We start from the raw sequence: 57,671 nt of genomic DNA, 5'->3' as shown, positions 1-57,671 counted from the left end.
TCGGCGCCATGGTCACGCGCAAGGTGGACCGCGCGGCGGGCGTGATCGAAACGCGCCTGCGCTATGCCGATTACGATTGGGCCTATACGATCCGCGCGCAGCAGCAGGGCGACGGCGTGGTGGTCAGCATCCTGCTCGACCGCCCGGTTCCCGATGCTCTGGTGGGCAAGGCGGGGTTCAATCTGGAATTCCTGCCCTCGGCCTATTTCCACCACGCCTTTATGGCCGATGGTGTGGCGGGCAGTTTTCCGCTGCATCCCGTCGGCGCCATGGTGCGCACCGACCAACGCAATGCCGCCAGCGGGCGCAGCGAAGGGCCGGGGGCCGAGCCCCTGCCTATGGCCGGTGGGCATGATTTTGTCCTTGCGCCCGAAGATCCGGCGCGGCGAGTGAGGATCACGGGCGATGCGCCCATCATGCTCTATGACGGCCGCAATCAGGCGCAGAACGGCTGGTTCGTGCTGCGCTCGCTGCTGCCTGCGGGCAAGAGCGGAACGGTGCTGACATGGACCATCCGGCCCCAGACCAGCCCCGGATGGCTGCGCCGCCCGGTGATCGCCCATTCGCAGCTCGGCTATGCGCCTGCGGCCTCCAAACTGGCCACGGTGGAATTGGATGCCAATGACAAACGCCGCCTGCCGCTGCGCCTGCTGCGTATTGGCGCGGATGGCGCACCAACCACCGTTCGGTCCGAGCAGCCACGCGAATGGGGCGATTATCTGCGCTATCACTATCTGCAGATGGACTTCAGCGATGTGAAGCAGCCGGGCCTTTATCAACTCGAATATGGCGATGTGCGCACCGCGCCTTTCCGTATTGCCGATGATGTCTATGCCGATGCCTGGCATGCCACCAATGATGTCTATTTCCCGGTGGCGATGGATCATGTCTCGGTGAACGAGGCCTATCGCGTGTGGCATGGCGATTCCCATCGCGATGATGCGCGGCAGGCCCCGGTCAATCACGAACATATCGACCTTTATCGTCAGGGGCCGACCACCGACACGCCTTTTCAGCCGGGCCAGCCCATTCCGGGTCTGAATGTGGGCGGATGGTTCGATGCGGGCGATTTCGACATCCGCACCCAGTCGCAATATCAGGTGGTGCGCTCGCTGGCCGCCGCGCGCGAGCGTTTCGGGCTGGATCGCGACACGGTCAGCGTGGACGAGACGCGGCGCCATGTCGAGATCCATGTGCCCGACGGCATGCCCGATGTGGTGCAGCAGGTGGCCCATGGCACGCTGCAATTGCTGGCCCAGTTCGATGCGGTGGGCCATGCGATCCACGGCATTGTCGAGCCCGATGTGGCGCAATACACGCATCTGGGCGATGCGGTGAACAAGACCGATGGTCTGCCCTATGATCCGGCGCTCAAACCCGGCGAAATCCGCGACGGGCGCAGCGGAACGCCCGATGATCGCTGGGCCTTTACCAGCAAGGTTTCGGCGCTCAACTATGGTTCGATTGCCGCGCTGGCGGCGGCCGGCAGGGTGCTCAAGGGGCAGGATGATGCGCTTTCGGCCAAGGCTTTGGCCACGGCCCAGCGCGTCTGGCAGGAGGAGCAGTCCCACGCGCCCGATCTCTTTTCGCATGGCAACACCACGGGCGGCCCGCTGGATTGGGAAAAATTTGCCGCCGCGGTCGAATTGCTCAAGACCACGCGCGCGAAAGCCTATGCCGATGCCGTGATGGAACTGTGGCCCAAGGTGGCCAAGGCCTTTGCCCCCAATGCGCAGACGGCGGTGGCGGCGCTGCCCTATATGCCCGCGGCCTATCGACAGGCGATGATCCCTGCCGTGCGCCAATGGAAAGAGGAGAGCGACCGCATCGCCCGCGCCAATCCCTTTGGTGTGCCGATCACCACCGGGGGATGGGCCGGGTCCAGCACGGTCATGGCCTATGCGCTGGTGGCCGATGCGCTGCATGGGGCCTTTCCCGAAATCGTCGGGCGCGATGCGGTGTGGCGGGGGGTGGCCTTCATCACCGGCCATCATCCCGGCTCGGACATCTCCTTCGTCTCGGGCGTGGGCACGGTGTCCAAGGAGGTGGCCTATGGCAACAACCGGGCCGATTTTTCCTATATCGCGGGGGGCGTGGTGCCGGGTGTGCTCATCATCAAGCCCGACTTTCCCGAAAACCACGAGGACTGGCCGTTTTTCTGGGGCGAGAATGAATATGTCGTGCCCGAAGGGGCGGCGTGGATCGAACTGGTCAATGCCGCCGACCGCCTGCGCGCGAAGGAATAGGACGGGGCGCTCAAGATGGCTTTCAAAAAGGCTGAACCTTACTTAAAGGATCCTGTCAGATAGCGGGTAGAAAGGTTTGGCATGGCAAGGTCTGATCGCTCCGGTGCAGGCGCCACGATCATTGACGTTGCCCGCCTTGCCGGTGTTTCGGCGATGACGGTTTCGCGCGTCATCAATGGCCGGGAAGGGGTGCGGCCTGAAACGCGCGAGGCGGTGGAAAAGGCGATCCGGGAATTGTCCTATACGCCCAATGTCGCCGCGCGCAGTCTGGTCACTTCGACCGAGCTGCAAGTAGGGGTGATCTATTCCAACCCCAGCGCCGCCTTCATGAGCGAGTTTCTGACCGGTATTTTCGAGGAGGCGTCCATTCGCGGCGCCCGCCTCTCGCTGCTCAAGGGCGAGGCGGGCAAGGCGCCGGGGCCCGAGGCGCTCGAACAATTCGCTGCGGCGGGGCTTTCGGGCTTTATCCTTGCCCCGCCGCTGGGCGAATCGCGCAGGATACTCTCGGTGCTCGAACCGTTGGGGCGGCCCATTGCGGCGGTGGGGGCCTACAAGATTTCGGATGCGCTCTGTGTTCGGATCGACAATCACCGCGCCGCCTATGAAATGACGCGCCACCTGCTCGATCTGGGCCACCGCCGGCTGGGCTTTATTCTGGGCAACCCCGATCAGGCCGCCAGCGCCGAGCGCATGGCCGGATTCTATGCCGCCGTGCGCGAAATCGGCGGGGTCGATGTGCGGGTGGCGCAGGGTGATTTCAGCTATACTTCGGGCCTTGCCGCAGGAGAACTGCTGCTCGACGCGCCATCGCCGCCCACGGCCATTTTCGCCAGCAATGACGATATGGCCGCCGCTGTGGTGTCGGTTGCCCACCGTCGCCAGATTGACGTGCCCGGCGCGCTGACGGTGGTGGGCTTTGACGATACGGCCGCCGCCGTCACCCTGTGGCCCACCTTGACCACGGTGCATCAGCCGCTGCGCCGTCTGGCCGCCGAGGCGCTGGCCTATGTGGCGCAGGAGGCCGGCCCGGCCCTGCTCCGGCCGGGCGCGGTCAGCGACTGTGTGCTCGATCATTCAATCGTCTATCGTGATTCCACCGCGCGCATTTCGGTGGCGGAGCCGGACTGATCGGGCGCGTCATCCTGTGCCTCATAGCGGAACCAGGCGAAATCGGCATGACGCCCCGCGCCCGAGAGATCCTGACACGCCATGGCGACAAAGGCACCGGTGAAATTGGGATAGCCGGGCAGCGAGACCTCATCGGAAAGCACGCTGACATCCAGCTTTTGCGGCGCCCATTCCCATGTCTCCGCCCCTTTGGCCCGCCAGCCAAAGCGCAGCCATTGGTGGTCCACTTCGGCGCATAATTCGATCGGCCCGGCGGGCAACTCGGAGGCGACCAGACTGTCATGAGCGCCCATGCCGGGAATGGCCGACATGATCCGCAATTCGCGCGCGCCCGTATCGCGGGTCAGATGGAGATAATGGAATTTCGTGCTGTTGTAATAGCATACCAGCCCGGCATTTTGCTGAAAATGGGCGGGATCGAAATCGATGCAGGTCGTGGCCGTAAAGCGGAAATGCTGAAAGCGGCGTGCGACAAGCGCCTGCTCGAAATGGCTCTTGATCGATTCCCGGCCATACAGCCGCAGCCAGTTCGGACGCGCATCGAGGCTCCACAAGCGCCCGCTGTCGGGGCTGCGCAGCCATTGCAGATCGTCGGGCAGGGGGCCGGGAGCAAACTGGCCGTCCCACGGCTGCTCCGGCCAGGGACATGGCGGCAGGGGGGGGAGCGGCGGATTGGGGTCCGGCTGCGCGCCGGGCGTCAGGCTGCGCAGCCAGCCATCCTCGCCCCAGCGCATCGGCTGGATTGCCGTTTCGCGCCCCAGCGGACAACGCGCCAGTCCGGGCAGCGGCCGTCCGCAGAGATAGGCCAGCCATGGGCTGCCATCCTCCAGTTCGACCAGATCGCCATGGCCCGCTCGGGTAATCGCGCCTTCCTGCCGCCCCGCCGCCGTCAGCACCGCGCCGTCAGGGTGGGTTTCATACGGCCCGCCGATCGAGCGGCTGCGGGCCATGACCACCGCGTGGTTCCATCCCGTGCCGCCCTCGGCCACCAGCAGGTGATACCAGCCGTCGCGTTTGTAGAGATGAGGCCCCTCGGTAAAGCCGCGCTCTGTGCCACGATAGATCAGCCGTCGCTCGCCTTTCAGGCGCAGGGTTTCCTTGTCCACTTCCTGCAGCACGATGCCGCCGAAACGGCCCCGGTCGGGCCGGTGGTCCCACAGCATGTTGAGCAGCCAGCAGCGTCCGTCATCGTCATGGAACAGCGCCGGATCAAAGCCGCTGCTGTTGAGATGGACCGGATCGGACCATGGCCCATCGATGCTGGGCGCGACGACCAGATAATTGTGAAAATCGCGCATCGAGGCACCATGCGCCCCGTTCACCGTGGTCAGCCCGTAGCGCTTCACATCGGTATAGACCAGCCAGAAGCGCCCGTCGGCATAGGTCAGATCAGGCGCCCATACGCCGCAGGAATCGGGATTGCCGCGCATGTCGAGCTGGCTGGCGCGGGAAAGCGGGCGGCTGGCCAGGCGCCAGTGGACCAGATCGCGGCTGTGGTGGATTTGAACGCCGGGAAACCATTCGAAGGTGGAGGTGGCGATATAGAAATCCTGATCCACGCGCAGGATGGACGGATCGGGGTTGAAACCGCGCAAAATGGGATTGGCGAAACTGTTCATGATGGCTTGCGTACCAAGGTCCAGAGCAGCCCGGCGCCAATCAGATCGAGGCAGCCAAGCAGCACGAAAAACGGGGAATAGCCGAGCCGGTCAACCAGACTGCCCAGCAGGAGCGAAAAGATCAGCACACCCAGATTGGCCGACAGACCAGCAAAACCGGCCACCGTGCCAACCTCGTTGCGGGGAAAGAGGTCAGAGGCCATGGTGATGATGGTGACCGACAGCGTCTGATGCGCGAAACCGGCAAGGCACAGCAGCGCCACGGCCGCATAGGGATTGGCGACAAGGCCGACAAAACCGATGCCCGTCATCATCAGCGCGCCCAGCGTAAAGGTGAGGCGGCGCGCGTCGATCAGCACCACGCTGCGCCGCTGAAGCCATGCCGCAACCGCCGGGCCGAAAAGACAGCCCAGATCCGCCGCCAGAAAAGGCAACCAGCCGAACAGCGCCAGATGGGCCATGTCAAACCCGCGCTCGCGCGCCAGATAAAGCGGCAGCCACAGCGAGAGCATACCCCACACCGGGTCGGCCAGCAGACGGGGCAGAGCGATGCCCCACAGATTGCGGCGCGTAAGAAGAACGCGAATGGGGGCGGACGGTGCGTCGGATTGCAGATGCTCTTCCTGCCCCTCGGCAATGGTGGCGCGTTCCTGCGCGCTGACGCCGCGATGGCAGGCAAGCGGCGCATACCAGCGCAGCCAGAGCAGCGACCATACCAGCCCCAGCGCCCCCGCCACCGCGAAGGCGAGACGCCAGCTCCCCGCATAGACCGCCCAGGCCACCAGCGGAGGCGCCAGCACCGCGCCGAGTGAGGCGCCGATATTGTAGATGCCGCCCGCAAGGCCGCGTTCGCGCGCGGGAAACCATTCGGCCACCAGCTTTTGCCCGGCAGGCTGGGCGGAACCTTCGGCAAAGCCCAGAACGAGGCGCAGCGCGGCAAAACTGAACCAGCCGCGCGCCAGCATATGGCCCAGCGTGATGACCGACCAGCCGACGGCAAACAGCGCAAAGCCCAGTTTCAGCCCCAGCCGGTCCAGCACAAAGCCCGCGATCGGTTGCAGCATGACGCCCAATTGCATGGCGCCGGTGATCCATCCGTATTGGGCATTGGATATGCCCTGCTGCGCCAGCACGACAGGGGCGGCCACGCCCATGACCGAACGCGCGAGATAGTTGATGATCATCGCGCCCACAAACAGGGCGAGCACCAGCCAGCGCGTTTTGCGCCATGCCGATTGGCGGGGCGGGGCGGGAATCACGGCCTTCACCGCCCGGTTGTCGATGGAGGGGGCAAGTCGATTGATAACGTAAACATAAAATTTCTCAATTCCCCTCGCTTCCGCCTTTTATCCGGCGATATCGCTTTCCCTTATCGAGAGATTTTTCCAAAATACAACGCAAAATTCGCCCGGTTGACAGCCATAAATTTGCGCGGTACGAATGATGTTAACGTTAACTAGCTCAGAGTGTCAAGAGAGGGTGGAATATCCATCCTCGCGGCGCCGCGCAAAAACGTTCGTCCAATATCCATCAGCAAAAAAATAAATGACTTGGAGGGGTACATGAGCCTGAAAAGAGCGAAGCGTCACAATACACTCTTGTGCGGCACGGCCTTGCGCATGGCCGCGCTGACCATCGGCCTGTCGCCGGTTGCGGCCTTGGCCCAACAGCAGGCGGCTCCGGCTGCGCCTGCTGATTCGGCGCCCGGGGCGGCCAAAGGCGACCGCGAGATCATCGTCACCGGCACCCGCATCACCGCCAGCGGTTTCAAGGCGCCCACGCCCACCACGATTCTCGATGCCGCCAGTCTGAACGCCAATGCCCAGCCCAATGTCTTTACCACCATTGCGCAGTTGCCCTCGCTTCAGGGCTCGACCGGCACGCAGGTCAACACGTTCAGCACCTCGAGCGGTCAGCAAGGGCTCAGTTCCTTCTCGCTGCGCGGCGTGGGGGCCATCCGTACGCTGACCCTGCTGGACGGACAGCGCGTGGTGGGCGCCAATGTCACCGGCGTTCCCGATATCAGCCTGTTTCCGCAATTGCTGATCCAGCGTGTCGATGTGGTCAATGGCGGCGCATCGGCCTCCTATGGTTCGGATGCGGTCGGCGGCGTCGTTAATTTCATCACCGATTCGCATTTCAAGGGTCTGAAGGGCAATGTGCTGGGCGGCATCACCACCTATGGCGATGATGCGCAATATCAGGTGCAATTGGCCGGAGGCAGCAGCTTCCTGCAGGACCGCCTGCATGTGGTCGGCAGCGTGGAATACAGCAACGAGGCCGGCATCGGCGGCGGTGATTTCGGCATCGGGCTGGCCAATGGCCGCAACTGGTTTGCCCAGACGACGCAGATCAACCGGGGCGTGCTGAATGACGGGTCGCCGCAATATATCGTACGCGATCTGGCCCAATCGATCTCTTTCACCAAATATGGCCTGATCACGGCGGGGCCGCTGCAGGGGATCGCCTTTGACGCGCGCGGCAATCCGTTCCAGTTCCAATACGGTTCGGGCGGTGTGCCTCAGCATGACAAGGCAGGCACGGTGGCGGGCTGCTATCCGGGCTACTGTCTGGGCGGCGATCTTTCGGGCAATGTCGATACGGGCCGTTCGCTGCAATCCAGCATTGAGCGCCTGAACACCTATGGCCGGGTGGGCTTTGAACTCGACAATCGCAACGAGATCTATTTCACCGTCAATATCGGCAAGGTGAACACCCATAACCAGCCGGTCAACGGGATGAACAAGCCGGGCCTGACCATCCAGTGCGCCAACCCCTTTGTGCCCGCCCTGGTGCAAAATGCCTGCACCAATGCCGGCATCACCAGCTTCGCCTTCGGCACCAGCAATGCCGCGCTGGGCAATTCGCAGGTCTATACCGAGCGGCGCCAGTACCGTTTCGTGCTGGGCGGCAAGGGGACCTTTACGCTGGCGGGCAAGGACTGGAAATACGACATCTATGGCGAACACGGCACCAATTACAGCGATGTCGATGTGCGCAACATTCTGCTCACCCAGCGCTTCAATCAGGCGATTGACGCGATCACGCTGAATGGCGCGATTGTCTGCCGCGATCCGGTGGCGCGGGCCAATGGGTGCCAACCGCTCAACATTCTGGGCGGACAGCCCTCGGCGGCGGCTCTGGCCTATGTCGTGCCGCAATATGGCCCCTATCAGCGCACCCGTCAGACGCAGGACGTGGCCAGCATCAGCTTCTCCGGCTCGCCGGTGGAACTGTGGGCCGGGCCGCTTTCCATCGCCTTTGGCGGCGAATTCCGCCATGAATTCTATCGCGTGGTGGCCGATCCCTATGGCGCGGGCTTTGCCAATACGCCCGGCGGGGGCAATTATCCGACCGACCCCGTTCTGATCGCCGGGGGCAACAACTGGTATGCGGGCAATTACAAGAATGGCGGCGGGGCCTACAGCGTCAAGGAAGGCTTTTTCGAGGCCAATCTGCCGGTCATCAATTCCGACGCCATGGGCCATGCCAATTTGAACGGCGCGGTGCGCGTCACCAATTACAGCACATCGGGCACGGTCACGGCGTGGAAAGTGGGCGGCACATGGGATCTGCCCATCGATGGCCTGCGGCTGCGCGGGGTGACATCGCGCGATGTGCGCGCGCCCAATCTGTCGGAAATGTTTGCTGCGCCCGTCACCACCACGCTGCCCAATTTCTTCGACCCCTTCCACAATACGACCACGCTGGTGATCCAGAGCGTGGTCGGCAATCCCAACCTGAAGCCGGAAATCGCGCGCAACACCACCTTTGGCGTGGCTTTGGCCAATCCGTCATGGATGCCGGGGCTCAACATCTCGTTCGACTATTACAAGCTCAAGCTCAACGGCGTCATTTCCTCGATCAGCGCCAATGACATGGTGCAATATTGCTATCAGAACGTGCTGCCCCAGACCTGCAATTCGTTTAACTTGAACAATCCGGCGGGCGGCAATTACATCAACGTCCAGCCCTTCAACCTCGCCTCGATCCGCACCGAGGGCTTTGACATTGAGGCCAGCTATCGCTGGCGCAACCCGCTGGGCCTGCCGGGCAATTTCACGCTGCGCGCGCTGGCCACTCATGTCATCAACTATATCACCGACACCGGCCTGCCGGGCACCATCCCCATCGACAGCGCCGGGTCCAATCTGGGCAACACGCCGCATTGGAAATGGCTGGCGGTGCAGAGCTATGACAATGAGAAATTCTCGCTGATGGTGCAGGAGCGCTGGTTCAGCGACGGCACCTTTGCCAACAATTACGTGGTGTGCAGCCCCGGCAGCTGCCCTGTTTCGACCGCCAACAACCCAACCATCGACCAGAATTTCATGGCCGGGGCCTTCTATCTGGATCTGGGCGGATCGGTGAATATCACCAAGGCGATCACCGCCTATTTCAAGGTGGACAATGTGACCGACCATTCGCCCGCGCGCAATTACATCTTCAACAATCCCGCGCTCTATGACCAGATCGGGCGGGTGTTCCGCGCGGGCGTGCGTTTCAAATACTGACGATCCGATATCCGGCCTGCCCCTCCTCCCTTCGGGCCGGATCACGCGGCGGGCGAAGCCGGTTTTCGCCCGCCAAAAGGCGCCATGGCGTAAAGGTTTGCCGTCCTTTGCGTCATGGCGTCCTTTGGGGCTTCATGGATTGCCCGGAGCATAGGGAAAGGTCAGCGCCTTGTACCAGTCCAGATCATGCGCGGGCGGCGCGCTGCCCGCGGGCAGGGGCAGGTGGTTGAGCGATTGCCAATAGGCGATCGAGGCATCGCGCCACAATTGCGCATCGCGGCGCTGGATGGTCAGAAACACACGGGTCTTTTCAAACCTTTCGGCATCCACGACTGGTTTCAATGCCTGCCATTGCGCCTGCATCTTTTCCACCCCGGCGACGCCCCGTTCATAATGGCGCACCAGATCATCCCACAGCGTGGCCCCATCCTTCATGCGATAGGTCCATGGCAAATGGTGAAACCACAGCAGATCCCTGTCATCGGTGGTGTCGGGCCGGGCCAGTCCGGCTGTGATGGCCGGGGCATATTGCGCGATGGCATTGCTGCCGCTGGCAGTGCGGTCAAAGCCGATGCCTTGCGCATCGGCGCGGTTGTAATAGACCGGATTCCACTCCGGTCGGGCCAGCGTGTTGACCCACGGGCCGGGGCCGTAATGGCCATAGACGCTCATCTGATGGGCAAGGCCCAGCGGGGTCATGTAATCCACCGCCGCTTCGCGTGAGGGCATCATGATCGCGGTGACGGCATCCACCACCTTGGGCGCGGGCGAAAAGGTCTGCGCCGCCCATTCGCGCGCGATGGTTTCGGGCGCAAGATCGGGGTTCCACGCCAGACGGCCAAAAGCATACCAGTCCGCCTGATTGAAGATCGAGCCCGACCAGTCGCGGTTCGCGCCGATATTGGCCACGCCCGCAATGCCCGTCAGCCGGTGTCCGTCCAGCGAACCATCCACCACATGCGCCACGGTGGAGCCTTTGCCCTGCGCCAGCGTATCGGCCTGCAAGGCTTCGGAAAACAACGGGCCCAGATAGGTCAGATGCGTCGATTGGCCCAGATATTCCTTGGTGATCTGGAATTCCATCATCAGATTGGTGCGCGGCATGGCGCCAAACAGCGGGTGGAAGGGTTCGCGCGGCTGGAAATCGATCGCGCCGTTCTTGACCTGCACCAGCACATTGTCGGCAAACTGGCCGTCCAGCGGCTTGAAATCATTATAGGCCTGCTTGGCGCGGTCCTCCGGATTGTCATGGGCATAGACAAAGGCGCGCCACATCACCACCCCGCCATGGGGGCGCAGCGCATCGGCCAGCATGTTGGCCCCCTGCGCATGGGTGCGGTGGTAATCGGCGGGGCCGGGCTGGCCCTCGCTGTTGGCCTTGACCAGAAAGCCGCCGAAATCGGGAATGGCGCGGTAGATTTCATCGGCCTTGGCCCGCCACCATGCCGCCACCGCCGGATCAAGCGGATCGGCGGTCTTGAGCCCGCCCAATTCGATGGGCGCGGACCAGCGCGCCGAGAGATAGACCCTGATCCCCCACGGCCGGAACACATCGGCCAGCGCCGCCGCCTTGGCGATATAGGGCGCGGTAAGGCTGTCGGCCTTGGCGTTCACATTGTTGAGCACCGCGCCATTGATCCCGACCGAGGCATTGGCCTGCGCATATTCGGTATAGATCGGATCGCGCCAGTCGGGCAGGCGCCACCAGTCCCAGATCGAGGCGCCGGCATAGCCGCGCTCGACCGTGCCATCCAGATTGTCCCAATGGTCCAGCACGCGCAGGGCAATCCGGGGCGAGGAAACCACATCCAGCCGGGCCAGATCCGCCCCGCTGTGAGCAAGCCGCAGGTAATGAAACACACCATAGAGCAGGCCCAGATCGGTTTTGGCCGCTATCTGCGTGTCGATATGGCCGTTCACCTTGCGGCTGCTGAGGGCAAAACCCTCGGCGCCCAGGCGGTCGTAGCGGGCGGGCCATGAACCGTCGGCGGGCGTCGTCAGGCGGATCGGACCTTGATCGGCCCGCAGCGCAAGGCCGCGCTTCAGCTCGGCAATGGCCAGTTTGAGCTGCGGTCTGTCTTGTGCATCGGGCGCGGCAATTGTGATTGCGCGGTCGGACGCGCTGATTGCCGGGGGATAGCGCAGCCAAAGCTGATGGCCGTCTTCGGCGTGGACGATGGTGGGCAGAGCCATGGCCGACAGCATCATGGCGGACAGGGCGGCGCTTAGGCCGAGGGTCATACGAGGGATCATGAAAGAGCCTGCATGTTTGAACAAGAAAGATGAGCAAAATAGCCGCATGGCTTTGGCCATGCTGTCAGGCTTTGCTCTCCCTGCCGATAGATAGCGCTATCATGACGAGCTTGCCAGCATCTTCTTTTCCCCGTTTGGATCAGCTCCCGCAAGGGCCGAAGACAACAAGGCCCGCCACAGGCTGATGAAAACGCTATGTCTTCATCGTCCGGTGGCGGGCCATGGGGTTCCTTTCAACCGCCTTGGGCGGGGCGATCAGAAGCGTTTGGTCACCGTGACGGACCATTCGCGCGGGCGGCCAGGCATTCCGGAAACCGAACCTTGACCAATGGTCTGGTCAAACAGGGTAAGCAGATAATATTTGTCGAATAGATTGGTCACGGCCAACGAAACGTCGAAATCCCTCTCGGTGTTGCGCCAGGTCAGCCGGGCATTGGAAATCGTGTAGCCCGCCACAAAGGCCGTGGGATCATTGCGCGCCGCAGTGTAGAAACCGGACTGATAGGCAATGTCGAAGCGCGGTGTGATGCTGTTGTGCTCGTTGATGCCGAATTCGTATTGCGCGCCGACGCTCCATTTCCACTTGCTGGTAAAGGGGGTGACATCGGTTAGCCGCACGCCGCTGACACCGGCCGCCGCCGGGGCGATGCGCGTATATTGGAAATCGATATAGCTGAGCGTGCCGTCAATCAGCAGACCCTTGACCGGGCGCAGCGTGGTTTCGAACTCGATGCCTTTCACATTGGCGTCGCCCGCATTGGCCGTCATCGCGCAGGGGGCAAGCGCATTGCCCGGCGTGAATTGCGGGCAGGAGGTAAGGACGAGCTGGATGTCCTTGTATTTATTGTAATAGGCCGAAATATTGGTGCGCAATTTCCGGTCAAACCAGTCCGCCTTCAGGCCCAGTTCCCATGCTTCCAACTGTTCCGGGCCGAAGGGCTGGACCTGCGAGGGGAAGAAGGGGCGCGGGTTGATCCCTCCGCCCTTGTAGCCGGTGGAGAACTGGGCATAGGTCATCAGATCCCGCGTCCAGGCATATTGCAGGTTCGCACGATAGTCCCAGCGGTCAATCTTGTAAGACCCGACCGAACCGTCGAGCGAGCCTACGCGGGGCTGGCCTGTCGAACCATCGGCAAAACGCCGCGAGAATTTGTAGTCCTTCTCCTCATGCGTGTTGCGGATACCCGCATTCAGCGTCAGCCCCTTGAGGATCTCGAAAGAGGCATTGGCAAAACCGGCCAGCGAGGATGCCGGTACCTCATCGCCAAGGCTGGCGAACTGGAGGTTCGAGTAACGGATGTCCAGGACATTGGCCAGAACGGTCTTCATGTCGCTGTAATAGCCGCCGACCGTGTAATTGAGGCGGCCGTCCAGCCCTGTGCCGTTCAGGCGCAGTTCCTGGCTGAAGAAATGAGCCTTGTAATTGTTTTCCGAGAAATTGACCGGCAGCGGCGAAAGATCGGCGTCCGAGGCATAGCGCGACTGGAACGAGCGATAGCCGGTGATCGAGGTCAGCTTGAGCTGGCGGCTCAGCGTCACATCGATATGGCCCGAAACGCCATAGCCCGAATAGCGCGATGTCAGCGGGCGCGTGGTTTCGTTGGGCATCAGCGGCGAAGTCGTTGCGGGTTGCACGCCGGTGGCGTAATTGCAGTAGGGGCCGCAGATGAAGCGGCTGTCATAGGCCACATTGGTATAGGGCCCGCGGATGAAACCGGTGGCGGGATTATTCGCACTCAAAAGAACAGCGGGCGACTGGGCGCGATCATCGGTGACGTAATCGGCTGAGATCATCGCATCGACCGGTCCGCGCTCATAGCGCAACTGGGCGCGCACCGCCTGATAGTTCACATCGCCCTGTTTGCCCACCACGCAATCGCCCGCCGGGCGCAGGGCGGGAATGCCGCCAACGGTGGGATTGTTGGCCGAGCCTTGCGGATTGGCGCAGCCAAAGTCGATCACATTGACATAGCCGCCCTGGGTTTTCGACGCGGCGGCAAGGCGGAAAGACAGGCCATCGGCAATGCCCAGATCGATGCTGGCGCGCAGATCCTGCCTGTTGCGGCTGCCATAGGCGCCCTGCACAAGGCCGGTGTTGGTGCCGCGCGGGCGCTTGGAATAGAGCTTGAGCGCGCCGCCGATCGAATTGCGTCCCGCCAGAGTGCCCTGCGGGCCGCGCAAAACCTCGACCCGATCCAGATCGAGCAGGTCAAACAGCGCGCCTGTCAACGAAGGATAATAGACATCGTCAATATAAAGCCCCACGCCGGGTTCGACCGCGGGGCTGGGGTCGCTCTGGCCCACGCCGCGGATAGAGGCCGCCATGGAGGGGCCGAAATTGGCGTTGTTGGGCTGAAGATTGAGACCGGGCGCCTGCGCTGCGATTTCCTGCACATTGGTCTGGCTGCGCGCCTGCATCATTTCGGCGGAAACGGCGGTGATGGCGATGGGCGTGTCCTGCAGGTTCTGGGCGCGGAACTGGGCCGTCACGACGATTTCCTCGGCGGTGGCGGGTTTCGCCTCCTTGGCTTCTTCGGCCTGCGCCGTCGAAACCGCGCCAAGAGCCAGCGCCAGCCCGGTCGTGGCGAGCAGATGGCGGCTGCTGAACTTTTTCATGATCTCTCCCTTTCTTTTTATCGTCGCCCAAGGGTCTGCAACCTCTTGCGAAGGCGCCCGGACAAGCGTCAGGCTGGCGATTCCCGTGAATGATCTACCGGCCCGTCATCGGCATTTCATGGATGGGTGTGCACGGACCGCTCTGATTGCGCCCGCTTGTTTCGCGCTCTGGTTACAGGCCCGGTTTCAGGCCCGGCGGTGCCTTGCGGCAAAGACCAGATGGCACCCCGCCCAGATGTAGCAGCCACCGAAACAGGCGATGGCAAAGCGCACTCCCATGGCCCCGGCATGGGCGCAGGCCCCGGCCAGAGGCCCCGTCACGACGCCTGAACAGGCTTGGGCAAAATCGGCCGAGCCAAAGGTCCAAGCCGCGAAACGATCGCTGATAAATCCGGCCACCGGGGGACCAAAACCTTGCCCGGCCAGATACATGATCGTCAGAAAAATGGCCGAGCCCGTGGCCCTGCTGCGCGAATCAAGCAACCCGTGCAAGGCCGCGATCGCAGGGCCCATGGCCAGATAGAAAAATGTCGAACCCAGCAGCATCAGCCCAAAGGCCACCGGCAGGCTGGATTGAAACAGGCCGATAATGAAAATCGGCGCCCCGATCATTGCCCCCATTCCGGGCAGCGCCACCAGATAGCGCGGATCGCGCCGCGCCGCCCATTCGCTGCCATATCCGCCCAGCAAGGTGCCCAGCGCCGAGGCCGCCCCGCTGAGCACACCGAAGGCCATCCCGGTCTGGCCCATGTCCAGCGCGAAATTGCGGGCGAAATAGGACGGCATGAAGGTGTTGATGCCAAAGGCGCCCAGGCTGATGATCGACACGCCCAGCAGGATGTGGCGCAAACAGCGGTCCGTCAGCAACACCCGCAGCACGGCGCCGGCAGGCCTGTGTCCTTCGCCATCGGCATCGTGATCGGCGCGGCGCGGTTCGCGCATCATCAACAGCGCGGCCAGTGCCACAAGGGCGCCCATCGCCCCGGTAACGTAAAAGGTCGCGCGCCAGCCGTGGCTGGCCGCCACCGCGCCGCCGATCGCCGATCCGGCAAAGGCCGCGACCGGCACGCCCAGCATGAAAAGCGAAATGGCCGAGGCCCGCTTTTCAGGCGGATACATGTCGGAAATCATTGAATGAGGCGGCGCCTCGGTGCCCGCGCTGCCGCCCGCCATGCCGATGCGCGCCAGCACCATATGCAGGAAGCTGGCGCTGGCCCCGCAGGCCATTGTGAAAAGAGACCCGACCAGCAGTGAGCAGGCCGCGACCCATTTGCGCGAATAGCGCTCGGCAAGCCGGGCCAGCGGCAGCGAGGCGGCCACATTGATCACGGCAAAGGCCGTGCCGCCCAAGAGGCCGATCTGGAAATCGCTGATGCGAAAATCGGCCTTGATCTGTTCGGCCACCAGCGCAATCACGATACGGTCGATAAACCCAAAACCATAGATCGCCGTCAGCAGGAACAGCGTGGTGCGGCGGGCGGCGGGGGTCATTCCTGTTTCTCCGAATTGATGGGCGGCGGCGGATCAGGTGTGAAGCGGGGCGCCGCGATAGTCGCGCGGCGAACGCCCAAAGCGCGCCTTGAAGGACCGGCTGAAATGCTGGGAATCGTTGAAACCCCAGGTGAAGGCGATCTCGGTGATCGAGCGTTTGGCCTGCGCCGGATCGAGCAGTTCGCGGCGGCAATGTTCCAGCCGCCTTTGCCAGATGATACGGCTCAGCGTCTCGCCCTCGGCGGAAAACAGCTTGTGCAGCGTGCGCTTGGCATAGCCCAGTTCGACGGCGATGCGCCCGACATCGAGTTCCGGATCGGTCAGATTGCGTTCGATGAAATCGATCACCGCCGCCCGGCGGGCATGGGGACTGCTGTGCGAATGACAGACCGGATCGGCATGCCATGCCACATTGATAAGCCCTGACAGCGCATGGGCCAGCAAGCCCCGGTCGCGGCGCCCCATGCCCGCCGTGGCGCGGATCGTATGGTGCAAACTGTTGTGCAGCACGCTGGCCGCGCCTTCAAGAAAGCTGCGCGGGCCGGCCAGATGCTGGCCCAGCCCTTCGCCCTGATGGATCAGGCGGCGGGGCAGGGCGATGGCAAGCTGGTTGGTCTGGCCCTGGGAGGTCATGCGAAAAGGCAGGGTCTTGTCCAATGCGCACCATTGGCCCGCAATCAGGCGGGCATGCCGCCCGGCCTGATGGACATCGCACGAGCCGGTTTCGACAAACAGCAGCTTGATCGCATCCTCGCCGCTTTCGCCATGGCGCCGCGATTCGTGATTTTCCAGCGTGTGTTCCCCGATGGAAACCGCGCAGATACGAAGCTCTCCCAGATCGCAGCCGCGAATGGATGCCTCGCGGTCGTCGCCCAGGACGACATCGTTGGCGCGGGTAATATCGCGCCATTGCATCGTGCGTTCCTTGCGGTTGGCCGCGCGCGTCGCGAAGTTGAGATAGTCTCTCGACATCCTGCTCTCCCAATCATCCTCTGGCGCCGCGTTTTCGCGGCTGCTCGAAAACCGCTATAATCACGTTTTGGAAAAATAGAAACACTCGTTAATGTATCATTGGCATACATTTTTTGAATCGCGTTCCTTTGCTATTCCCTGTGCTCTCTCGCACGGCACGATGCGCGCCAGAACAAGCCTTTAGCTCCTTGCCTGCGCTAGCTGGCCCCGATGCTTCCGCAGCAAGGGTGGAAAAAGATGCTGTCCGAGAGGATGAGAGAAATTCAGGGCCGCATTTTCATCGGCGGCGAATGGCGCGAAAGCGCGCATGGTCGTGACCTGCCCGTGGTCGATCCGGCCAGCGGACAGGAATTCGCCCGCATCGCGGCGGCTGGCGCCGATGACATGGCCCTGGCCGTGGATGCGGCCGTCGGCGCGATGGCCAAGGCTCGCCATGGCGGATGGAACCCCGCCGACCGCCAGAACGCCTTGCTCCGGCTGGCCGATGCCATTGCCGCCCGTTCCGAGGAATTCGCCCGGATCGAAATGCATGATACCGGCAAGCCGATCAGCAATATCCTTCATCTGGATGTTCCGCAATCGGCGGCGGGCTTGCGCTATTTCGCGGGCTGGGCGGCCCATCTGACGGGGGAGACGATGAACCTGTCGGTGCCCGGGAACTGGCATGCCGCCACCCTGCGCGAGCCGGTGGGCGTGGCGGGGCAGATCATCCCCTGGAACTATCCGCTGATGGGGGCGGCGATGAAGATCGGCCCGGCGATTGCCGCCGGTTGTGCGGTCGTGCTGAAACCGGCCGAACAAACCAGTCTCTCGGCGCTCCTGCTGGCGGACCTGCTGGCCGATTGCGGCTTTCCGGCGGGCATGGTGAATATCGTTACGGGCACAGGGGCCGAGGCGGGCGCGGCGCTGGTGCGTCATGAGGGCGTGGCCAAGATTGCCTTTACCGGATCGACCGCCACCGGCCGCGAGATCCTGCGTGTGGCCGGCCCGATGATGAAACGGGTGACGGTGGAGCTGGGCGGCAAATCCCCCGTGGTGGTGATGCCCGATGCCGATCTGGACAAGGCCGCGGCGGCCATCGCAATGGGTATCTTCTTCAATTCGGGCCAGACCTGTTCGGCCGGATCGCGGCTCTTGGTCCATGCCGATGTGGCGCGCGATCTGGTGCCCCGCGTGGCGCAGATCGCGGCAGGCATGAGGATAGGCGCGCCCGATGATCCGGCCACGCAACTGGGGCCGGTGATTTCGCAGGCCCAGTGCGATCGGATCATGGGATTTATCACCCGCGCCCGCGCCGATGGCGCGCGGATCGTGACGGGAGGAGAGCGCCGGGGGCAGGCGGGCTATTTCATCGTCCCCACCGTGCTGGACGATGTGCAGGCCGCGATGGAAATCGCGCGCGAGGAGGTGTTCGGCCCGGTGCTGGCGGTGCAGACCTTCGACACGCTCGATCTGGACGAGATTGCGGCGCTGGCCAATGATGGCACCTATGGCCTTGCCGCCTATGTCTGGACCAGCAGCATGAGCAGCGCCTTTGGCCTTGTCCGGCGGATCAGGGCGGGGACGGTCCGGGTCAATACGGCAGGCGGCAATGATTTCTGCATGCCTGCGGGCGGGGTCAAGCAATCGGGCAACGGCCGCGAGAACGGCCGCGCCGGGGTCGAGGCCTACACAGAACTCAAGGCGATGACGATCGCGGTCTGATACGGGGAATGCGTGATGAGCCAAGATGAAGATATGCCGACCCCGTCGCTGGACCCTGCCTTTGAACTGGAGCTGGATCATGGCGCTGAATGGGGCATAGGCGATCTGGCCACGGGGGGGCAAAGATGGGTGCGCCAGCTTGCCTCGGGCCGCCTGTCCGGCCGGGGGCTGGCCGCAGGGCTGGAAACCGGCACCGAAACCTGGCTGAGTCGCCGCGACGGGGTGAGCGTGGTGGAAATGGCGCTGGTGATCCAGACCGCGCATGGCGGGCCGATCAGGATGACCGGCACCGGCGTTTCCGGTCTGAACAGGCTGGGCGCGCTGCGGATGAACGTGGTGTTCGAGGTGGCCGAAGGATCGCCCCATGACTGGCTGGCAACCCGCGTGTTCATCGCTGAAAGACGCGATGGCGAAACGCACCTGTCCATCTTCGAGGTTTTGTGAAAGGCCGATGATGAAGCTCGAATTCGCGCTGGAAATGCGCATCTCGCTGGGCGAGCGCATGCATATCAAGGTGGCAGAGGATTATACGCGCGGGGCGGTGCTGATCCGGAGCGGAACGTTCAGCGGACCGGGCCTGTCGGGCCAGATCGTGCCGATGAGCGGGGGCGATTTCCCGATGGTGCGCGCCGATGGCGGCGGGCGGTTTGAATCGCAATATCTGCTGCGCACCGATGACGGCGCGGTGATCCTGAAACGCAGCACCGGCCTGCGCCATGCCCCGCCCGATGTGGTGGCGCGGCTGCTGGCGGGCGAACCGGTCGATCCCCGCAGCTATTACATGCGCATGACCCCCCGCTTCGAGGCGCCCGAGGGGCCTTATGACTGGCTCAACCGTTCGATTTTTGTCGGGGCCGGGCGGCGCAATCCCACCGGCTCGGTGTTCCGGTTCTGGAAGGTTGTGTGATGCAGGGGCAGGAGGAATTCGACTATATCATTGTCGGCGCCGGATCGGCCGGTTGTGTGCTGGCCAATCGTCTGAGCGCAAGCGGCAAACATCGCGTATTGCTGCTGGAGGCGGGCGGCGATGGGCGGCGGCTCGATGTGGCGCTGCCGCTGGCGGTGTCCAGGCTCTGGCCCAATCCGGACATCACCTGGGGCTTTATGTCCGAGCCGGAGGCTGAGCTGAAAGGCCGCCGCCTGCCCGTGGCGCGCGGCAGGATGCTGGGGGGCACATCCTCGATCAACGGCATGATGGCCATTCGCGGCCATGCCAGCGATTATGACCACTGGCGGGCGCAGGGATTGCCCGGATGGGGATGGGATGACGTCCTGCCCTATTTCCGCAAGTTGGAAAGCCATTGGCGCGGCAGTTCCGACCTGCATGGCGGCGACGGGCCGGTCAGCGTGATGCCCCATCCCTCGCCCAGCCCGCTTTTCCCGCTGGCGCAGCAGGCGGCGGTCAGCCTGGGCTTTCCTTTGACCGATGATTTCAATGGCCCGCGCACCGATGGTTTCGGCATGCCCGATTTCACCATCACCGCGCAATCGCGGCGGGCCAGCGCCGCCCAGGCCTATCTCTTCCCGGCGATGCGCCGAGGCAATCTGGCCGTGATGACCGGCGCCGAGGTCCGGCGCATCGTCATCGAGCAGGGCGAGGCCCGGGGTGTTGCCTATCGCCGCGACGGACAGGACCGGGTGGCCATGGCCCGCGCCGAGGTTGTGCTGTGCGGCGGGGCGATCAATTCGCCGCAATTGCTGATGGCATCAGGGATTGGTCCGGGGGCTGATCTCAAGGCATTGGGCATTGCCGTTGCGCAGGACCGGGCCGAGGTCGGCGCCAATCTTCAGGACCATCCCGGCGCGGCGATGGAGTTTGAACTGGACCCGGTGTGGGCCTTTGAACGCGAAGTGCGGTTTGACCGGGTGGCGCGTTCGTTCCTGCGCTGGCTGACCACGGGCAAGGGCATCATGGGGGCGCCCCCGCTGGCCATTTCGGCCAATGTGGCAACCCGGCCGTCCAGCCCCGAGATCGACCTGCATTTCCTGCTGATCCCGCTGGCGATGGAAACGCGGGTCTGGTTTCCCGGCTTTGCCGCCCCCCATGGCGCACGGATGGGGGCGCTCTGGTCGCTCAATTATCCGAAGAGCCGGGGCCGCCTGTCGCTGGCCAGTGCCGATCCGGCGGTGGCGCCGTTGATCCGTTTCAATCTGCTGTCGGATGAACGCGATCGCGCCGCGATGATCCATGGCTATCGCGTGCTTCGCGAACTGGTCCGCCAGCCTGCGCTGGCCGGGGTGACGGGGGCGATGACGCGCCCGACGCGTGAGCCGGAAAGCGATGAGGCCATTCTTGACCATGTGCGCGAAACGGCCATGACCGCCTATCATCCATCGGGAACGTGTCGCATGGGCGGCGATGACGGGGCGGTGCTGGATGGTCGGTTGCGCGTGCGCGGCATTGGGCGCCTGCGCGTGGCGGACGCCTCGGTCTTTCCGCTGCTGCCGGGCGGCAACACCAATCTGCCGGTGATGATGGTGGCCGAAAAATGCGCCGACATGGTGTTGGGGGGATAGGCGATATCCCCCTAGAGCCGCTTCTCGTTCGGGTCGATCCTGCGCATCTCGGCGCTGCGCAGGGCAGGATCCCAATGTTCGACGATCAACCCGTCGGCAAGGCGGAACGTGTCGAACCAGCTGGTGTAATAGACGTCGCCATCCTTGGGGTTTTCCTTGCGCACAAAGACGAAGGTGACCATGTCGCGTTCGGCGATGATCGAGACGAGGGGCAATTGCAAAACCTGTTCGATGGGCCGTTCCGGGCGGGAATTGCGGATGAACTCTTCCAGTGCGGCAGCGCCGCTGGCGGCGTTGGGATTGTGCTGAATGTAATCCTTCGCGATGAAATCGCACACTCTGGCGGCATGGCCCGCCTGAAGTACGGTGCGATACATTTCATAGCAAAAGCGTTTGTTGCTTTCGAGCGCGGGATCGGGGCTGCGCAGCAGGGCTTCGTGATCGGTGGCAATCACCGGCGGGGTTTCGCCCTCGGCCACGGCGGCGGCCGGTTGCAGGCCGGCGGGCCATTGGAATCGGTCGGTCATCGGCATTTCCTTTCATGCGCTTTTTCCGGTGCCAGACCATGATGCAGGCGTGCCGTCTTGACTTGTCGCGCCGCCAACAGCTTATGAGTGTCCGATGGCGAAAGAATGCGCAATGAACAACGAAACCGTGTCTGCGGAGCCGCAGGATGGCCGCGATCCCTTTGATGATACGCTCCATCGGGTCTTGCGGCTGGCCAACCATCTCAATGCGCCTTTTGCCACCTATCTTGCACATGGCTATGACATTTCGATCAATGAATTCCGCCTGCTGATGCTGATCGGGCGCCATCCGCGCTGCGCCAGCCATGAATTGGCCGAGATCACCGGGGTGAACCCGATGAGCATCTCACGCGCGGTGGCCGCCTTGCAAAAGCATGGGCGCGTGACGGCCGCGCGCGATCCGGCCAACAAGAAGCGCAAGCCCCTGGTGCTGACGCCCGAGGGCGAGAGGCTGTATCATGCCATGCGTCCGCAGGTGGACAAGGTTGCCACCTATCTTGTCTCGCGCCTTGGCGCCGAGGAAGTCGAAACGCTCAACCGCTATCTCGATGTGCTGGTCGATACGCTGCAGGCCACCGATGAGGAGGGACAGTCGCTCTTCCTGAGCTTTACCCGCCCGGAATAGAACAGGTTAAAAGGCACCCGCAAACAAGACATGCGCGTTCTGGAGGAGTCTGCCGGTCGGGCTGCTTGACAAGACTATCCCGCAAAATGCTAACGATCGTTAGAAATAAAGCGGGAGAGTTTTTGCAATGCAGGGCGACATGCCGGATCTTGTCGTGGTCGGTGGCGGTTCGGCGGGCGCCGCGCTGACCGGGCGCCTGTGCGCGGCCGGGGTCAAGGTGGTGCTGGTGGAAGCGGGCGGCAGCGACAGAAAGCTGCGCTCGCGCGTGCCTGCGCTCACCAGCGCCTTGGTGCAGAACCCCCGCTTCGACTGGTGCTTCGATGTGGAGCCCGACCCGTCACGCGGGGGGAGGCGCGATGTCTGGCCCGCCGGAAAGATGCTGGGCGGCGGCAGCGCCATCAACGGCATGATGTTCATCCGGGGCCACCGCTGGGATTATGACCGATGGGCCGAGTTGGGCGCCGCAGGTTGGGATTACGCATCGGTGCTGCCCTACTTTCGCCGGATGGAGCGCAATGAGCGCGGCGCCGATGCATGGCGCGGCGGGCAGGGCCCGCAATCGGTGGCCGAAAGCCGCGCGCGTTATGATGTCGTCGAACGCTGGATCGAGGCTGCGCAAAATGCGGGCGTGCCCCGATCGGCGGATCTGAACGGCGCTCTGGCCGAAGGCGTCGATCATGTGCAGGTTTCGCAGCGCGACGGGCTGCGTTGTTCCAGCGCGAGGGCCTATCTGGAGGGGCTGCCCGCCCATCAGGCGCCGCAATTGCTGCTGGACGCACAGGTCCTGCGGGTGCTGGTGGAAAACGGCCGCGCCGTCGGGATCGAGTTTCAGCGCGAGGGCCGCCGCCGGATATTGCGCAGCAGGCACGGCGTGGCGATCTGCGCAGGCGCGCTCAATACGCCCAGGCTTCTTATGCTCAGCGGGATTGGCGACGGTGCCGCTCTTGCCGATCTGGGCCTGCCCGTGGTGGCCGATCTGCCGGGGGTAGGGGCCAATCTTCAGGACCATGTCGGCGTCCATATCGTCAATGATGTGGCCGCCCACACGCTCAACGCCGATGCGCGCGGGTGGCGCGGGGCCTGGCAGATGCTGCAGATGATGCTGGCGCGCAAGGGCGCGCTGACCACCGCCATCGGCCATGCCCAGGCCTTTGTCAGCAGCCGCCCAGGCCCGGCGCCTAATCTGCAATTGTCGTTTTCCGCCTTCGCCTTCGATCTGGACGGACGGGGAAGGCTGGCGCTGCGTCGCAACAATTCGGTATCCACCATGGTGGGATTGATGCGCCCGGATCAAAGGGGAACGGTCAGGCTGCGCTCGCCCGATCCGCTGGCGCCGCCCATCATCACCTATCACCAGCTTGGCTGCGCCGATGATGTCGAACAATTGATCGAAGGCATCGAACTGGGTCGCCGCATCCTGTCAAGCGCGCCTATGGCCGGTCTGGTCACCGCAGAATTGCGCCCCGGCCCGGCCGCAGTCGAACGCGAAGCTTTGCGCGATTATGTGCGCGCCGCCTCGACCCCGATGTATCACCCCTGCGGCACCGCCCGTATGGGCCATGCCGCCGACCGCCGCGCCGTGCTGGACGAAAATCTTCGCGTCCGTGGCCTGGGCGGCCTGTGGGTGGCCGATGCCTCGGTCATGCCGACCCTGCCTGCGGGCAACACCAATGCCACCGCCATCATGATCGGCGACAAGGGCGCCGACCATGTGCTGGCCGCCATGGCCGCCGGCTGACATCCATACCCCTACGGAAGGAGGAAAACATGCTTCCCCATAATATCAGGATTGCCCATCCCGACAGGATTTTCATTGGCGGCTCATGGGTCGCCTCGACCGGCGACCTCATGCTCGACATCGTTTCGCCCGACAGCGAGGAGATTGTGGCGCAGGTGGTCGATGGCACCAAGGCCGATATGGACCGCGCCGTGGCCGCCGCGCGCAAGGCATTCGATGAAGGGCCATGGCCGACGATGCCGCCCGCACAGCGCGGCGCGATGCTGCGCCGGATGGGCGAGGAACTGGAAAAGCGCCACCCCGAATTGGCCGCCGCATGGACATGGCAGGTGGGCGGACTGGCCAGCTTTGCGCCGATCATGACCGGCGGTTCCACTGCGCAATTGATGGCCATCGCGGGCTATGCCGACACCTTTCCCTTTGTCGAACAGCGCAAGGGAACGCAGGTGGACACGGTGGTCATCGCCCATGAACCGGCGGGCGTTTGCGCGGCCATTGCGCCGTGGAACGCGCCTTATGGCATCCTTGCCTCCAAGACCGCCTATGCGCTGGTGGCCGGTTGCACCGTCATTATGAAACCCGCGCCCGAAACGCCGCTTGAAGCCTATATCATGGCCGAGGCGGCGGAGGCGGCCGGACTGCCTGCGGGCGTGGTCAACATGGTGGCCGCGGGCCGAGAGGCCTCCGACCATCTGGTCTGCAATCCCGGCGTCGACAAGGTGACCTTCACCGGATCGACCGGCGCGGGCAAGCGCATCGGCGAGGTTTGCGCCGGCCGCATTGCCCGTTGCACGCTGGAACTGGGCGGGAAATCGGCGGCCATTGTCCGCGACGATTTCCCGATCGAGGCGGCAGCGGCCATTTTGGGCAATACGATCAGCGTCATGAGCGGACAGGTCTGCGCCATGCTGAGCCGTGCGATTGTCCCGCGCCATCGCCATGATGAACTGGCCGATGCCATTGCCAGGGTGATGCAGGGCATCCGCGTGGGCCACAGCCATGACATGGAAACCCAGATGGGGCCGCTGGCCATGCAGCGCCAGTTGCACCGGGTGGAGGAATATATCGCCCTTGGCCGCCAAAGCGCCGATCTGGTCACGGGCGGATCGCGGCCCTCGCATCTCAACAAGGGCTATTTCCTTGAGCCCACGCTGTTTGCCAATGTCGACAATGCCAGCCGCATCGCGCAGGAGGAGATCTTCGGCCCGGTGCTCTGCCTGATCCCGGCCGACAGCGAGGAACACGCCATCGCCATCGCCAATGACAGCCATTACGGGCTCAACGGCTCCGTGCTGACCCAGGATGCCGAGGCGGCCTATCGCATCGCCCGCCGGATCCGCAGCGGCGGGGTGGGCCAGAACGGAATGCGCATGGAGTTTGGCCAGCCCTTTGGCGGTTTCAAGCAATCGGGCATCGGCCGCGAGGGCGGCCCCGAGGCGCTGGGCGCTTTTCTGGAAACCAAGACGATCCTGCTGGACGCGGCGCCGGCCGTTTTGTGATGAAGCCCTGAAGGAAGACAAAAAGAACCCCGCCGATCATAGGGTCGGCGGGGTTTCAATCGGACTGGCGGCTCGGGGGCTTACCGGCCGCCTTGTCCTTACTTGCTGTCGATGCGGACCGATCTTACCTCGCAATCGCACAGGCGCGGACCCTTGCGGTCATCGATGGCAGGGCGCCCGATGATGGCATCGCCGGTTACGATCTTGATGACGCGCGGGATCGGCGCGGCGGCGGCCTGTCGGCCGTCCACCAGCAGGGCAATCTGCTGCCCCTTGTCCAGCGGCGAGATGCGCACCGTGATTTCATGATTGCCTGGACCCAGAGCCTCGGCGGCGCGCAGCACACGGCGTTCCTGTTCACGGCCCGAAGGATCATAGGTGAAGACCGGCACGCCCTGATCCAGCGCCAGCCCATAACCGGCAAAGCGCGAACCCTGAACCAGAATCGGCCCGCTGTCCTTGCCACCTCTGGTCGCGATGCTGGCCACGGTGGTCCAATCGGCGCTGAGTTCGGGGAAGGTCACCGCCGGATAGCGCGTGTCGCCCGGATAGAAGACATGCGAGGTGCCCCCGGTCAGGCCCGCCGGGCGGTATTTCTGGCTGATCCTGGTGAAGAAATCGGAGGACAGCGGATAGACGTTGAACCTTTTGGCCGCCCCGTCGAAATCGGCCTTCAATTCGGCCAGCTTGGCCGGATATTTCGCGGCCACATTCTCGGTCTGCGACGGATCCTTGTTCAGGTCATAGAGTTCCCAGTTCAACGTGTTGGGGTTGGTCTTGTTCGCCCCCCACGGATCCCACGGGACATCGGTGCTCGCCATCCAGCCGTCCTTGTAATAGGCGCGGCTGCCCAGCATCTCGAAATATTGCTCGCGGTGCCGGCCGGGGGCCTTGGGCTGATCGAACGTATAGGCCATCGAACTGCCGTCCAGCGGCAATTGCTGTACGCCGTCCACCTCGGCGGGGGGCTGAATGCCGATGGCCTCGTAGATGGTTGGGGCGATATCGATGACATGGCCGAACTGCGTGCGCATCCCGCCCTTGTCCTTGATCCGCGCGGGCCATGAAATGACCATGCCGTTGCGTGTGCCGCCCAGATGCGAGGCCACCGTCTTGCCCCATGGATAGGGGGTGTTGGTGGCATAGGCCCAACCGACCGGATAATTGCCGAAACTGTCCTCGGTGCCCAGCTTGTCGATCTGTTTGACGAGATTTTCGGCCGTTTCATGAATTCCGGCAAAAGCCGAATAGGCATTGATCGACCCATCCATATTGTGCAGCGCGCCGCCATTGTCGCCCTGGATGAAGACGATCATCGTATTGTCCAATTGCCCCGTTTCGCGCAGCCGGTCGAGGATGCGGCCAAACTGGAAATCGAAATAGGCCAGTTGCGCGGCGGCAATTTCCATCATCCGCGCATAGAGCCGCTTTTGATCGGCGCTGAGCGTGCTCCATGCGGGCACATCGCGCAGCGGCGGGGCCAGTTTGGCATTGGCGGGGATCACGCCGATCGCCTTCTGGCGGGCAAAGATCAGGCGGCGCGCCTCGTCCCAGCCCATGTCGAACTGGCCCTTGAACTTGTCTACCCATTCCTTGGGCGCCTGTTGGGGGCCGTGCATCGCACCTGTGGCCAGATACATGAAAAAGGGCTTGTCGCTTTGCTGACCATGGGTGGATGAGAGCCATTCCAGCGCATGGTTGGTCATATCCTTGTCGAACCAGTAATTCTCGTCCCTTGGATCGCGGCGTATCGAATTGCGGTTTTCGATCAGCGTGGGATTGACCTGATCCACACCTGCGCCGTTGAAGCCGTAGAAATAGTCAAAACCCATGCCGTTGGGCCACCGGGCATAGGGGCCATTGGGGCCGGTTTCCCAGTCGGGCGTATTGTGGTTCTTGCCATACCACGAGGTGACATAGCCGTTGTCCTGCAGGATCCGCCCCATCGTGGCGGCGGTGGCCGGGATCACCGAAGTGTAGCCGGGCGCGTCCACCGAAACATTCGAGATCGAACCATTGCCCACCGTATGGTGATTGCGCCCCGTCAGCAGCGAGGCGCGGGTGGAGGAGCACATGGCGGTGGTATGAAATTGCGTGTATTTCAGGCCATTGGCGGCAACGGCATCCAGATTGGGCGTGGGGATCAGCCCGCCGAACGTGCTTGAGGCGCCAAAGCCGACATCATCGGTCATCACCAGAAGCACATTGGGCGCATTGGCAGGCGCGCGCTTGGGGCTGGGATAATAGCGCCAATTGCCATGGGCATCGGCCACGGGGATCTGCTCCTGCTGGGCCATTGCCTGGGGCGCGGCGAGCGGCAGGCCGCCCGCCAGCGCGAGGGCCACCCCCGCCTTGCAGGCATGGCCCATGATGCGGCGCAAACGCTGCCGCATGCGAATATTCCTGTCGCCTGACATCCAATTCTCCCATTGTCCTTGTTCTTTGCCTTACCCGGATCGCAGCAAGGGCGTTGCAAAGCAACGGATCAGGAGGCTATAAGTTATAGCAGAAAGGCTATAATTGATGCGCTTCACCTTCCGCCAGCTTGAGATCTTTGTCGAAGTGGCCAAGGATGAGAACTTCCGCCTTTCCGCCGACCGGCTGGGCATCAGCCAGCCCACGATCAGCAACCACATCCGGGCTTTGGAAGAACGCGCCGGGGGCAAGCTGTTTGACCGGCGGCGCGGGTCTGCCGCCCGTCTGCTGCCGCTGGGCCGCGAATTGCTGGTCGAGGCGCGCAAATTGCTGAACAGCGCCGACAAGGTGGCGCGGGCAGGGCAGAACAGCGGCCCGCCGATACAGACGTTGAAGGTCGCCGCGGGCGATTTCATCCTCGATTATGTGCTGAGGCCCGCGCTCAAGGATTATCATCGCCTGGAAGGCGTGCCCGACATTGAATTGATCGCGGCCACGCCGGGGCGGACCATGACTGCCATGCTGGATGAAGGCATGGCCGATATCTGCTTTTTCACCGGCGCGGCGCCCGATGAACCGGGGATGCGGGCGGAACGGCTCTGTGCGGTATCCGTCGGACTCTATGCCTCGCCCGCTCTGGCGCAGACTGTGGCCGCCGCCGAGCGACTGGATGATGCACCGTTCATTCTGGCCGCGCAGAATTCGCCCACGGACCGCTGGTTCATGACGGTTCTGGGCGGGCTGGGCCTCGCCCCGCGCCATGTTGCGGCGCGATCACAATATCCCGATGTCATCCTCGAACTGGTCTGCGCGGGCAAGGGCATCGGCCTGCTGTTCGATGACATGGCCAGGCCGCGCGTGGCGGCAGGGCAATTGCTGCGCCTGCCGCTGCGTGTGCCATCCAGCCACCGCTATATGGTCTTTGCCCGAAACTTCACCGATCCGGGCGTTCTGCGGTCCATTGCCTTTCTGCGCAAGACCGTCAGAACGCTCGGCGGCTGATCCCTGCGCGTCAGTCGAGCGCCAGTTCGACCGCGTTGATGATATGGGCCTGCGTGTATTCATGCAGCCCCGCCTGACCCAGTTCGGCGCCAAGGCCGGATTTCTTCGATCCGCGGAAGGGCAGCGTGGCGTCAATGGCCAGATGCTGGTTCACCCAGACCGTGCCCGCATCGACGCGGCGGGCAATGTCCATCGCGGCCTGCGTGTCGCGGCTCCATACCGTGCCCGCAAGGCCATATTCGGAATCGTTGGCGCGGGCGACCACATCGTCCACTTCGGAGAACTTGAGCACGGGCAGCACCGGCCCGAACTGTTCCTCGCGCACCAGCGGCGCATCATCGGGCAGATCGGCAATGATCGTGGGCGGAATGAAATAGCCCGGACGGTCGGGCAACTGGCCGCCCGCCAGCACCCGGCCCTGCGTCACGGCATCCTCCAGCAGGCCCTTGACCTTTTCATACTGCATGCGGTTCTGCACCGGGCCGATGGTCACGCCCTGCTTGCTGCCGTCATCCACCACGGCGGCTTCGGCCAGCTTGGCAATCGAGGCGCAGAATTCCTCATAGATCGATTCATGGACATAGGCCCGCTTGATCGCCACGCAGATCTGGCCCGCGTTCATCATCGCGCCCTGAAACACCTTGGCGGCGGCCACATCGGGCGGCACATCGCCCATCACGATGGCCGCGTCATTGCCGCCCAGCTCGAGCGTCACGCGCTTGATGCCATCGGCGGCCGAAGCCATCACCTTGCTGCCGGTGCCGGTCGATCCGGTAAAGGCGATCTTGGCGATATCGGGATGCGAGGTCAGCGCGCTGCCCAGCTCGTTCTGGTCGCAGATCACGTTGAACACACCGGCGGGCAGGATTTCGGCGGCCAGTTCGGCAAAGAGCAGCGTGGTCAGCGGCGTGGTGGGCGCGGGCTTGGCCACCATGCAATTGCCCGTGACCAGACAGGGGCCCAGCTTGTTCATCAGCAGGATGACCGGGAAATTCCAGGGCGTGATCGCCGCCACCACGCCCAGCGGGGTGCGATGCTCGATCACGGTGTTGCCGCCATCCTGACGCATGATCTTTTCGGGCGCGCGCATTTCGGCAAAGGCACGCAGGACAAAGGTCGAGCCGATGATCTCATATTCTGCCTGATGCAGCGGCTTGCCCTGTTCGGCGGTCAACAGGCGGGCGAATTCGTCCTTGCGCTCCATCAGCGCATCGGCAAGCCGCAGGATATAGGCCGCACGATCCTCATAGCTGCGCGCCGACCACGCCGGAAAGGCCGCCTTGGCCGCGGCGATCGCCTGATCGAGCTGGGCGCGGTCGGCCTTGGGGCAGGCGGCAACCACTTCCTCGGTGGCGGGGTTGAGCACATCGAAACTGGTGGCGCCCTCGACCTGTCGGCCGTTGATCAGAAGCTTGAAGGTTTTGTCCATGAGGTCTCTCCATTGCCCGCTTTTTGATTCCGCCTTTTGCGCGGGACGATTGTGCGGTTGACGGGGTTTATGTATGCTAAGGATACAATCTCTGCAATGGTCGATCTGGCCCAAATCATAATGCGAGGGGGGAGAGGGGAGACAGGATGCAGGATCTTGAGAAATCATTCGGCTATCAGCTCCGCCTGCTGCATCTGGAGGCCGATCGCCGCGCCCGTCAGGCGCTGGACGCCTTTGGCATGACGCCCGCGCGTGTCACGGCGCTGCTGGTGATTGCCGCGCATACGGGGTGCACGCAAACGGCGCTGGGCGAAGCGCTCTCGATCAACCGGGCCAGCGCCATGAAGATGGTCAATGCGCTGGAAACATTGGGCCTGGTCTCGCGCGAGCCTGCCGCCGATCCGCGCGCTCATGCCCTGACCTTGACGGCGGCCGGGGGGAAAGCGCTGGACGCCATGCTTGACGCGCTGCGCAAGGCCGATGAGGAGATGCTGGCCCCGCTCAGCCCCGAGGTGCGGCAGGATCTGCTTGCGACTATTCGCCTGCTGGCGGTTCAGGCAGGCAGGGCGGCGGGCTGATTTCCCTCCCGCCGATGGCCGAAATGCGCAATGGCCAGAACCCACAGCAGGCACAGGCCCAGTCCCAGCATTGTGCCGGTCAGAAACGAGCCGACGCCGCTGTCCACGGCGAGCAGCCATCCCCCGGCCAAAGGTCCGGCAATAGCCCCGATGCGGGTCACCGCGATCGACACTCCGATATAGCTGGAGAGCAGGCGCTGCGGATAGAAGATCACCCCGAAAAGCGTGATGGCCACATGCGCGCCTGATACGCCCATGCCCAGAGCCAGAACCGTGGCCGCCCATACCGGCGCCGAAAGACCCGGCACAAACATGATCCCCAGGGTCATCAGCGCCAGCCCATAGCCGCAGAGAAAAGCGCGAACCGGCCGGTTCTTGTCGATCAGATAGGCAAAGACAAACCCGCCAAAGATGCCGCCCAACTGGAACAGCCCGCTCATTCGCGCCGCCGCATCCAGCGAAACCCCCGCACGCGGCAGCAGCGTGGGCAGCCAGTTGATGAGCAGGTAGAGCAGGAAAGTGTTGGCGGTGCCCAGTCCGATCAGCAGCACGGTTTTGAACAGATGTTCCCGCGAAAGCAATTCGCGCAGCGGCAGACCGGCCCCGCCATGCGGCGCCTGTTCGGCCGGCTGACCATTGGTGGCGGGCAGCAGCAGGCGCAAGGCCAGACTGCAAAACACTGTCAGCGCGGCCACCGCCAGAAACAGCGCCTGCCAATGGCCGATCCGCACCAGCGGGGCCATCAGGAAACCGGCGAGCACCCCGCCCACGGGAATGGCCGTATTGACCGCCGCCAGAATGCGCGACCGCCCGGCCACCGGCGCGATCTGCACCACGCAGGCCGTGACATTGGGCAGGCAGGCGCCCAGCCCGAGGCCGGTCATGAACCGCCAGAAAATCAGAACCCCCATTGAGCCCGAAAAGGCCGTGGCCCCGCTTGCCAGCGCCGCCACCAGACCTGCGATCCATATCATCCGCCGCCGCCCGACCCTTTCGCCCAGCGGCGCCAGCGCCACCGCCGCCAGCCCCACGCCGATCACGATGGCCGACAGGCTGAGCGCGAAGGCGAACGCAGGCATCCCCCAGGCCGCGCTGATACGCGGCACGGCCAGCGGCATGGAGGCCAGATCAAGCCCTTCGATCAGCATGAAAAGGGCGCAGAATATCAGCGTGACAAGGATGCGCCCGGTCAAGGGCGGCGTTTGGCTTTGTGCGGCGGTCATATTGTCTCTCCCGCCCGCAGACTAGGGCTTGGACGGCAAGGAGACAACGGGGCGCCCCCACGAGAGATTAAGGCACCATGTGATCGTGTTTTCACTATCACATGGTGCTAATTTTTTCCCTATCCACCCCGTTCAATTGCGCACAGACTGGCATGAAAGAATAAGCCCCGGCGGGGCCAAATGGTGGAGAGACTGGCTGTGTCCCTGAAAGCTGCGCTTGCATTGCCCCTGCTGGGCTTGCTGGCGGCCTATGCACCCGCGCAAGGGGGCAACAAGATGTCGGGCGCGCAGGCGGAATGGCCGCTGGCGGGCGGCGGCCCCATGGCCCAGCGTTTCAGCCCGCTCTCCGCCATCACCCCGGCCAATGCCGCGCAGCTTGGCCTGGCCTGGTCGCTCGATCTGGAAACAAGGGCCGGGCAGGAGGCAACCCCGGTTTTCGTCGGCGGCATCCTCTATACGGTCAGCGCCTATGACATTGTGCGCGCCATCGATGCCCGCAATGGCAAGGTCCTGTGGACTTTCGACCCTGGGGTAATGGAGGCGGCGGCGCGATCCTGCTGCGGTCCGGTCTCGCGCGGGGTGGCGGTTCAGGATGGGCGGGTCTATCTGGGGGCGCTGGACGGCCGGTTGATCGCGCTGGACGCCAAAAGCGGCAAACGCCTGTGGCAGGTGGACACACTGGACCACAACGGCCCTCCGGCGGTCAATTACACCATCACCGGCACGCCGCGCGTGGTCAAGGGCATGGTGATCATCGGCAATGGCGGTGCGGAATTTGGCGCGCGCGGGTTCATCACGGCCTATGACGCTGCGACAGGTCGCAAGAAATGGCGTTTCTACACTGTTCCGGGGCGGCCGGGCCAGAGCGACGGCGAGATCTCCGATGCTCCGCTGGCCCGCGTGGCCGACACATGGCATGGGCGATGGTGGCAATGGGGCGGCGGCGGCACGGTGTGGGACGCCATCGAATATGATCCCGAACTCGACCTGCTCTATATCGGCACCGGCAATGGCAGCCCGACCAACCACGGATTGCGCAGCGACGGACAGGGCGACAATCTGTTCCTGTCCTCGATTGTCGCGCTGCGGCCCGACAATGGCGCCTATGTCTGGCATTATCAGGAAACCCCGGGGGAGGCATGGGACTACACCGCGACCCAGCCGATCATCATGGCAGACCTGAAGCTGGACGGGCGCCTGCGCAAAGTGTTGATGCAGGCGCCCAAGAACGGCTTTTTCTACATGCTGGACCGGGCGACGGGCGAACTGCTCTCGGCCCATCCCTTTGCGAAAACCAATTGGGCCAGCCATGTCGACATGGACACCGGACGGCCGGTCGAAAATCCCGATGCGCGCTATTACAAAACGGGCAAGAGCTTTCTGCAATGGCCCAGTTCGGGCGGGGCGCATAATTGGCAGCCGATGGCCTTCAGCCCGCAGACGGGGCTGGTCTATCTGCCGGTGATGGAAATGGCGATCCCCTTTGCCCCCGGCGGGGCGGACCATATGGTGCCGGGCGTTTATAACACCGGCACCGCGATGCAGGGCGGCGCCAGTTTCTCACGCGGGCAATTGGCCGCCATGGCCAGGGACAATCGCGGCTATCTGGTGGCGTGGGATCCGGTGGCGGGCAAGGCCTCGTGGAAAGTGCCCTTGGCCGCGCCTTTCAACGGCGGCGTGCTGGCCACGGCGGGCGGCCTGGTGTTTCAAGGCAACGGCAGTCGCCAGTTTGCCGCCTATGACGCGCGAAACGGTCGCCGCCTGTGGTCCTATGCCGCCCAGACCGGCATTGTCGCCGCGCCGATGACCTATGCGGTGGGCGGGGTGCAATATGTCGCGGTCATGGCGGGTTGGGGCGGGGCATGGCCCATGCTGGGCGGGCAATTGGCCGAGCAGCCGGTCAATGGCGTGGGGCCAAACCGCCTGCTGGTGTTCCGCCTGGGTGGCAAGAGCCGCCTGCCCGCCCCGGAAAAGGCGTTGCGCTCGCCGCTCTCGCCCCCGCCCGCGACGTTCAGCCTTGCGCAAATCACGCTGGGCGACCGGCTTTATGGCGAAAACTGCCTGCGTTGCCACGGGATCGCGGCGGTCAGCGCCAGCATGGTGCCCGATCTGCGCCATTCCGGGGCGATCGGCGATGCCGATGTGCTGAAGCAGGTGGTGCTGGAAGGAGCGCTGCGTTCGCGCGGGATGCCCTCCTTCGCAGGCGTTCTGTCCGCCGCCGATGCCGAGGCCATCCGCGCCTATCTGATCCACCGCGCCAATGCCGACAGGAATGCCGAGCGGCAGGCGCAGAAATAACCCTTTTCATCAGCAAGGAATTCCGACCGTGACCATCGAAGAGCAACTCGACGACCTGCGCCAGCGCCTTGCGCGCGCCGAAGCCCGCGCCGACCGCGCGCAGGACTGGATCGATGTCCAGAATCTCCAGCGCACCTATGGCTATTATGTCGACAAGTTTCAGTGGGATCAGGTGGCCGACCTGTTTGCCCGCGACGCCACGCTGGAAATCAACGCACGCGGCAAGTTCTTCGGGCAGGATCGCATCCGGGAGTATATGCTTCACTTTGGTCCGCCGCAGGAAGGCATGTTGATGAACCATATCCAGCTTCAGCCGGTGATCCATGTGGCGGCCGACGGTATGAGCGCACAGGGCCGGTTCCGCGCGCTGATGCAGGTGGGCCAGTTGGGCCGCGAGGCGCTGTGGGGCGATGCCATTTATGAAAACACCTATATCAAGGAGGACGGCGTGTGGAAGATTGCTTCCCTGCGCGCCTATCAGGTGTTCTACACGCCCTTCGACAAGGGCTGGGGCAAGGAGGTGATGCCTCTGGCCACCGATTTCGCCGATTTCCCGCCCGATGAATTCACCCAGGCCTATCCGATCTTTCCCGAAATCTTTGTTCCGCCCTATCATTACGCCAATCCGGTCAGCGGCCGGAAATGAAAATATAGAGAGAAAAGTCGGCCATGGTGACCTTGCGGCAGATTCACATCTTCACCGAAGTTGTCCGCCATGGCAGCTTTCGCGCCTGTGCCGGCCAGACCGGCCTTTCCCAGGCGGTGGTAAGCAATCATATCCGCGAACTGGAAGCCGGGCTGGGGGTCACCCTGTTCGAGCGCCGCGCCGGGCAGGCCACCGTGTTGACCACGCAGGGCCGCCATGCCTTCGACCGGCTTTCCGCGATCCTCTCGGATCTGGCCGATCTGCGACAGGAACTGGCCGGAGAGACGGCGCGGCGCACCATCCGCTTTTCCACCTTCAGCTATATCGTGCTGCGGTTTCAGGACGCGATTGAACGTTTCCAGCAGAACCATGCGCATGTCGATCTACGCTTTCTGCTGGACCCGCTCGATAATCAGACCTTGGCGATGCAGGTACGGCGGGGGGATATCGACATGGCCGCCTTCTTCACGCTGGACCCTCAGGAAGTGCCCGACAGCAAGCCTGCGGGCGAGGCGCGTCTGGCGGTCTATATCGGCCGCGATCATCCGCTGGCGGCGCGCAGACAGGTTTCGGGAGCCGAATTGTCCGAGCATCCCGCCATCGTGCTGGCGCGCGCCAATGCCCAGCGCGGGCTTTGCGATCAGGCGCTGGAGGTGATCGGCGCGCGGGCGGAAAAGATATTGATGGAGACCGATGCCCTGCCGTTGCTGTTCAACAATGTGCGGCGCGGGCTGGCGTGGGTATGCCTATTTGAAGACACGGTGGATGAGGCGGCGCAGGGCCTGGTCAAGCTGGACCTGCTTTGTCCCATTCCACCTATCGGCATCCGCGTGCTGACCCGGCCATCGGCGCGCCATGATCGCAATATCCTGGCCTTGTGCGAAAGCATCCTCTGATCCGGAGCGGGTCTGGCGGCCAAAGTCGTTCTGCGCCACCCGGTTGAGGCATGTCCCGATCAGCCCTTCGATCCTGTGACAGGCCATCGACGTTTCGAAAAATCGCTCGCGGCTCCATTTGGCTTGCCATGCATTACACCGATGCACTCTGAATTCTGCCGCATCGCGAGGAATGACAAAACACCATGACAGCGCCCATGGGCATGACGGCCGGATCCGGCCTTTTCCGTCTGCGTTATCTGGCCGTCGTGCTGGGCCTGCTGGTTTTGGCCGGTCTTGCCGGACTGGCGGCTTTCCCTTGGGGAGTGCTGAAAGGCACGGTCGAACGCCGCCTGAGCCAAAGCATCGGCCGCACGGTCAGCATCGGTGCGATGGAGCGACTCGACACTATGTCGTTTCATCCGCGCATCCGCCTGCGCGCGGTGCGGATTCCCCAACCGGCATGGGTGGAGCCCCATTTGGCCGATCTGGCGCAAATTGCCCAAGTGGATCTGTCCTTTTCGGTTTGGGCGCTGCTGGCCGGGCGCGCAACGGTTGAGCGGGCCGAAATGCTGGGCGCCAATCTGCAATTCTATCGCACGGCGCAGGGCCGCAAGAACTGGAGTCAGGACGAGAGCGGGGAGCGGAGCGGTTCGGGCGGGCATTTGCTGATGCTGCGCGTGGCCGAGAGCCGCCTGCGCTATCTTGACAGAAAGCGGGATCGCTCGCTGGATGTGGCGGTGGTCTCCGATGGCGCGGGGCTCAGGATCGATGGCGGCGGGCTGATCCTTGGCCATCGCGTGCGCATCACCGGGCGGGGAGCCGCCATTGCCGAGTGGCGGGCCGCGGCTCCATGGCCTTTCAGCGTTGCCATCGAGGGCCCTGCGGTGGGTTTCGCGCTGGAGGGCACCATGCCCTCGCCGCTGGATCTGGGCCATCTTCAGGGCCGCGCGCGCGCCCATGCCGAGGATCTGAGGCTGCTGGACGCGATCATCGAGGCCGGTTTGCCCGGCACACAACCCGTCAGACTGGCCGCCGGCATCCGGCGCAGCATTCCCGACTGGACGATCGATGACCTGCGCGGCACGATCGGCCGATCGGACATTGCGGGCCACGCCACCATCGTCAAACGCGATGGCCGCAGCCGGATCACGGGCGCGCTGCGATCCGATCATTTCGACTTTGACGATCTCTCCTCGAACGAAGGAAAAAGGCGCGCGGCGGCGATCAAGGCGCGTCTGGGCCCCCGCATCCTGCCCGGATCGGCCATAGATCTCACCCATGTGCGCCGCACCGATGGGGCGCTCGATCTGCGGGTGGATCACCTCCTCTGGTCCGGCCAGAGCCCGTTTCGCAGCATGACCGCCCATCTGTCGCTGGAGCGCAGCCGACTGGAGATCAGCGCGCTGCGCGTGGGCATGACGCATGGCAGCATGGAAGGCACCATGCGGATCGACCAGACCGACACAGGCAGGCCCGACCCCAGGCTCGACCTGCGCCTGACCTTGCGCGGCGCGCGGCTGCTCGACTTTTTCCCCCGCGCACAGATCGACGGCAGCCTGATCGGGCGTCTGGCGGTCACCGGTTATGGCCATACGCTGGCCGACGCCTTTGGCGCGGGCGGTGGCGTGCTCGCGCTCGTCGGGCGCGATGGGCAAATTCCCGCGCGCACCGCCGCCTTGCTGGGGCAGGATGTCGGGCGCGGCCTGACCATGGGCAAGGATGAGACGGACAATCTGCGCTGTGTGGTGGCGCGGCTCGAGATCAAAGGCGGCATGGCCCGGCCCGCGCCGGTCCTCATCGATTCCTCGCGCGCGCAGACACAGGTCCGGGGCACCATCGATCTGCGCAATGAAAGGCTGATGCTGACGCTCAAAGGCGCGCCGAAAAAGCCCTCGCTGCTGCGTCTGCCGGGTCAGGTGATCCTTGGCGGCACGGTCAAGGCGCCCGATATTGATGTGCCGCCAAGGACCAAAACGGTGGGCGGGGTGATCAACATGCTAGCCTCCGCCATTGCCGGTCGTCAGGAGCCGTTGGCCCGGGATGCCGATTGCAACGCGCTGGAACGTCAGGTCATGCGTTAGGCGTATCGGGCCAATGACTGACGCGCGGCTTGCGTAATTACAGCATATTGGCGCACACTCGCGGTCTGTGGGATTGTTTGAAGGGCCCGGTCGATGCCTCAAAGCGCCATTGCCTCCCCGCCGCTCGCCAAGGCGGCGACTTCCTCCGTCAGCGGCCTGACGCAGGCGCAGGCGGACGCCTTGCTCGAACGCGACGGGCCCAATGAATTGCCGCGCGCAGGGCGCCGGACGCCGCGGCGGATTGCATGGGAAGTGCTGCGCGAGCCCATGCTGGCGATGCTGCTGGCGGCGGGCCTCATCTATCTTGCTCTGGGCGACAGGACAGAGGCAATTATCCTGCTGTTGTTCGCGCTGCTTTCCATTGCCATCACCATCATTCAGGAATCCCGCACGGAAAATGTGCTTGAGGCCCTGCGCGACCTTTCCGCGCCGCGCGCGCTGGTGATCCGCGACGGGCAGGCAACCCGGATCGCCGGGCGCGACGTTGTCGCAGGCGACATACTTGTCCTCGAACAGGGGGACAGGGTGGCGGCAGACGCCGGCCTGCTGGAAGCGCGCGAGTTGGAGGCCGACGAAGCCCTGCTTACCGGCGAATCCGTGGCTGTGCGCAAGCGGGCGATCCGGCCCGATGACCGCGATGATGCCGAACCTGGCGGTGATGATCTGCCGCTGGTCTTTTCCGGCTCGATCATCACGCGGGGCCGGGGGCTGGCGCGGGCGACGGCAACCGGGCCGCGCAGCCGGATCGGCCAGATCGGTCAATCGCTGGCCACGCTGGAAACCGAAGCGCCGCGGCTGCAGCAGGAAACCTCGCGGGTCGTCACGCTGTGCGCCATCGGCGGGCTGGCCATCGCGGCGCTGGTCGTGCTGCTCTATGGCCTGTTGCGCGGGTCATGGCTTGATGCGCTGCTGGCCGGGATCGCCACGGCCATGTCGCTCTTGCCGGAGGAATTTCCGGTGGTGCTGACGATCTTTCTGGCCATGGGCGCCTGGCGCATCGCGCAGGTGGGCGTGCTGACCCGGCGCACCTCGGCCATTGAAACGATGGGCGCGGCCACGGTCCTGTGCACGGACAAGACCGGCACTTTGACGCAGAACCGGATGAGCGTGGCCGAACTGTGGTTTCCGGGCGGCGCGCCATCGCCCCTTGCGGAGCAAAGCGAGGATCCCCGCACGTCGGCCCTTTTGAATATTGCTGCTTTGGCCAGCGCGCCGGTGCCGGTGGATCCGATGGAGGTGGCCTTTCACGCGGCTGCGGACGAGGCGGGGGGCGGCACAGGCGACGGCATGGCGCTGGTTCGCGCCCATGGGCTGACGCCGGAACTGTTGGCCATGGCGAATGTCTGGCGCGATGGCGATGATCCGTCGCTCGTCGTTGCGGCAAAGGGCGCCCCGGAGGCCGTCGGCCGTCTTTGCGGGCTTGGCGCGCAGGATCTGGCGGGGTTGGAAGCCGCGGCGCAGGCCATGGCCGAACGGGGGATGCGCGTGCTGGCCGTCGCCATGGCCAGGATCGGGGGTAACGATCCGGCTATGGCGATTGCCGATTATCCTTTCGCGCTGCTGGGTCTGGCCGGGCTGGCCGATCCGCTGCGGGAGAGCGTTCCGGCGGCGGTGGCACAGTGCCGCAAGGCCGGGATCCGCGTGGTGATGATTACCGGCGACCATGCCGCAACCGCCCGGTCCATCGCCATGCAGGCGGGAATTGGCGATGGAAAGATCATGCTGGGCGCCGATATTGCGAGGCTGAGCGATGAGGCATTGATGGCGTGCGTGCCCGATGTTCTGGTGTTTGCCCGCACCATGCCGGATCAGAAGCTGCGCATCGTCAATGCGCTCAAATCCGCAGGCGAAGTGGTGGCCATGACCGGCGACGGGGTCAATGATGCCCCCGCCCTCAAGGCCGCCCATATCGGCATCGCCATGGGCAAGAGGGGAACCGATGTCGCCCGCGAGGCCGCCTCCATCGTGCTGGTGGAGGATGATTTCGGCGCGATTGTCGAGGCGATCCGCGTCGGGCGGCGCATCTATGACAATATCCGCAAGGCGCTGGCCTTCATCTTTGGTGTCCATGTGCCCATCGCGGGTCTTGCCATTTTGCCGCTCCTGTTCGGCTTGCCGATCATTCTGGCGCCGCTTCAGATCGCTCTTCTCGAAATGGTGATCGATCCGGTCTGCGCACTGGTTTTCGAGGCCGAGCGCGAGGAAAGCCGGACCATGGAGCGTCCGCCGCGCCCGACCGATGAGCGTCTGTTCTCGCTACCGCTGGTGCGCAGGGCCGTTTTGCAGGGCCTGCTGGCGCTGGGCGCTGTGGGCGGCATTGCGCTGGGCGCGGACCATTATGGACTGGCGCCGGATCGGGCGCGGACCTTGTCCTTTTTCGCGCTGCTGTCGGCGATTCTGGCGCTGATCTTTGCCAATCGCTCGTTCAGCGCGCAGCTCAGCCACGCCCTTTTGCGGCACAATATCACGTTCCGCTTTGTGCTGGCCTTTATCGCCATCGGTGCGGCGCTGATCCTGACACTTGCACCGATCCAGCATATTCTCCGCTTTGCCCCTTTGCACGCGCTCGATTTCGCGGCTGTTGCTCTTTGTGGTTTCGGCCTGCTGATTGCCTATGAGTTTGAGAAGCGGTTGGGGCGATCATGATGCATTATCCGGGCAGGGCGAATGCCTGCCCGGAGCATTTACGAACAATTACCTAGCTTGGCGCGGGTCCGCATCTGGCATCATCCTCGAATACAGTTTGGGGGCGGAAGAGTCGGGCGCGATGTGTCATTTCAACCATCCGATGCAAAAGGCCGGGCAAAGGGATGGTCGCCTGCTGATCGTCGAGGCGCTGGGCAAATCCTGCGACGGCCGGACTGTGCTGCGCAATCTGACGCTGAGCGTGAATACGGGCGAAATCGTGGGGCTGCTCGGGCGCGACGGCGCCGGAAAGACGGTGTGTTTCAACCTGATCATGGGGCTGATGAAGGCCGATTCCGGGCGGATCATGCTGGGTGGGGCCGATGTCACGGGCTGGACGGCGGATCGGCGGGGGCGCCTCGGTCTCAATTGCCTGCCACAGGAGCCTTCGATCTTTTCCGGCATGACGGTTGAGCAGAATATCGGATCGGTGCTGGAATTTCGCGAACCGGACCGGGCCGCCCAGGCGGCGCGGCTTGAGCTGATATTGCGGGAGTTTCAACTGGAACATCTGCGCAAACTGGCGGCCCTCCAGCTTTCGGGCGGAGAGCGGCGGCGCTGTGAAATTGCTCGCGCGATGGCCTCCGATCCGGCGATCATGCTGCTTGACGAACCCTTTGCGGGCATTGATCCGCTGGCGATCATCGAGATCAAGCGGGCCATACAATTGCTGAAGGTTCAGGGCGTGGGCATACTTATCAGCGACCATAATCTCAAAGACATGCTTGAACTGGTCGAGCGGACGTATGTCCTCCACGAGGGGCGGCTGATCTTCTCCGGCTCTCCCGCGCAGATGCTGTCGGATGCCGAGGTCTGTCGGTTGTATCTTGGCACCGAGGCCGAGCAATTGCGCCGCCTGCTGCCCAACATCCGCGCCGTGGCGGCGTGAGGCTGGCCTTATCGATTGGCACCGACTTTATTGGTTGGCAGGAGGAAAGGGGCGCCGGGTAAAATCGATGAAGGCGCGCAGCGGCGGCGGCACCTGTCGGCGGCCGGAGTAATAGAGCATCGGCCCGGAAAAGGGCGGACTCCAGTCCTCGAGCAGGGTCACCAGCGCGCCGCTGTCCAGATGGGGGCGGAGCCAGTCCTCGAACAGGGCGACGATGCCAAGGCCCGCCAGCGCCGTTTCGATCAACAGATCACAGGCCAGTCCGGGCTGGATGAGCAGTCGGGTGGGCGGATCGACGCGCACCACTTCGCCCGCTTTCTCAAACTCCCAGATCGCCAGGGCGCCGCTCGAAAAACGCAGGCCAAGGCAGTCATGATCCAGCAGGTCGCGCGGATGGGCCGGGCGACCGCGCGCGGCAAGGTAGGCCGGGGCGGCGGCCGTCAGAATACGCTGAACCCGCGGCCCGATCGGCACCGCAATCATGTCCTGTTCCAGCCGTTCCTCATAGCGGATCCCGGCATCGGCCCGCGATGCGAGTATGTCGACAAAGCTGTCCTCGACGGTCACTTCGACACGGATATGGGGATGGGCCTGCAAAAAGGGCGCGAGGATGCCGGGCAGCACCGTCCGCGCGACATTGGCGGGCACATTGAGGCGCAGCGTCCCTGCCGGTTGGTCGGTCTGCGCTTGAGCCCCTTCCAGCGCCGCGCCGATTTCGGCCAGCGCGGGCGAAAGACGCTCATACAACCGCGCCCCGGCCTCGGTCAGGGAGATGCTGCGCGTGCTGCGATGGAGCAGGCGCAGGCCCAACCGGGTTTCCAGCCTGCGCAGGGCCTCGCTGAGCCCGGAGGGGGAAACGCCCGAAAGGCGCGCCGCCTCGCGAAAGCCACCGGCGCGGGCCACCGCGACAAAGGCGGACAGGTCATCGAGATCCATGGGCATTGTGCGAAATTCCGTACGGCCTGTTTGGAATAGGGTGGCTTATCGATCATCGCCGCAAAGTCCATAAGCTTGCGACAGCTTGAGGAGATTTGTCATGAACATTGCAGCCAAAGCCGGAACCTTCTCAATGGGCGACCGGATCGTAAACAGGATGGGCTATGGCGCGATGCAGCTAGCCGGTCCGGGCGTGTTTGGCCCCCCGCGCGATCGCGGGGAAGCGATTGCTGTGCTGCGCGCGGCGGTCGAGGCCGGCGTCAACCATATCGACACCAGCGACTTTTACGGCCCGCATATCACCAACCAGATCCTGCGCGAGGCGCTCCATCCCTATGCGGCCGACCTTGTGATCGCCACCAAAGTGGGGGCCATGCGGGGCCAGGACGGCTCGTGGCTGCCCGCGCAGAGCCCCGCAGAGCTGACGGCCGCGGTGCATGACAATCTGCGCAATCTGGGGCTGGAGCGGCTCGATGTGGTCAATCTGCGCCTGATGGGCGATGTTCATGCGCCCAGCGAAGGCCCCTTGGAAGAGCAGTTCTCCACGCTGGCCGCCTTGCGCGAACAGGGCCTCATCGCGCATCTGGGGCTCAGCAATGCCACGCCCGCACAGGTGGCGCAGGCGCAGGCCATCGCGCCGGTTGTATGCCTGCAAAACCACTTCAACCTTGTCCATCGCGGCGATGACCGGCTGATTGACGAGCTGGCGGCGCAGGGCATCGCCTATGTTCCCTTCTTTCCGTTGGGAGGGTTCAGCCCGATCCAGTCCGAGGCGCTGTCCATGATCGCGGCCGAAGTCGGCGCGAGCGCGATGCAGGTGGCGCTGGCCTGGCTGCTGGCCCGCTCGCCCAATCTGCTGCTCATTCCGGGCACGTCGCGCCGCGCGCATCTTCACCAAAATCTGGCGGCGGCCGAAATGGTTCTTCCCGCCGCCATCCGGGCACGTCTGGACGATCTCAGCGGCCCGATTGGATGATGCGCGGCACGATCTGCATCAGCTTGTCAACCGGCACGGCAAAGCCGATCCCGGCCGAAGCGCCCGACGGGCTGTAGATCATCGTGTTCATGCCGATCAGGCGCCCGCTCGAATCCAGCAGCGGGCCGCCTGAATTACCCGGATTGATCGCCGCATCGGTCTGGATCAGATGCTCGACCGCGCCGCCCTGTTCATCGGGCAATGTCCGGTCCAGCGCGGAGACGATGCCGGTGGTCAGCGTCCAGTCAAGGCCGAAGGGATTGCCGATGGCGAAGACCCGCTGTCCCACTTTAAGGTCGTTGCTGGTGCCGACGGGGATGGGCGGCGGGGCCTTGAAGCTCACGCCGATCTTCAACACGGCAATGTCGTTTTCCGGACTGGCCCCCACAAGAGCGGCCCGGAATTTGCGGCCATCGGCAAGGCGGATGGTGGCCTCGGACGCCCCGCGGATGACGTGATAATTGGTCACGACATGGCCCGCGCCGTCCCAGATCATGCCCGACCCGGTGCCCTGCGGCACGGAAAACACATTGCGGGTCCAGACATCCTCCACCCATTGCCTTGTGGCGATGGAAACGACAGAGCCGCGCGACTGTTCGAACAGGGCGATGGTCGATTTCTCGTCGGCGGCCAGATCGCCGCGCGGGGTGATGGCGCGCCGCCCTGTGCTGTCGGCCGAGCTGTCGGCCCCGGTGTTCAGCCCATGCCACAGAAGCATGAGCGCGGCGATGCAACCGCTCAGAAACAGCCAGCGCAGAACAAATCCAAGGTTACGGTTCGGGGGGCGGTGGGGCGTGATATTTGACATGGCCGCGAAATGGGCATGACCATGCGGATTTTTCAAGCCACCTGAACAACAAGCCTATTGCAGCGTGATGATCCCCCCTTTGGGATGCCATACGCGCGGCCCCAGCAGCCGGTCATGCACGAACCGGACCGAGTGCAGCACGGCCTCGATATCGCGCCGCCATGCGTCGAGAAACCGGCGCAATTCGGGGAAATGGGGCGCCTCATCATAAAATTGCCAGACGAAAATCTGGAGCAGCGAGGGATAGTCGGGCATGAAATAGCTGATTTCCGCGGTGGAGAGCCCATAGCCTTGCAGTTGCCTTGCAAACTCGTCATGTCCGCTCATATCCCTATCTCCTATGCTGATCTGGTCATCCCTGTTGGTTTGGCTGGGTGGGTTCAGGATTTGTAATTCCGGGTCCGCTGTCAAGCCGAAAATGGCGCGGAAAATCGGGTTAAGCTCATTGTTTATATAGAAATTCTGGCACTCTCATCGGCCAGGTGCCAGAACCGGATCGATGGCTGCAAAGCCCGGTTCCGAAAACTCTGGAACATTCCGCGATTTCATCAAGGATGTTTTTTGCCATCTCGGGCGAGCGCTTGCGTGGAATGCCCACCTATGGTCCCGGAGGCGACGTCTGGGCCAGATCGACCGGATAGATCACCGCTTCCTTCATTTTGCCGCCATCGAAATTGGTATAGGCGACATAGGATTCCAGAATCGGCTTGAGCTGCCGCAAGCCCTGGAATTCATGCTTGGCGACAATAATGCCCGGTCCATCATCCTCGACTTCGATCACCGCCCTGCCGGTCGACACGCAGGATACTGCTGCCATCCTGTTTCCCATACTGGATCGCATTGTCGAGCAGATTGGCCACTATTTCGGCCAGAAGGAGGGATTGACCGGGGCAAAGACCGCAACCTTGCCATCGAGATGGTTTCCAATTCCCCGCTTCATCGCCTGTGTGGGGGCCAAATCCTGCGCGGTTTTCAGCAAGATCGGACCAATCAGCATCCGCCGCTCCAGCGTCACCGTTTCGGAAACCGCGCTGGCCGAGGCGCGCAGCAGTGGAAACAGGTGCGGGCGCGTCGCTGGTCTGACGATGGGGCGGGCCCAGTCTTTCAGCGCGTATAGCGCCGGATCCGGGCCCGCCGCAATATGCGGTCCTCCAGCGAGTAATAGAGCCAGATGTCCTCCCCGCTGACCACGCAGGACGCGACAAAGGCAATGTCGGTGTCGGCCCGGTCGCGGGCGGGGGGCGGCACCAGCAGGGGCTCCATTCCGCGCGCCGTCACCCGGCTGAAATCGGGCGCAAAGCTGATCCAGCCGATGCGCCAGCGCGCGTCCATCGTCGCGCCATTATAGAACATCACCGGGTCGCACCCCGGCATTTCCACGATCGGCCCGGTCGAAAGATGCCAGTTGTCCCAGGCGCTGTCGCGGATGGAAAAAGGATCATCCACCACACTCCACGGCCCTTCCGCCCCCGGCCCCACGGCCATCCCGATGCGTGAGGCATTGTCCTTGGCATATTCATAGAACAGGCGAAACTGGCCGTCGCTGCCCTGAGCCAGCGTCGCCTCCTTGATGTTGCCTTCGCCCGGCGGGGCCTTGAGCATCACGCGCTGCCATGTAAGGTCAATGAGGTCCTTGCCCTTGGCCAGCAGCAGCGCGCCTTGCGAACGGGAGGCGTCCACCCCGGTGTAATAGATGAGATAGTTGCTATCCGCCTGCACCAGCGTGGGGTCCTCGCAGCCGCCCGCATCATCCTCCATGCTGCCGGGTGAGAGGGTCGGCGTCTGCGCCATCTGAAAACACAGGCCATCCTGCGAGGAGCCTGACCAGATCACACCGGTCGGGTCCTGCGGGCCAAGCGGGCGGGGCAGTACCCGCACCAGCAGCCGATAAAGATCGCCCTCCTGCCAGACAAAGGGGCTCATCAGGTCGTAATGGGCAAGGCGTCCCTCCGGCCCGGCAATATCGAGCGTGACGTCCTGCAGCTCCTCCACCACATAGGCCGCCATCGCCTCAGGCCCCCAGCGCCACGGTGAGCGAGAGTGCACCGTCAATGGTGACGGTTGCCCCGGTGATATAGTCGGCGGCGGGCGAGAGCAGAAAGAGGATCAGATTGGCCACATCCTCGGGCGTGCCCGCGCGACCCCATGGAATGGCCGCCTCTTTCGCCTTCAACTCGGCGGGATGGTCCATCGCGCTCTGGTTCATGGGCGTAAGGATCATGCCGGGGGCCACGCCGTTGACCGCAATATGCCGGGGCGCCAGTTCCAGCGCCAGCGTTGCCGTCAGTTGCGCAAGGCCGCCCTTGGCCACATCATAATCCACGCCGCCCGGCCGCGGCGCGCGCTCGTGGATCGAGGAAATGTTGACGATGCGGCCCGCCCGTTCCAGCCTTGTCAGCACGCGGACAAAGCGGCGGCAGGTGAGAAAGGGGCCATAGAGATCGGCCTTCAGCAAATGATCGAACTGGGCCAGCGCCATATCGCGCAGCAGGATGCCCGACATGTTCAGCCCCGCCGCATTGACCAGCAGGTCGACCACGCCCAATTCCCGCTCCGCCGCGTCAAACAGCGCTTCGACATCCTCTTCCTTGCCGACATCGGTGCGGACCGCCAAGGCCCGCCCGCCCTCCGCGACAATCTGCGCCGCCACCGCATCCGCAGCCGTCTGATCGCGCAGATAGGTGAAGGCGACCGGAACGCCCGCCCGCGCCAGTTTGAGCGCCGCCATTCGGCCGATGCCGGATTCGCCGCCGGTGACGATGGCGATGGAATGGTCGGGAAACGGGATCTGGAAATCGGGCATGCCTGCGAAACGCCCGGCTGGGCAGATGGTGCCATGGGGCGAGCTTTGCGGCGGGAAATAATAATTCCGCTAGACTGCGTTAGCCTGTCCCGCTCTGCAAGGAACGGCGGTCCTCTTCCGCCATTTCCTGCTGCAAGCGCATCCGCCTTCAGGACGAGGAATGCCCCATGCTCATGCGTAACAAGCGCCCGCACCATGCCTTGCGCCCTGGCGAAGGCGGCCCCGCGCCGACATTCCGGTTGGCGAAAACCAGGCCGAACTATGAGAGGTCAATGCCGTGACGGACAAGGTGAAAACCCCTATCTCGATGCGAACCTATGGTCTGGCCGCTCTGGGTCTGGCCGGTCTTGCCTATCTGGTCGGCAGGCGCGGGCGGCCGGACAGTGATGGGCCGCCCTCGGCCCGCGACATTCACGTCACGCCCGAACCTCTGCCTTCCTATGGCCACTGATCGGCCCGATCTCCCGTGAGGCGGAGTCTCCTGTGAGGCGGAGCGCTAACCGCTCCGCCCCGGCGGATGTCATCAAGGCTTGCGGGTAATGGTCGGCAGATGGTCGATGGGCTGGAGGGTGATGTTGCGGAAATAGGTTTCCGCGCCTTCCGATTGCAACTGGATGCGCCCGGCCGTCAGCGGGATCACCTTGCCGGTCTTTTCATCCTTGTCGGTCAGCTCGGAAGCGGCCATCACCGGCACCCCATTGACCACATGGATCGACTTGTCGCCGTAAACATAGAGGTCGAGCGTGTTCCATTCGCCCAGCGGCTTTTCGGCATCGGTGCCCGCATCCACATTGTAGGCGGGGAACTGTACCGGCGCCAGCCTGCCCCCCGGCATATAGCGGCGGCCGGGATAGATAATGGCGGGATCATGGGCCACCTCCACCTTGGCCCCCACGCGCCAGTCCACCGTGGTGAAGGAATGCGTGCCCTTGGCATCGCCCACCGTCAGCAACATGCCCACCGAATGGGGCACGATCTCGAATTCCACGCCGGACATCCATGTGCCGAAGAACGCGCCATAGTTGCCATGCGAATGATAAACCACGCCATTGTTGCGCGGCATGGGCATCCAATGGCCAGGGCCCCATTTGAACTGAAGGTGCAGATGGTAATTGCGATAGGGCTGCTTGGTGATCAGGCCGCCGAACAGCTTGCCGCTGGAATAGATCGCCGGGGCGCCATCCTCCTTCACGACCTTGAAGATGCCATAGGTATCATGGTTGAGGCCGATGGGCTCGCTGCTGGGCGTGCCATAGGTCGTGGCGGGCACGGTATAGCCCAGCCAACTGTCCCAGCCCGACAGATCGCGCCCGTTGAACAAGGGAACGGCCTTACCGGCCTTGGGCAGGTTGGTCAGCGTCAGGTGGAGGGGCCGATAGGCCGGATCAGCGGCAATCGCGGCCTTCTCTTCGGGGGTGGAGCCGTCGGGTGGGCCTTGCCGGGCATCGGCGGCGGCAAGAGGGGAGGCGAGGAGGGCGCAGGCCAGCAGCGTTTTGCGAAGAAGCATGGAATATCTCCGATTGTGCGAAGGGAGGGGCGATTACGAGGCTGTGGCGTCGATCGGCGTCAGAGGTGGCTCGGTATGCGGCCGGGCATCGGCCGGATCGAAAGGCGATGGCGTCAGCGCGATGAGTTCGGCATCGGCCACCGGGTCAATCAGGTCCGGGCGACGGCACCCGGTCTGCATGGCGATGGATTGGCCGCTGCGGGCCGATTGCGCGATGGCTTCCATCACTTCTACCGCGTGGACGATGAAGTCGGGCGCGGTGCGGTGTTGGCGGCCATGGCGCAGCGCAAGGGCCAAATCCGTCAGGCCCACGCCGCGATAATCGGCCACGGGTTGCCCTGCGTGGTTCAGACGGTTGGGCTGGGAAAAGGGCAGATCATGGCCGGACAGGGCGGTGCGCCCTTCGCCGGGGCGCAGCAGCGATGGATCGCCGCTGAAAAAGATCGGGTCGGCCAGCGACAGGATGCCCTGCGCGCCATAGAGTTCGCCCGGCCGCTGGATCGGCGCCACCACATCGAGCGACATGGTCAGATTGACGAAGCCGGTTTCGAATTCCAGCGTGGCGTTGAAGGTGGTGTCGACCTCGACGGCAAAGGAGGTTCCCTGCAACGGCCCGCGCCGGATGGTGCGCTGCGCCTGTCCGCTGCCCGATGCGGCAAACACACGGCGCACCGGACCCAGCAGATGCAGCCACATCGTGATATAGTAGGGGCCGACATCGAAGGGCGGCTCACCGCCGGGTTGATAGAAGGCGGCGGGGTTGGGGTGGAAATGCTCCAGCCCCGGCAGGCCCAGCAGCGATGTGCCGAACACCGGGCGGCCAATCGCCCCGCCATCCAGCGCATGGCGGGCGGCCTGATGCGCGCTGCCGTAAAATGTGTCGGGCGCCGATCCGATCAGCACGCCGCGCGCCTCGGCCCGTTCGGCCAGCGTCTCGGCCATTTTGCGCGAGAGGGCGAAGGGCTTTTCGGAATAGACGTGTTTACCCGCCTCGATGGCCGCGCGGTTGATCTCTTCATGCGCGCGGCCGGGCGTCAGGTTCACGACCATTTCGATGGTATCGTCGGCCAGCAGTTCCGCCACGCTTGACCCGGTTGCGCCATAGGGCGCGGCAATGGCTTGGGCCTTGTCGCGGCTGCGCGTGGCGATCCTGTGCAGTGTGAAGGCGGATGAGCGCGTGATGGCGCCAAGATACACCTGGCTGATATCGCCCGCGCCGATCACGCCGATGCGGACCGGATCAATAGCCATGTCTGTCTCCCGAATTTTCTAATTAAACGTTGTTTAGATTATGCGGACGCGCTGTCAACGGCGAAGTTGCCGGGCCTGTGTCTGCGGGCTGCACCGGCCATTGCGGCGGGCCGTCAAATCTGGCTGGCCCCGCTCCGTTTTGGTGCTAGGGGGAGGCATCTTTTGGCATGGAAAGCGTCATGACGGAAAAGAAGCCCTATCACCGTGAAAACCTCAAACGCGATCTGTTTGAGGCGGGGCGGGATTTCGTGCAGAAGCACGGCCATCATGACCTTTCCATGCGCACGCTGGCGCAACTGGTGGGGGTGTCGCCCGGCGCCTCCTATCATCATTTCGCAGACCGGCGCGCGATCCTGCTGGCCGTGGCCATCGACGGTTTCGAGAGGCTGCTGCAGGCCCCCGCCGGGGAAGAAAACGAGGTGCTTTCCCCCACCGAAACCATCAAGGCGGGGGCCTCCCATTTTGTCTGCTTCGCGCTGGCAAATCCCCATCTGATCGAGCTGATGTATGAAAGCGAGCTGACGCGGCCGCAAATCGATCCCGCATTGCATCACTATCAGGAAATCAGCCACGCCAGAGGGGTGGCCGTTATCCGGCAATTCCTGCCCGATATCAGCGATAAGGAAGCCGATCTGCGCAACATCACCTTGTGGACTTCCATCTATGGCCTGGTATCGATGATCAACAAGGGCATCATCAGGCCGTTCGAGAATGGCAAGGCCACCATTGATGACATTTCCGATTGGGTGCTCGAACGCGCCGCGCGCAGCACAATCGGCGATTGAGCCTGTTGCGTTACGTGGCTGCCCTCACTGGGCATAGGGCCATGCGGCACGGGTGAAGACCCCGCCATCGACCCACAGCGTCTGTCCGGCGGCGAAGCGCGCGCCCACCGGATATGGCCCGATGCCGGTGCTGCCCCCGGTCAGGATGGCAAGGGGGCCTGTTTCAGGCCCTGAAACAGGCTGTGTCACAGGCTCATCCCACCATCGATCACCAGATTGCTGCCGGTCATGAAGCGTGCTTCGTCACTGGCCAGCAGCACCGCGGTGGCGGCGATCTCTTCGGCCTGCCCCATGCGCCCCATCGGTTGCCGCGCGATGAAGGCGGCCCTTGCGGCCTCGGCATCGCCCGTGGCCGCGAAGCGCTGGCGCAGGGAAGGGGTTTCGACCGTGCCGGGGCTGACCGCATTGCAGCGGATGCCCCGGTCGATGAAGTCGCGCGCCACCGACATGGTCAGCCCGATCACCGCCGCCTTGCTGGTGCCATAGGCGAAGCGGTTGGGCGCCGCCATCACGCTGGAGACAACCGAGGCGACATTGACGATCGAGCCATCGCCGCTCGCCAGCATCGCGGGCAGGAAAGCGCGGATCATCAACGCCATCGAACGCACATTGACGCTCATGCTGCGGTCGAAATCTTCCATCGCGCCATCCAGAATGGTGCCATGGGCCACCAGTCCCACGCAATTGACCAGCACGCCCACATCGCCCAGCGCGGCCGCCGCCCCGGCCACGGCGGCTTCGTCCGTAACGTCCAGCACCAGCGTTTCAATCCGCGGCCCGGCTGGCGGAGCTCTGTCGAAACGCAGGTCTGCGGCGATCACGCGGGCGCCCTCGACGGCAAAGCGCTCGACAATGGCGCGGCCGATGCCCTGCGCGCCGCCGGTGACCAGACAGGTCTTGCCCCTCAGTCGCCCCTCCATGGCCATCAGATCCCGTCATTCCATGCGCGCACGGTGTGGCGCTGGCTGCCCAGTTTCTCGATGCCCAATTCCACCACATCGCCTTCCTTCAGGAACACCGGCGGCTTCATGCCCATGCCCACGCCCGGCGGCGTACCGGTGGTGATGATGTCGCCGGGCAGCAGGACCATGAACTGGCTGACATAGCTGACGATGGTGGCGCAATCGAAGATCATGGTGCGGGTGTTGCCGGTCTGCATGCGCTGACCATTCACATCGAGCCACATGGCAAGGTTTTGGACATCACCCACCTCGTCCCGCGTGACCAGCCAGGGGCCCACGGGGCCAAAGGTGTCGCAGCCCTTGCCCTTGTCCCATGTGCCTGCGCGCTCAAGCTGAAAGCTGCGTTCGGACAGGTCGTCGCACACCACATAGCCCGCGACGTGTTCCAGCGCCTTGTCCTTGTCGACATAGGCGGTGCGGGCGCCGATCACGATGCCCAGTTCGACTTCCCAGTCCATCTTGTCCGACCCGCGCGGGCGGCGGACATCATCGTTGGGCCCCTGGATGCAGGAGACGCCCTTGGTGAACATGATCGGTTCGGGCGGGATGGCCATGCCTGCCTCCTCGGCATGGTCGGAATAGTTGAGGCCGATGGCGATGAATTGCCGTGTGCCGGTAAACGGCGCGCCCATGCGCACAGGGCCTTCGACAAGGGGAAGAGTGCCTGTGTCGATCGTCCGCAATGCGGCCAGTCGGTCGGTGCCAAGCCAGTCCGGCGTGATGTCGGCCAGATGGCCCGACAGGTCGCGCAGGTTTCCCTGCGCATCAATCAGGCCCGGCTTTTCCGCGCCTACCGCCCCAAAACGCACCAGTTTCATAAACTTCTCCGAATGTCATGTGTGTGGCGATGGTTTTGCCTGCTCACGATGACCTGCAGGTTCGTGGCGTAGACCGCAGATAGTCGGGGGCAGGCATCGGCCAGTTTGCCGGGCTTTCAAAGGGTGAGGGATCTGCGCCCCGGCATGGGTGAGATCCGGCTGCGATCCGTGTGAGGCCCTTTCGGACACAGGGGCGGCTCGGCGAAGAAGCGGTAGGCCGGATTCATAGTCTCTCCCCATGCGGCGCTGGCCGCTTTCTTTGAACTAAACGATGTTTAAGTGATCGCCCGGCGCGCAGGCAAGCGATTTTTCCCCTGCATGGGTGCTGCGAAATCCACCTTGACGGGCTGCGGCCTGGAAACTAAACATCGTTTACATGTACGGCGCCGGTACGTTCCGGATGGCTGCCTTGATTGGCGTTGCCCGATTGGCCAGCCCCTCATCTCGCACGGTCATTCCGTCGAATTCCTGCGGCTGCCCGGATCTGTTTGGAGAATTGGTGGGGATATGGCCTACGAAATTTCAGTCAATCTTGAGTATGCCTTTCAAGATGCCGGTGAGAGTATTGAACAGAGAATTGATGCGGCCGCCGCTGCCGGGTTCCGTTATGTTGAATTGTTCCTGTTGAAGGGCCGTGATCTTCCCGCCATCCGCGAGGCGCTGGACCGCAATGCGGTACAGCTTGTCAGCACAGTCGCGGATTATGCGACCCAACTGGTTGATCCGCAAACGCATGAGGACTTTTGCGCCATCTTTCGCAAGGCGGCTCAGGACGCGCTTTTTCTGGGCTGCTCCAATGTGGTGGTGACATCCGGGCGGGCGGTTCCCTGGCTGACGCGGCCGGTGCAGCTTCGCATCTTTGCCGATGCCTTGACGCGGCTGCTCCCGATTGCCGAGGAACTGGGCGTCACGATCTATCTGGAATCGGCCAATACGCGCCATGACCATCCCGGCGTGCTGTGTTCAACGACGCAGGACAGCGTCTGTGTGGTGGAGATGCTCTCCTCGCCGCATGTCAGGCTGATCTACGATCTCTACCATTCCGTTGTGGAGGGTGAAGATCCGGCCGAAGTGATGCCGCGCGTCATGCATCTTACGGACCATGTTCAGATCGGCGATGTGCCGGGCCGTGGCGAGCCGGGCTCGGGAACCATCGATTGGCCCGCCCAGCTCGCCTTGTTGAAGGCGTTGGGCTACAAGGGGCTGATCGGGCTCGAGCTGAAGCCCACGCGAGCCCCCACCGCCGATGCGCTGTCCTATATTCAGCAGCTCTGCGACGTCGCCTGAAGCGCACAGGCGCTTGGCACGAAAACATCGCGCCCGCGTGTGGCGGGCATCCACTTGCCCATCCCATGACAGATTGGTGAAAGCGAATATCGTGTAGAAGGGCCGAACGGATATTCGGGAGAGCCAGTTTGAAAAATCCAGGGAAGGCCATCATCATGGCCGGGCTGTCGCTGTTGGCCGCCATGCCGATGACGGCGCGCGCCGCCGACGAGGAAATTCAGGTCTATATCGACGATATGGGCGCGCCCGGCTCTTTCGGTCTGGATGTGCACAACAATTATGTTTTCAGCGGCAGAAGCACGCGGATGGACGACCCGCTGGCGCAGGACAGCCTGCACCGGTTGCGCGTCACGCCCGAATTCTCCTATGGCATTTCCGATAATCTGGAGGCGGGCCTCTACCTGCCGCTCGGTTCGGTTGACCGCGATGGCCATGTCAGCGTCGATGGGGTCAAAGCCCGCCTGAAATATATCGCCCATCCGTCGGGCAATCCCGACGTCTGGTATGGCGTCAATTTCGAACTGGGGCGTGTCGGGCGGGTCTATGACGTCAACCCATGGAATGCCGAGTTGAAGGGCATGATCGGAACACGGCGCGGGCGCTGGCTGCTGGCGGGCAATGTGAATGTCGATTTTGTGGTTTCCGGCCCGCAACCCTCGCCCGCCACGGTCGAGATCGCGACCAAGATCGCCTATTCCCTCACTTCCAAAGTCTCGCTCGGGGTGGAAGGATACAATGGCATCGGCACATTCCGCCAGCCATTCCAGATGGGCCAGAGCGACCAGACCGTGATGGGCGCGCTCGATGTGCAATTGGGTGAATGGGATCTCAATCTGGGCGTTGGCGAGGGATTTGGCACCAACCCCGACCATCTGATCGTCAAGGCCATCGTAGGTGTGCCGATCGACCGCCTTTTCCACCACGCCCACCGTTGATCAAGGCACCGTTGATCAAGGCCCCGCCAGCGTCCTTTGCCAGCGTTTGATAAGCAAATCATGCGTCAGCCGGTCCTGCCCCGCCAGCAGCGGCGGCCCCACTTCAATGGCCAGAGTGGGGCGCCCTGCCGTGTCCAGCCCGGCAGGCGGCGCCACATCGGCGCGCACCGGCGCCATGCCCATGGCCTTGATCTGCTGCTGGCCGCGCGGGCTGAGCAGATAGTCCAGAAACAGCCGCGCGCCATTGGGATGGGCCGCTGCCTTGGGGATCATCACGATGCGCGACATGATCAGCGTGTAATCCGAGGGCAGAATGACCCCGATGTCGGGATGATGCAGCGATTCTTCCAGCGCATAGGAGCCGATGATATTATAGCCCACCAGCGCATGGCCTGCGGCCACATCGCGCAGGATTTCCTCGGCCGTCGCAAAGCCGCGCAGGTGATTGGCACCCATGGCGCGTATCAATTGCCAGACGGCGGGCGATGCCTGACGGTCCTGTGTGAAATAGAGATAGCCGACCGCCGAGCGGGTGACGTCATAGCTGGCGATGCGGCCGTCGAGCCGGGCCGGTTTGGCCTCCAGCATTTCGGTCAACTGGGCATGATTGCGCGGCGCCTGCGCATCGGGCAGCAGGCGGCGGTTGTAGATCATGACGATGGGTTCGGCGGTGATGCCCCATGCCTCATCCTTCCAGTTTGCCCAATCGGGCACGGCAGGCTTTTCGGGCGAAGTGTAGCGCGCCGAATAGCCGTCATTGACCAGCTTGATCTGGAGATCCATGGCCGAGGACCAGAGGATGTCGGCGCTTTGCTGATGATGGTCGGCGGCGGCGTGGAATTGGCGGTCAAGCTCCTGCGCCGGCAGTTCCTTGTAGGTCAGCCGCACAAGCGGATACATCGAGCGGAAATCTGCCAGCAGCCGCGCCGCCTTGTCATGATCGACCGAGGACCAGACAACTACCCCGCCTTCCTTTTCGGCGGCGGCCACAATCGCGCCATAGCTGTCGGGATAGCCGGGAGGAACAGGCTCGGCCGAGCGCGGCGAACATCCGCCCACCAGCGCCAAAGCCGCAAGCGCACAGATCCACACCCTGCATGGTGCCGATGGATGTCGTGGCGCGCCCCGCCCGTTCATGTCGATGGTCCTCTGGCCCATGATTGTTCTTTGGTCTGGCGCCTTTCTTGGGGCATAGAAGGGGCCAGCGTCAATGAAGGGAGAACATAATGACGCGCATTCTGCTGGTTGAGGATGATGAAGCCCTGAGCCGCGGCCTTGGCGCCACGCTGCGCAGCATCGGCTATGCGGTGGATGTGGCGCGCGATGGCGAAACGGCGCTGCTTTGCGCGCGCGATGAGCCATATACGCTGATCACGCTGGATCTGGGTTTGCCCGATATGTCGGGACTGGCCGTGCTGGAGCAGTTGCGGCGCGAGGGCAACCGCACCCCCGTGCTGATCCTGAGCGCGCGCGATGCGATTGAGGACCGGGTAAAGGGGCTGGATCTGGGCGCGGATGACTATCTGCTCAAACCCTTCGACCCCAGCGAATTGACCGCGCGCATCCGCGCCCTGCTGCGCCGCAGTCAAGGCGTGGCCAGTTCGGTGGTCCGGATCGGCGCGCTGACGGTGGATCACACCAGCACCCGTGTCATGCTGGGCGAAACCGATATTCCGCTGCGTCGGCGCGAATGGGCGGTGCTCGAACGGCTGGTCGCCCATGTCGGCAAGGTCGTGTCCAAGGACCGGCTGACCGCCGAGGTGTTCGGCTATGACGAACCGGTCGCCACCAATGCGGTCGAGGTCTATGTGGGGCGCCTGCGCCGCAAATTTGAACCCGATGGTCCGGAAATCCGCACTATTCGCGGGTTGGGCTACATGCTTGTGGCGCGATGATCCGTTTGGGCCTGCATCATGCCGAAAAGTCGCTGACCCGGCGGTTTCTGGGCGGGATTGTGGCGCCCATGGCGGTGCTGGCGCTGTTGCTGGCGGTGGGGGGAACATGGGTCATCAAGGCGGCGGTCGAAACGGTCAATGACCGTATCCTGAGCGCGGCGGCCCATGCCATTGCCGAATCTCTGGGCGTGGAAAACGGCCAGATCACGCTGGACCTCTCGCCCGCCATTTTCGGGATGCTGGAGGACAATGCCCGCGACAATGTCTATTACAGCGTCCGGCGCGGCGCGGAGGTCGTCACCGGCTATACCGGCCTGCCCGAGATTGCGCCCCATGGCGTGCCGGACAAGCAGGTGGTTTTTGGTCAGGGCGTCTATCGCGGCATGCCGGTGCGCATCATCGCAGAGGGCCACCGTCTGCCCCATATTGCCGATCCGGTGGTGGTGGTGGTGGCCGAAACGCTGGGCGCCCGCGAACATGTTACGCAGCGTCTGCAGCGCGGGCTTGTCATGCTCGAAGTCATTCTGGTTGGCTGCGCGGCGGTGCTGTTGCCCATGGTGGTGCGCTGGGGGATGAAGCCCATTGTGGCGCTGGGGCGCGAGATGGACAATCGCGCGACGCTGGACATGACCCCTTTGCCGGTCAGTGATCTGCCGCAGGAAATGCGCGATCTGGGGCGCGCCTTCAACCGGATGCTCGAAAGGCTGGACGCATCGTTTCAGAACATGCGCCGCTTTACCGCCGATGCCTCGCATCAGATGCGCACGCCGCTGTCCATTTTGCGCACGCATATCGCACTGCTGCGCGATGGCGATGCCAACGCGCCCGATACGCGCCGCTCGATCGAGGATATTGCCGATGCGGGCGAGCGGCTCGAACGGCTGCTGGTGCAATTGCTGGCGCTGGCGCGCGCGGACAATGCCCAATCGGTCCCCATCGCCCGCGAGGCGGTAGGCATCAACCGGCTGGTGGCCGATATTTTTGCGCAACTGGCCCCGCGCGCGGTGAATGCCGATATGGATCTCGATTTTCTCGGCGCCGATGGCGATCCGCAGGTCATGACCAATCCCGTTCTGGCGGGTGAATTGCTGGCCAATCTGATCGACAATGCCATACGTTACAACCGCCCGCGCGG

47 protein-coding genes and 1 pseudogene (2 of these 48 only partly in view) are annotated in these 57,671 nt (G+C 63.7%); 25 read left to right on the top strand and 23 right to left on the bottom strand.

Going from position 1 to position 57,671, the window contains the following annotated elements; all coding sequences use genetic code 11:
- Positions 1 to 2,246, top strand: partial view of a glycoside hydrolase family 9 protein gene (locus BGP00_RS02530; RefSeq protein WP_292921603.1) — the 3' portion only. 268 nt of this gene lie to the left of the window's left edge; the window shows 2,246 of its 2,514 coding nt (coding positions 269–2,514); its start codon lies off the left edge, out of view; it ends in the stop codon at positions 2,244 to 2,246.
- Positions 2,247 to 2,327: 81 nt separating this feature from the next.
- Positions 2,328 to 3,374 (top strand): LacI family DNA-binding transcriptional regulator, encoded by a 1,047-nt coding sequence (locus BGP00_RS02525; protein WP_168601576.1) that lies wholly within the window; start codon positions 2,328 to 2,330, stop codon positions 3,372 to 3,374.
- Here BGP00_RS02525 and BGP00_RS02520 read toward each other — a convergent pair.
- A complete protein-coding gene (locus BGP00_RS02520) occupies positions 3,329 to 4,993 on the bottom strand; it encodes a glycoside hydrolase family 43 protein (protein WP_292921606.1) in 1,665 nt (554 codons plus the stop codon). The two genes, BGP00_RS02525 and BGP00_RS02520, sit on opposite strands and share 46 nt — an antisense overlap.
- On the bottom strand, positions 4,990 to 6,252 hold the full coding sequence (locus BGP00_RS02515) for an MFS transporter (RefSeq protein WP_292925697.1): 1,263 nt from the start codon (positions 6,250 to 6,252) through the stop codon (positions 4,990 to 4,992). Before BGP00_RS02515 ends, BGP00_RS02520 begins: the two co-directional genes overlap by 4 nt.
- Positions 6,253 to 6,555: 303 nt before the next feature.
- Here BGP00_RS02515 and BGP00_RS02510 point away from each other — a divergent pair, with 303 nt between their 5' ends.
- A complete protein-coding gene (locus BGP00_RS02510) occupies positions 6,556 to 9,507 on the top strand; it encodes a TonB-dependent receptor (protein WP_292921610.1) in 2,952 nt (983 codons plus the stop codon).
- A 132-nt stretch (positions 9,508 to 9,639) separates the two neighbouring features.
- Here BGP00_RS02510 and BGP00_RS02505 read toward each other — a convergent pair whose 3' ends face one another.
- The 4 genes from BGP00_RS02505 to BGP00_RS02490 all read right to left on the bottom strand — a co-directional run bounded on the left by BGP00_RS02505 (position 9,640) and on the right by BGP00_RS02490 (position 16,839).
- Positions 9,640 to 11,715: an alpha-glucuronidase family glycosyl hydrolase gene (locus BGP00_RS02505; protein WP_292921830.1), complete on the bottom strand. Its 2,076-nt coding sequence runs from the start codon at positions 11,713 to 11,715 to the stop codon at positions 9,640 to 9,642.
- Positions 11,716 to 12,015: 300 nt separating this feature from the next.
- Complete coding sequence (locus BGP00_RS02500; RefSeq protein WP_168601579.1) at positions 12,016 to 14,376, bottom strand: TonB-dependent receptor; 2,361 nt, start codon at positions 14,374 to 14,376, stop codon at positions 12,016 to 12,018.
- A 186-nt stretch (positions 14,377 to 14,562) separates the two neighbouring features.
- On the bottom strand, positions 14,563 to 15,867 hold the full coding sequence (locus BGP00_RS02495; protein ID WP_292921613.1) for an MFS transporter: 1,305 nt from the start codon (positions 15,865 to 15,867) through the stop codon (positions 14,563 to 14,565).
- Positions 15,868 to 15,900: 33 nt separating this feature from the next.
- Entirely contained in the window at positions 15,901 to 16,839 is a 939-nt protein-coding gene (locus BGP00_RS02490; protein ID WP_292921615.1) for a helix-turn-helix domain-containing protein, read from the bottom strand.
- Positions 16,840 to 17,091: 252 nt separating this feature from the next.
- On the opposite strand from BGP00_RS02490, the gene BGP00_RS02485 reads away from it, so the two are divergent.
- From BGP00_RS02485 to BGP00_RS02470, 4 genes are read left to right on the top strand one after another with little or no spacing between them, the layout of a single operon-like run.
- Positions 17,092 to 18,543, top strand: coding sequence for an aldehyde dehydrogenase family protein (locus BGP00_RS02485; protein WP_292921617.1), 1,452 nt, complete (start codon positions 17,092 to 17,094; stop codon positions 18,541 to 18,543).
- 15 nt (positions 18,544 to 18,558) lie between these two features.
- Entirely contained in the window at positions 18,559 to 18,987 is a 429-nt protein-coding gene (locus BGP00_RS02480) for a DUF3237 family protein (RefSeq protein WP_292921619.1), read from the top strand.
- A gap of 10 nt (positions 18,988 to 18,997) precedes the next feature.
- A complete protein-coding gene (locus BGP00_RS02475; RefSeq protein WP_168601583.1) occupies positions 18,998 to 19,450 on the top strand; it encodes a DUF3237 domain-containing protein in 453 nt (150 codons plus the stop codon).
- Positions 19,450 to 21,060, top strand: coding sequence for a GMC family oxidoreductase N-terminal domain-containing protein (locus tag BGP00_RS02470; protein WP_292925715.1), 1,611 nt, complete (start codon positions 19,450 to 19,452; stop codon positions 21,058 to 21,060). The genes BGP00_RS02475 and BGP00_RS02470 overlap by 1 nt, the downstream gene beginning before the upstream one ends.
- 11 nt (positions 21,061 to 21,071) lie before the next feature.
- Here the strand turns inward: BGP00_RS02470 and BGP00_RS02465 are convergent, their stop codons facing one another.
- Entirely contained in the window at positions 21,072 to 21,587 is a 516-nt protein-coding gene (locus BGP00_RS02465) for a nuclear transport factor 2 family protein (protein WP_292921622.1), read from the bottom strand.
- 112 nt (positions 21,588 to 21,699) lie between these two features.
- Between BGP00_RS02465 and BGP00_RS02460 the strand changes: the two genes are divergently transcribed.
- The 3 genes from BGP00_RS02460 (at position 21,700) to BGP00_RS02450 (ending at position 25,449) form a co-directional block, all read left to right on the top strand.
- On the top strand, positions 21,700 to 22,212 hold the full coding sequence (locus BGP00_RS02460) for a MarR family transcriptional regulator (RefSeq protein WP_246869862.1): 513 nt from the start codon (positions 21,700 to 21,702) through the stop codon (positions 22,210 to 22,212).
- Positions 22,213 to 22,351: 139 nt separating this feature from the next.
- Positions 22,352 to 23,950, top strand: a complete 1,599-nt coding sequence (locus tag BGP00_RS02455) for a GMC family oxidoreductase N-terminal domain-containing protein (protein WP_292921624.1) — start codon at positions 22,352 to 22,354, stop codon at positions 23,948 to 23,950.
- A 29-nt stretch (positions 23,951 to 23,979) separates the two neighbouring features.
- Complete coding sequence (locus tag BGP00_RS02450) at positions 23,980 to 25,449, top strand: aldehyde dehydrogenase (protein ID WP_168601587.1); 1,470 nt, start codon at positions 23,980 to 23,982, stop codon at positions 25,447 to 25,449.
- Positions 25,450 to 25,547: 98 nt separating this feature from the next.
- Here the strand turns inward: BGP00_RS02450 and BGP00_RS02445 are convergent, their stop codons facing one another.
- Positions 25,548 to 27,842 (bottom strand): arylsulfatase, encoded by a 2,295-nt coding sequence (locus BGP00_RS02445; RefSeq protein ID WP_292921627.1) that lies wholly within the window; start codon positions 27,840 to 27,842, stop codon positions 25,548 to 25,550.
- A 130-nt stretch (positions 27,843 to 27,972) separates the two neighbouring features.
- Between BGP00_RS02445 and BGP00_RS02440 the strand changes: the two genes are divergently transcribed.
- On the top strand, positions 27,973 to 28,866 hold the full coding sequence (locus tag BGP00_RS02440) for a LysR family transcriptional regulator (protein WP_292921629.1): 894 nt from the start codon (positions 27,973 to 27,975) through the stop codon (positions 28,864 to 28,866).
- A 10-nt stretch (positions 28,867 to 28,876) separates the two neighbouring features.
- On the opposite strand, the gene BGP00_RS02435 is transcribed toward BGP00_RS02440, so the two are convergent.
- Entirely contained in the window at positions 28,877 to 30,295 is a 1,419-nt protein-coding gene (locus BGP00_RS02435) for an aldehyde dehydrogenase family protein (RefSeq protein WP_292921631.1), read from the bottom strand.
- A 146-nt stretch (positions 30,296 to 30,441) separates the two neighbouring features.
- On the opposite strand from BGP00_RS02435, the gene BGP00_RS02430 reads away from it, so the two are divergent.
- Positions 30,442 to 30,873: a MarR family transcriptional regulator gene (locus BGP00_RS02430; protein WP_292921633.1), complete on the top strand. Its 432-nt coding sequence runs from the start codon at positions 30,442 to 30,444 to the stop codon at positions 30,871 to 30,873.
- Here the strand turns inward: BGP00_RS02430 and BGP00_RS02425 are convergent.
- On the bottom strand, positions 30,849 to 32,096 hold the full coding sequence (locus BGP00_RS02425; protein WP_292921635.1) for an MFS transporter: 1,248 nt from the start codon (positions 32,094 to 32,096) through the stop codon (positions 30,849 to 30,851). The genes BGP00_RS02430 and BGP00_RS02425 overlap by 25 nt on opposite strands.
- 198 nt (positions 32,097 to 32,294) lie before the next feature.
- On the opposite strand from BGP00_RS02425, the gene BGP00_RS02420 reads away from it, so the two are divergent.
- From BGP00_RS02420 to lptB, 6 genes are all read left to right on the top strand, one after another.
- Positions 32,295 to 34,394 carry a PQQ-dependent dehydrogenase, methanol/ethanol family gene (locus BGP00_RS02420; protein ID WP_292921637.1) on the top strand — a complete coding sequence of 700 codons (2,100 nt, stop codon included), beginning with the start codon at positions 32,295 to 32,297 and terminating at the stop codon, positions 34,392 to 34,394.
- 28 nt (positions 34,395 to 34,422) lie between these two features.
- Positions 34,423 to 35,040: a nuclear transport factor 2 family protein gene (locus BGP00_RS02415; RefSeq protein ID WP_292921639.1), complete on the top strand. Its 618-nt coding sequence runs from the start codon at positions 34,423 to 34,425 to the stop codon at positions 35,038 to 35,040.
- Between the two features lie 23 nt (positions 35,041 to 35,063).
- The gene (locus tag BGP00_RS02410) at positions 35,064 to 35,936 is read left to right on the top strand and encodes a LysR family transcriptional regulator (RefSeq protein WP_292921641.1); all 873 of its coding nucleotides are present in this window, start codon (positions 35,064 to 35,066) and stop codon (positions 35,934 to 35,936) included.
- 203 nt (positions 35,937 to 36,139) lie between these two features.
- Entirely contained in the window at positions 36,140 to 37,999 is a 1,860-nt protein-coding gene (locus tag BGP00_RS02405) for an AsmA family protein (RefSeq protein ID WP_292921643.1), read from the top strand.
- A gap of 93 nt (positions 38,000 to 38,092) precedes the next feature.
- Positions 38,093 to 40,645 (top strand): cation-translocating P-type ATPase, encoded by a 2,553-nt coding sequence (locus BGP00_RS02400; protein WP_292921645.1) that lies wholly within the window; start codon positions 38,093 to 38,095, stop codon positions 40,643 to 40,645.
- A 121-nt stretch (positions 40,646 to 40,766) separates the two neighbouring features.
- Positions 40,767 to 41,573 carry an LPS export ABC transporter ATP-binding protein gene (gene lptB / locus BGP00_RS02395; protein WP_292921647.1) on the top strand — a complete coding sequence of 269 codons (807 nt, stop codon included), beginning with the start codon at positions 40,767 to 40,769 and terminating at the stop codon, positions 41,571 to 41,573.
- A gap of 27 nt (positions 41,574 to 41,600) precedes the next feature.
- On the opposite strand, the gene BGP00_RS02390 is transcribed toward lptB, so the two are convergent.
- Complete coding sequence (locus BGP00_RS02390; RefSeq protein ID WP_366522323.1) at positions 41,601 to 42,509, bottom strand: LysR substrate-binding domain-containing protein; 909 nt, start codon at positions 42,507 to 42,509, stop codon at positions 41,601 to 41,603.
- Between the two features lie 100 nt (positions 42,510 to 42,609).
- On the opposite strand from BGP00_RS02390, the gene BGP00_RS02385 reads away from it, so the two are divergent.
- Positions 42,610 to 43,485 carry an oxidoreductase gene (locus BGP00_RS02385; protein ID WP_292921651.1) on the top strand — a complete coding sequence of 292 codons (876 nt, stop codon included), beginning with the start codon at positions 42,610 to 42,612 and terminating at the stop codon, positions 43,483 to 43,485.
- Here BGP00_RS02385 and BGP00_RS02380 read toward each other — a convergent pair.
- The 6 genes and pseudogenes from BGP00_RS02380 to BGP00_RS02355 all read right to left on the bottom strand — a co-directional run.
- Positions 43,469 to 44,293: pseudogene (locus BGP00_RS02380) on the bottom strand (trypsin-like peptidase domain-containing protein); the annotation flags it as partial. The gene BGP00_RS02385 and the pseudogene BGP00_RS02380 sit on opposite strands and share 17 nt — an antisense overlap.
- 54 nt (positions 44,294 to 44,347) lie before the next feature.
- Positions 44,348 to 44,620 (bottom strand): protein usg, encoded by a 273-nt coding sequence (locus tag BGP00_RS02375; protein WP_168601600.1) that lies wholly within the window; start codon positions 44,618 to 44,620, stop codon positions 44,348 to 44,350.
- Positions 44,621 to 44,891: 271 nt separating this feature from the next.
- Positions 44,892 to 45,110: a hypothetical protein gene (locus tag BGP00_RS02370; protein WP_292921655.1), complete on the bottom strand. Its 219-nt coding sequence runs from the start codon at positions 45,108 to 45,110 to the stop codon at positions 44,892 to 44,894.
- Between the two features lie 42 nt (positions 45,111 to 45,152).
- On the bottom strand, positions 45,153 to 45,308 hold the full coding sequence (locus tag BGP00_RS02365; RefSeq protein WP_292921657.1) for a hypothetical protein: 156 nt from the start codon (positions 45,306 to 45,308) through the stop codon (positions 45,153 to 45,155).
- Positions 45,309 to 45,397: 89 nt separating this feature from the next.
- A complete protein-coding gene (locus BGP00_RS02360) occupies positions 45,398 to 46,300 on the bottom strand; it encodes a glycosidase (RefSeq protein WP_292921659.1) in 903 nt (300 codons plus the stop codon).
- A gap of 4 nt (positions 46,301 to 46,304) precedes the next feature.
- Positions 46,305 to 47,096 (bottom strand): SDR family oxidoreductase, encoded by a 792-nt coding sequence (locus tag BGP00_RS02355; protein ID WP_168601603.1) that lies wholly within the window; start codon positions 47,094 to 47,096, stop codon positions 46,305 to 46,307.
- Positions 47,097 to 47,385: 289 nt separating this feature from the next.
- Between BGP00_RS02355 and BGP00_RS02350 the strand changes: the two genes are divergently transcribed.
- On the top strand, positions 47,386 to 47,547 hold the full coding sequence (locus tag BGP00_RS02350; RefSeq protein WP_168601604.1) for a hypothetical protein: 162 nt from the start codon (positions 47,386 to 47,388) through the stop codon (positions 47,545 to 47,547).
- Positions 47,548 to 47,619: 72 nt separating this feature from the next.
- Here BGP00_RS02350 and BGP00_RS02345 read toward each other — a convergent pair whose 3' ends face one another.
- Complete coding sequence (locus BGP00_RS02345) at positions 47,620 to 48,603, bottom strand: DUF1080 domain-containing protein (protein ID WP_292921660.1); 984 nt, start codon at positions 48,601 to 48,603, stop codon at positions 47,620 to 47,622.
- 33 nt (positions 48,604 to 48,636) lie between these two features.
- Entirely contained in the window at positions 48,637 to 49,854 is a 1,218-nt protein-coding gene (locus BGP00_RS02340; protein WP_292921662.1) for a Gfo/Idh/MocA family oxidoreductase, read from the bottom strand.
- 179 nt (positions 49,855 to 50,033) lie between these two features.
- Here BGP00_RS02340 and BGP00_RS02335 point away from each other — a divergent pair, with 179 nt between their 5' ends.
- Positions 50,034 to 50,639, top strand: a complete 606-nt coding sequence (locus BGP00_RS02335) for a TetR/AcrR family transcriptional regulator (protein ID WP_292921664.1) — start codon at positions 50,034 to 50,036, stop codon at positions 50,637 to 50,639.
- 24 nt (positions 50,640 to 50,663) lie between these two features.
- Here BGP00_RS02335 and BGP00_RS02330 read toward each other — a convergent pair whose 3' ends face one another.
- Genes BGP00_RS02330 through BGP00_RS02320 form a run of 3 tightly spaced genes read right to left on the bottom strand, consistent with a single transcriptional unit; the run spans position 50,664 to position 52,419 of the window.
- The gene (locus BGP00_RS02330) at positions 50,664 to 50,828 is read right to left on the bottom strand and encodes a hypothetical protein (RefSeq protein WP_292921666.1); all 165 of its coding nucleotides are present in this window, start codon (positions 50,826 to 50,828) and stop codon (positions 50,664 to 50,666) included.
- On the bottom strand, positions 50,825 to 51,559 hold the full coding sequence (locus BGP00_RS02325) for an SDR family oxidoreductase (protein ID WP_292921668.1): 735 nt from the start codon (positions 51,557 to 51,559) through the stop codon (positions 50,825 to 50,827). Before BGP00_RS02325 ends, BGP00_RS02330 begins: the two co-directional genes overlap by 4 nt.
- Positions 51,560 to 51,564: 5 nt before the next feature.
- Positions 51,565 to 52,419, bottom strand: a complete 855-nt coding sequence (locus BGP00_RS02320) for a fumarylacetoacetate hydrolase family protein (RefSeq protein WP_292921670.1) — start codon at positions 52,417 to 52,419, stop codon at positions 51,565 to 51,567.
- A gap of 279 nt (positions 52,420 to 52,698) precedes the next feature.
- Between BGP00_RS02320 and BGP00_RS02315 the strand changes: the two genes are divergently transcribed.
- Together BGP00_RS02315 and BGP00_RS02310 are read left to right on the top strand one after the other, a co-directional pair.
- Positions 52,699 to 53,706, top strand: a complete 1,008-nt coding sequence (locus BGP00_RS02315) for a TIM barrel protein (RefSeq protein ID WP_292921672.1) — start codon at positions 52,699 to 52,701, stop codon at positions 53,704 to 53,706.
- A 128-nt stretch (positions 53,707 to 53,834) separates the two neighbouring features.
- Positions 53,835 to 54,641: a hypothetical protein gene (locus tag BGP00_RS02310; RefSeq protein ID WP_292921674.1), complete on the top strand. Its 807-nt coding sequence runs from the start codon at positions 53,835 to 53,837 to the stop codon at positions 54,639 to 54,641.
- Positions 54,642 to 54,656: 15 nt separating this feature from the next.
- On the opposite strand, the gene BGP00_RS02305 is transcribed toward BGP00_RS02310, so the two are convergent.
- Positions 54,657 to 55,799, bottom strand: coding sequence for an ABC transporter substrate-binding protein (locus BGP00_RS02305; RefSeq protein WP_292921676.1), 1,143 nt, complete (start codon positions 55,797 to 55,799; stop codon positions 54,657 to 54,659).
- Between the two features lie 68 nt (positions 55,800 to 55,867).
- On the opposite strand from BGP00_RS02305, the gene BGP00_RS02300 reads away from it, so the two are divergent.
- A complete protein-coding gene (locus BGP00_RS02300) occupies positions 55,868 to 56,536 on the top strand; it encodes a response regulator transcription factor (protein ID WP_168601612.1) in 669 nt (222 codons plus the stop codon).
- Positions 56,533 to 57,671 carry the 5' portion of a sensor histidine kinase gene (locus tag BGP00_RS02295; protein WP_168601613.1) on the top strand. Its footprint extends 262 nt past the window's final position, so 1,139 of the gene's 1,401 nt are visible here — the first part of the coding sequence; it begins with the start codon at positions 56,533 to 56,535; the stop codon falls past the right edge of the window. The genes BGP00_RS02300 and BGP00_RS02295 overlap by 4 nt, the downstream gene beginning before the upstream one ends.

Origin of the sequence: Novosphingobium sp. 63-713 (genome assembly GCF_001898925.1) — a bacterium.
In the GTDB taxonomy this organism is placed as follows: Bacteria; Pseudomonadota; Alphaproteobacteria; order Sphingomonadales; family Sphingomonadaceae; genus Novosphingobium.
The sequence above is the reverse complement of the archived record's forward strand: the minus strand, read 5'-3'. Positions and strand labels throughout refer to the sequence as shown.

Bases quoted from the DNA above. Each gene is read 5' to 3' on its own strand.
- BGP00_RS02355 (WP_168601603.1), bottom strand. From the start codon at position 47,096: ATGCCCGATTTCCAGATCCCGTTTCCCGACCATTCCATCGCCATCGTC.
- BGP00_RS02460 (WP_246869862.1), top strand. From the start codon at position 21,700: ATGAACAACGAAACCGTGTCTGCGGAGCCGCAGGATGGCCGCGATCCC.
- BGP00_RS02300 (WP_168601612.1), top strand. From the start codon at position 55,868: ATGACGCGCATTCTGCTGGTTGAGGATGATGAAGCCCTGAGCCGCGGC.
- BGP00_RS02505 (WP_292921830.1), bottom strand. From the start codon at position 11,715: ATGATGCTGTCGGCCATGGCTCTGCCCACCATCGTCCACGCCGAAGAC.
- BGP00_RS02475 (WP_168601583.1), top strand. From the start codon at position 18,998: ATGAAGCTCGAATTCGCGCTGGAAATGCGCATCTCGCTGGGCGAGCGC.
- BGP00_RS02520 (WP_292921606.1), bottom strand. From the start codon at position 4,993: ATGAACAGTTTCGCCAATCCCATTTTGCGCGGTTTCAACCCCGATCCG.
- BGP00_RS02455 (WP_292921624.1), top strand. From the start codon at position 22,352: ATGCCGGATCTTGTCGTGGTCGGTGGCGGTTCGGCGGGCGCCGCGCTG.
- BGP00_RS02390 (WP_366522323.1), bottom strand. From the start codon at position 42,509: ATGGATCTCGATGACCTGTCCGCCTTTGTCGCGGTGGCCCGCGCCGGT.
- BGP00_RS02510 (WP_292921610.1), top strand. From the start codon at position 6,556: ATGAGCCTGAAAAGAGCGAAGCGTCACAATACACTCTTGTGCGGCACG.
- BGP00_RS02340 (WP_292921662.1), bottom strand. From the start codon at position 49,854: ATGGCTATTGATCCGGTCCGCATCGGCGTGATCGGCGCGGGCGATATC.
- BGP00_RS02465 (WP_292921622.1), bottom strand. From the start codon at position 21,587: ATGACCGACCGATTCCAATGGCCCGCCGGCCTGCAACCGGCCGCCGCC.
- BGP00_RS02525 (WP_168601576.1), top strand. From the start codon at position 2,328: ATGGCAAGGTCTGATCGCTCCGGTGCAGGCGCCACGATCATTGACGTT.
- BGP00_RS02440 (WP_292921629.1), top strand. From the start codon at position 27,973: ATGCGCTTCACCTTCCGCCAGCTTGAGATCTTTGTCGAAGTGGCCAAG.
- BGP00_RS02385 (WP_292921651.1), top strand. From the start codon at position 42,610: ATGAACATTGCAGCCAAAGCCGGAACCTTCTCAATGGGCGACCGGATC.
- BGP00_RS02405 (WP_292921643.1), top strand. From the start codon at position 36,140: ATGACGGCCGGATCCGGCCTTTTCCGTCTGCGTTATCTGGCCGTCGTG.
- BGP00_RS02435 (WP_292921631.1), bottom strand. From the start codon at position 30,295: ATGGACAAAACCTTCAAGCTTCTGATCAACGGCCGACAGGTCGAGGGC.
- BGP00_RS02470 (WP_292925715.1), top strand. From the start codon at position 19,450: ATGCAGGGGCAGGAGGAATTCGACTATATCATTGTCGGCGCCGGATCG.
- BGP00_RS02485 (WP_292921617.1), top strand. From the start codon at position 17,092: ATGAGAGAAATTCAGGGCCGCATTTTCATCGGCGGCGAATGGCGCGAA.
- BGP00_RS02305 (WP_292921676.1), bottom strand. From the start codon at position 55,799: ATGGGCCAGAGGACCATCGACATGAACGGGCGGGGCGCGCCACGACAT.
- BGP00_RS02320 (WP_292921670.1), bottom strand. From the start codon at position 52,419: ATGAAACTGGTGCGTTTTGGGGCGGTAGGCGCGGAAAAGCCGGGCCTG.
- BGP00_RS02400 (WP_292921645.1), top strand. From the start codon at position 38,093: ATGCCTCAAAGCGCCATTGCCTCCCCGCCGCTCGCCAAGGCGGCGACT.
- BGP00_RS02345 (WP_292921660.1), bottom strand. From the start codon at position 48,603: ATGCTTCTTCGCAAAACGCTGCTGGCCTGCGCCCTCCTCGCCTCCCCT.
- BGP00_RS02495 (WP_292921613.1), bottom strand. From the start codon at position 15,867: ATGACCCCCGCCGCCCGCCGCACCACGCTGTTCCTGCTGACGGCGATC.
- BGP00_RS02325 (WP_292921668.1), bottom strand. From the start codon at position 51,559: ATGGAGGGGCGACTGAGGGGCAAGACCTGTCTGGTCACCGGCGGCGCG.
- BGP00_RS02450 (WP_168601587.1), top strand. From the start codon at position 23,980: ATGCTTCCCCATAATATCAGGATTGCCCATCCCGACAGGATTTTCATT.
- BGP00_RS02335 (WP_292921664.1), top strand. From the start codon at position 50,034: ATGACGGAAAAGAAGCCCTATCACCGTGAAAACCTCAAACGCGATCTG.
- BGP00_RS02425 (WP_292921635.1), bottom strand. From the start codon at position 32,096: ATGACCGCCGCACAAAGCCAAACGCCGCCCTTGACCGGGCGCATCCTT.
- BGP00_RS02370 (WP_292921655.1), bottom strand. From the start codon at position 45,110: ATGGCAGCAGTATCCTGCGTGTCGACCGGCAGGGCGGTGATCGAAGTC.
- BGP00_RS02360 (WP_292921659.1), bottom strand. From the start codon at position 46,300: ATGGCGGCCTATGTGGTGGAGGAGCTGCAGGACGTCACGCTCGATATT.
- BGP00_RS02445 (WP_292921627.1), bottom strand. From the start codon at position 27,842: ATGCGGCAGCGTTTGCGCCGCATCATGGGCCATGCCTGCAAGGCGGGG.
- lptB (WP_292921647.1), top strand. From the start codon at position 40,767: ATGTGTCATTTCAACCATCCGATGCAAAAGGCCGGGCAAAGGGATGGT.
- BGP00_RS02375 (WP_168601600.1), bottom strand. From the start codon at position 44,620: ATGAGCGGACATGACGAGTTTGCAAGGCAACTGCAAGGCTATGGGCTC.
- BGP00_RS02410 (WP_292921641.1), top strand. From the start codon at position 35,064: ATGGTGACCTTGCGGCAGATTCACATCTTCACCGAAGTTGTCCGCCAT.
- BGP00_RS02480 (WP_292921619.1), top strand. From the start codon at position 18,559: ATGAGCCAAGATGAAGATATGCCGACCCCGTCGCTGGACCCTGCCTTT.
- BGP00_RS02500 (WP_168601579.1), bottom strand. From the start codon at position 14,376: ATGAAAAAGTTCAGCAGCCGCCATCTGCTCGCCACGACCGGGCTGGCG.
- BGP00_RS02490 (WP_292921615.1), bottom strand. From the start codon at position 16,839: ATGTCGAGAGACTATCTCAACTTCGCGACGCGCGCGGCCAACCGCAAG.
- BGP00_RS02430 (WP_292921633.1), top strand. From the start codon at position 30,442: ATGCAGGATCTTGAGAAATCATTCGGCTATCAGCTCCGCCTGCTGCAT.